This is a genomic window from Actinoallomurus spadix (genome assembly GCF_024055725.1).
In the GTDB taxonomy this organism is placed as follows: Bacteria; Actinomycetota; Actinomycetes; order Streptosporangiales; family Streptosporangiaceae; genus Actinoallomurus; species Actinoallomurus spadix.
Genome location: NZ_JAMXMX010000008.1, coordinates 113108 through 170778, shown reverse-complemented (window position 1 = coordinate 170778; position 57671 = coordinate 113108). Strand labels below are relative to the sequence as shown.

The window sequence follows — 57671 nt, the reverse complement described above, 5'->3', positions numbered from 1 at the left end:
CGCTGAGCGCGGGCGCGTCGCTGCACCATACGCACGACGCGGAGCCCATGCGCGCGATTTTGCGAGACCTTTCCGCCGACGGCGGCTCCTGGCCGGATCTGGTCATGGCGGACCATGGCTGGGCCGGCGCGGCGGGCCAGGCGGGCATCGACACGGTCGGGTTCGCGGACTGCAATGATCCGGCCCTGTTCGCGGGGGAGGCGGAGGGGAAGGTCCATACCGTGGTGCCCCTGGACGACAACGTGCTCCCGGATCACTACACCCCGCTCACTGTGTATCTTTTGACACATTCGAGCCTGATTGATTGAACTCCCCTCTTGCGACTCGGGAATCACGATTTACGCTGGAGGAAAGTACACGGCCGTGATCAAAGTCACCCAAAGGTCTGACGCGCGGCGTGTGGAAGAGGGCGTCCGATGAGCTCAGGCGAGCGACCTCTGAGCGAGGTCAGGTTCCTGACTGTGGCCGAGGTGGCTGCGGTGATGCGGGTGTCCAAGATGACCGTATACCGCCTCGTTCACTCGGGAGAACTACCGGCGATTCGCGTGGGACGTTCGTTCCGCGTGCCGGAGCAGGCTGTCCACGACTATCTGCGGGACGCGTACATCGAAGCGGGCTGACGCGCACGTGGGCCGCCGGAGGACGGCGGCCTTCGCGGCGAGTGGCGGCGGTCCGCGAACGATCGGCGTCGAGGCGGCGGTACCCTTGGGCTCCGGGCCATGTGCCCGCCAAGGGTACTGATCGCCCGTCTCCTGCTGATCATCGAGTGAGGGTTCCGTGGGCTCTGTCATCAAGAAGCGTCGTAAGCGCATGGCCAAGAAGAAGCACCGTAAGCTGCTGAAGAAGACGCGCATCCAGCGTCGCAACAAGAAGTAACGCAGCCGTCCACGGATGGGGGGACACCGGTGCCGTCGACGACGCGTCCCTCCGCGAGCGCAGCAACAGGTTCCGGCGCGAGCCGGGTCGTCCTGGTCACCGGCGTCGCCCGGTGGCTCGGAGCACGGGTGGCCGAGGCCCTGCAGGCAGAGCCGAGCATCGAGCGGGTCATCGGCGTCGACACCGTGCCGCCCGAGGCATCCCTCGGGCGCACCGAGTTCGTACGGGTCGACATTCGCACGCCGAGCATCGCCAAGATCATAGATTCGGCGCGCGTCGACACGGTCGTGCACCTGAACCTCGTGACGATGACCGCGGCCGCGCGGATGGCGACCAAGGAAGCCAACGTCATCGGCACGATGCAGCTGCTGGCCGCCTGCCAGCGGTCCGCGGCCATGCGCAAGCTGGTCGTGCGGTCGTCGGCGGCGGTGTACGGCTCGTCGGCCCGTGACCCGGCCGTGTTCACCGAGATCGACGAGCCGGTGGCGCCGCCGGCGCACGGCTACGCCAAGGACGCGGTCGAGGTCGAGGGCTACGTCCGGGGACTCGCCCGGCGCCGCTCCGACCTGATCGTGTCCGTACTGCGCTTCGCGAACTTCCTCGGCCCGAACGTCGACAACCCGCTCAGCCGCTACTTCCACATGCCGGTGGTGGCGACGGTGCTCGGGTTCGACCCGCGCCTGCAGTTCATCCACGAGGACGACGGGATCGAGATCCTGCGCCGGATGGCCGTGGAGGACCATCCCGGCTGCTTCAACGCGGCCGGCGACGGCGTCGTGCTGCTCTCGCAGGCCCTGCGCCGGGCGGGCCGGCCCATCCTCCGGCTGCCGTCGCCCGCCGTGCAGACGCTCGGCGACGTCGGCCGCCGGTTCGGCGGCCTCAAGGGCTTCTCGCCCGAGCTGCTGCGCTGGCTGACGTACGGCCGGGTGATCGACACCACGCGCCTGACGAACGAACTGTCCTGGCGCCCCAAATACAGCTCCGAAGAGGCCTTTGCCGACTTCGTCGACTCGCAGGGGCTCGGGCGAAGCCTGCGAGCCGGGATCTTTGACCTGGTCACCGGCGGGGTAGAGGGCTTCAGCAGGAGGTGACCGCAGTCTGATGTCCGAGGAAGCGAGAGCGGTGGCGGGTCACGAGGCCGAGGTGATCCCGATCCACGGTGGCGCGGCCGTCCAGCCCACCGAACCACCCGGCGGTCTGGAGCAGAGGATCGCGTCGGCGCTGCGCTTCGTGCGCCACCGGCTGGAGGGCGACTACCACGTCGACGAGTTCGGCTTCGACCCGGAGCTGAACGACACGCTGCTGATGCCGCTCGCCCGCCAGCTGTACGAGCGGTGGTTCCGCGTGGAGATGTTCGGGCTGGAGAACGTCCCGGACACCGGCCCCGCCCTGGTCGTCGGCAACCACTCCGGCACCCTCCCGCTGGACGGCGTCATGCTCCAGGTCGGGCTGCACGACCACCACCCGGCCAAGCGCAACCTCCGGCTGCTCGGTGCGGACCTCGTCTACCAGATCCCGGTCCTGGCCCACCTGGCGCGCAAGAGCGGGCACACCCTCGCCAGCCAGGCCGACGCCGCGCGCCTGCTGGCCAAGCGCGAACTCGTCGGCGTGTTCCCCGAAGGGTTCAAAGGCGTCGGTAAGCCGTACAGCCAGCGGTACCGTCTGCAGCGGTTCGGGCGGGGCGGGTTCGTCGCGACCGCGCTGCGCGCCCAGGTGCCGATCATCCCGGCGGCGATCGTCGGCGCGGAGGAGATCTACCCCAAGATCGCCGACCTGCGGCCGATCGCCCGGCTCTTCGGCCTGCCGTACTTCCCGATCACGCCGACGTGGCCGATGTTCGGCCTGCTGGGCCTGGTCCCGCTGCCGTCCAAGTGGATCATCGCGTTCGGCGAGCCGATCATGACGGACGAGTACGACCCGGATCAGGCCGACGACCACATGACGGTCCTCAACCTGACCGACCAGGTCCGCGAGACGATCCAGAACATGCTCTACGACCAGCTCCGCCGCCGGGCCTCGATCTTCTTCTGAACCGCGCGGGCCTGACGGGCCGCCGAAAAAATCTTGGAACAGAGCTCTTCTGTTCGGGCAATCAGTACCGTACGCCCCTCTGACAGAAGAGCTCCATGAGAAGCCCGAGTCACCGGTGATCGCCGCGGTGCCCGACGACGCCGAGGTGATCAGTGCCTCCACGACCGATCCCGAGCGGTTCACCGAGCTCTACCGCCGGTACGCCGCCGACATCCACCGCTACGTCGCGAGCCGGCTCGGCCCGGACACGGCCGACGACCTGATGGTCGAGACGTTCCTTCAGGCGTTCCGGCATCGTCACCGTTACGACCCGGCGCGCGCCGCGGTGCGGCCCTGGCTGTACGGAATCGCGACCAAGCTGATCAGCCGGCAGCGCCGCTCCGAGCTCCGGATCTACCGGGCGATCGCGCGGACCGGCATCGACCCGGCGGTCGAGTCGCCCATCGAGTCGGCGACCGACCGCCTGTCGGCCGAGGGCAGTGCACGGCCCTGCGAAACGTCGACGGCACGATTGCGGTTGCCCCCCGTCCGGGGACAGGTCCTGCCAGAAGGTCGAGTGCGTGCCCGGACAGGTTGAACGCGAACGTCTTCTCCAGCCCGACCAGCCCGCCGAACTGCTCCTTGCGGCCAGCCGCTCCAGGATGTCGACGAGGCGCAGCCGGCCGCGATAGTCGGCGCAACACGAGCTTTCATGAAAATGACCGGCCAGTTCACCCGGCCCGAGAAGCAGGACGGCCAGACCGGCGCGTGGACCATCGAACTCCGTTGAACACCATGGTCCCTGACTCCGGCTCCCGGCCGATCTGTTCGCACAGCTCGGCCACCCTCGCGAACAAAAGCCGATATCGCGTCTCCTCGTGGTCAGGTGGGCAGCCGAAGGTACGGAGCGACGCTGCGAAGCTTCTCGCGCGTCTCCTCGTACTCTCGCTCAGGAGTGGATTGCCGCATCACCCCCGCTCCCGCGCGCAGCCACGTCGCGTCGCCGTGCCGGAAAATGGTGCGCAGCACGAGCGCGGCGTCAAGGGCGCCATGGGTATCCGCGGTCAGCACGGCTCCCCCGTAGAGGCCGCGGGTTCCGGGCTCGTGCCGGGCGAGTGCGGCGAGTGCGGCGGCTTTGGGGACGCCGGTGGCGGTGATGGCCGGGAAGAGCACGCCGAACGCCGACCATGGCCCGACGCCGTCACGTAGGTGTCCGGCGACCCTGGAGGCCAGGTGCTGCACCGAGCCGCGTTCTTTCACGGTCATGAACTCCTCGACCGCGACGGAGCCGGACCGGCAGATCGCTTGCAGTTCCTCGCAGGCCAGCCGTACGGAGATGGCGTGCTCGTGCACCTCTTTGGAGTCCGCGAGGAGTTCGGCGCGCAGCCGCCGATCGTGATCGGGGCTGAGGCCCAGCGCCCTGGTGCCGGCGAGTGGCTGGGTGGACACGCGGCCACCCGGCTCTATCTGGGCGACGGTCTCCGGGCTGAATCCGGCTGCCCGCCAGCCGCCCAGGTCGAGGAGGAACGACCTCGCCGGAGTGTTGCCTCGGCGGCCGGCGAGGTAGGAGGCAGGCAGATCTGGACGTATCCCGGCGGGCAGCGGGATGGCGCGGGAGAGGACGGCCTTGTCGATCCGTCCGGCCTCGATGTCGGCGATCGTGTCCGACACGCCCTTCATGTAGGCGTCACCATCCTCGCCCAGGATGGCTTCGACATCGTCCACCGGACGTGTGCGGGCGAGCGGATCGGCCTGCGGCACGCTGCGGAGCGACTCGGCGATCTTGGCGGTCCACGTGTCGTCGACTGCGCGCAGTTCGGCCTTTCCGGGGGTGAGGACGGCTTCCAGACAGGGCACAAGCAGGTGGAGCAGTGGTTGCGTACCCGCGGACGGCCGTTCGCCGTGCAGCAGATGGGCGAGCTCGAAGGCGGCCCAGCCGAAGACCCGCCGTCCGCCGGGATGGACGTGGCCGAGGGCCGTGAGCGCCGCGGCGATCTGGTCGAGCGGACGGCCGTCGGTCGCGACGGTCCACTCCCGTCCGGCGGCACGGGCGGTGACCGATGCCGTGTCCGCGGTGAGAGTGACCGCCGCCCCTGCGGCGAAGTGCCAAACTTCGTCGCGCTCGTAGATGACGTACTGGCCGCCGAGCCAGGTGGACAGGTGCACGGCGGTGCGGGCCGGATCGTCGGGTGCGTCGAGAACCTCCTCGTGACGTACGGCGGGAACCTGATGTGCCCAGTCCTGCCAGGGCGCTGCGGCCTGGTCGGTCATTGTCAGCCTCCTTCCGGGGAATGATCTTGCTGAAGAGACCGGCTCTGCCGGCCGGTGGTGCCCGGCGCGCGTCTTCACCGGGCGGCCAAGCGCCAGCCTTCGGCGCGCGTGCGCTCCCGCCAGAAGTCCGAATAGGTGCCACCGGCGTCGACGAGTTCGCTGTGCGTGCCCTGCTCGCTGATCCGGCCGCCCTCCAGGACCAAGATCTGGTCCGCGGCCAGCACGGTCCGTAGCCGATGCGCGATGACCAGAAGTGACTTCTCCACCGCCAGCTCGGCGATCGCCGATTCCAGGATCGCTTCGTTCTCGGGGTCGAGAGCGGCGGTCGCCTCGTCGAGGACCAGAATCGGAGCGTCCTTCAGGAGCGCACGGGCGATGGAGATGCGCTGGCGCTGACCGCCGGACAACGCGGTTCCGCGCTCACCCACACGGGTCGCCCAGCCGTCGGGTAGCTCCGCGACGACGCGGTCCATGCCCGACAGTTCCGCCGCACGCCTGATCCTTTCGGCGCTCGCGTCAGGGGCGCCGATCCGGACGTTCTCCTCGATGGTGTCGTCGAAGAGGTAGACGTCCTGAAAGACGATCGCGACGGTGGCGGCCAGGCGCTCGGGTGCGATGTCACGCACGTCGACGCCGCCGATGCGGACGGTTCCGGCGGTGGTGTCCCAGAAGCGGGCGAGCAGCCGGGCCACGGTGGTCTTGCCGGCGCCCGAAGGGCCGACGAGTGCCGTCAGGCCGCGCTCGGGGAGGCGAAGGCTGATGCCGTCGAGTACTGCCGGCGGGGCGACGGCGGCGCCGTTCGTAGAAGAGGCGACCGTCTTCGGATAGGTGAAGGACACCTGGTCGAACTCCACGGCGGTGCCGGTCGGCACTTTCGGGTCTGTCGGCTGCGGAAAGGGCGTCTCCTCCAGGACCGCGTCCAGCCGCTCGAGGTTGTTGCGTGCGATGCGCAGGCCGGCTCCAAGGTCGGCGGAGGCGGAGACGCTGTCGACGAGCCGGCCGGTGAGCACGACCAGGGCGATGAGCGTCGGCGCGGCCAGGGTGCCGTCCAGCGCCCAGGCGACCTGGAGCGCCAGTGCCAGGGCGAAGACCATACGGGCGGCGAAGGCGAAGGACACCAGCCCCGGGACGCCCCGCACGATCAACGTGCGGTCCGCGTCGGATTCCGCCCGCAGGGCGTTCTCGAGGTCGGCGTGTCCGTCGACGGTACGGCCGAAGGCTCTCAGCACCGGCTGATTCTGGGCGAACTCCAGCACACGGTCGGCCGACTCATCGATCGCGGTGTCGCGGCCACGATCGAGCCGGCGCACCATACGGGTACTCCAGACGTGCACCCCCAGCAGCACCGGTGCGCACAGCAGCAGGACGACACCGACTCGCCAGTCGAAGAGGAAGGCGGCGAGGACAAGGGTGACGGGGGTGAACACCGAGCTGATCATCGGCCGCAGCAGGTGCGCCGGCATGTTCATCACCTGGATGACGTTCTGACTCGCCAACCGGCCGAGTTCGGCTGCTCGCGTGCCGGTGAACCAGCCGACCGGGAGGTCCAGGGCTTTGTCGGCCAGCCGTCGATGCAGGACTCGGGAGATGCGTGAGCCGACGGTGAACCCCTGGCTCAGGCACAGGGCCTGGACCACGGCGTAGCCGAGCGAGCAGCCCGCGAAGGCCACGAGCCAGGGCCAGGCGTGCCCGGGTCCCCGGCTGAAAAGCGTCCGCAGGAGCGGCACGAGCAGGGCGAAGGCCACGCCCTGCAGGACGGCGGCGCCGACCATCAGCGCGAGCAGACGCTTGAGAGGGCCGGAGGCCTCGCGTCCCAGGACGTGGAACAGGTGGCGGATCATCGGTGCGTGCCCTTCGGGGTGAGGTCCGGACGGCTCGTGTCGCGCGAGGCGGTCGGCGCGGTGAGGTCGACGGAGGCGTCCAGGCCTTGGGAGCGCCACATGCGCGCGTAGCGCCCCGCGGCGGCCAGGAGTTCCTCATGGCGGCCCTGCTCGGCGATCCGCCCGCCGTCCAGGACGACGATGCGGTCGGCGGAGCGGACGGTCGCCAGCCGGTGCGCGATGACCAGCAACGTTCGGCCGAAGGCGAGAGTTGACAGGGCGTCCTGGATCAGCGACTCCGACCGCGGATCCGCGAACGCCGTGGCTTCGTCCAGGACGACGATCGGTGTGTCGGCGAGCAACGCCCGGGCGATGGACAGGCGCTGGGCCTCACCGCCGGACAGCACGACGTCGGTACCGACGACCGTGGCGTATCCCTTCGGCAGCGCGGTGATCCGGTCGTGGATCTGCGCCGCCCGTGCGGCCCGCTTCACCTCTTCATCGGTGGCCTCCGGGCGGCCCAGCCGCACGTTGTCGGCGACGGTGGCCCGTAGCAGTCGGACGTCCTGGAGGACGAAACCGACGTGGCGGTACAAATCAGCGGCCGGGATCGCGCGTACGTCGGCATCGCCGATGGTGACCGTACCGGTGGTCACGTCGTGGAAGCGGAGCAGCAGCGCGGCCAGCGTCGACTTACCGGACCCGGACGGTCCCACCAGAGCGGTGACCGTTCCCGGCTCCAGGTCCATATCGATGTCCTTCAGCACATCGGTGCTTCCGTCGTAGGAGAACGACACTCCGCGCATCGACACCCGGGCGTCGGCGGGGGCCGCGGGGACGGCCGGCTCCGGCAGCACCGGGGCGTCGAGCAGAGCGGTGATCCGGGCGGCCGCCGCCTGACCGGTCCGGATCTGCTGCATGCGAGCGCCGACCAGTCCCATCGGCGCGCTGACGACCGGGCCTAGGAGCACGAAGGGCACCAGGTCGACGACGGGCGTCCATCCGGCCCCGGTGAAGACGACCCCGGCCGTCACCAGGACGAGCAGCACGACCACTGGGGTGACCACGAGCAAGGCAGCGGTCGAGGGGATCAGCGTGGCGCGTACCCAGCCGGTGAAGAACTCCGAGAAGCCATCGGTCGCCGCCAGGAACCGGGCGTGCGCTCTCCGGCCGCGGCCGAACGACTTTACGACGGCGATACCGTTCGCGAACTCCACCGCGGCCGAGGAGATCCGGCTCTGCGCCGCGCCGTACTCGGCCATGTTCGCCTTGGCGCCGGCCATGGCGCGGCCGAACAGGTACACGCCTGCCGCCAGGGGAAGAACGCTCAGCAGCGCGAGCCGCCAGTCGATGGTGAGCAGGTAGGCCAGGGCGAGGAGGGGAGCGGTGAGCAGTGCGGTGGCGTCCAGAAGCGTGTGCGCGACCAGCGAGTGCAGGGCGTGCACGTCGTCCTGGATGGCGCTCTTCAGCTCGCCGGTTCCGGCGGCGCTGACCCGGCCGAGGGGCATCCGGCCGATGTGCCTGGCCAGGTCCAGGCGCAGGCCCAGCTGCAGCCGGTTGTCGGCGAGGTGGGCGACGACCCCTGCGGTGAACCCGAGGACCATGGCGGCGAGGCCACCGGCACAGGCGAGGCTCGCCAGGGGCCAGAGCCGGCCGCCGGAGGGTGCGGTGCCGGCGGTGAGACGCTCGGCGATCAAGGTGACGGCGATGAAGGGAACGACGCCCGCGATGGAGCCCGCGGCCTGAAGGACGAAGGCCACCGCGATGCGGCGCCGCACGCCGTACAGGATCCGGCGTAGCGGGGGCCTGCCCGCCGCGTGGGGCGCGGTCGTCGGTGCAGGGCGTTCGGTCATTTGAGCAGAACTCCGATCTCGGGAACGGCCTGGCCACCGGCTTCGGTGACGCGGTGGCTGGTCATTCCGGCTTCGCGGGAGAGCTGGGCGACGTCGATGGTGTGCCAGAGGTAGCTGTCACTGACCTCGCGGACGGTCCGGCCGTCTCGCAGCACCTTCCAGGTGGTGGTGAACCGCATGGCATCCCCGGACGCGGGTTCGCCGCCGATCCACCACTCGTAGGTCTGGCGGCCGATGGTCTCGCGCAGCGACATCACCGGCGGGATGTGCCGTGGCGCGTGCACGCCCATGAGCTCGACGACGATGGGCCCGCCGGGCGGGAGCCGTTCGGAGAGGCGCCGCCACAGGGCGATGCGTTCGGGCGGGGTCAGGTGACCGGCCACGCCGAATACGACCACGGCGGACACGTGGTCCGGCAGCCGAAGGTCCTGGGCGAAGTCGTCGGTGACGGTGACGCGGCGGCGCAGATCCGGGTCGCCGGCGATGCGGGCGGTGAGGATGGCGCGCATGGTGGCGGACGGTTCGGCGGCGATGATGTCGGCGCCGGGCAGTGTGGCCGCGATGACCTCGGTGATCCGGCCGGTACCCGCGCCGATCTCGACGATCGGACCGTGGGAGGTGTCGACCGAGGCCAGCACACGTGCGAGCGGCGGGCCGCTGCTGGCGGTGTGGCGGACGGCGACCATGTCGTAGAACTCCGCCGACGGCGTGTAGTAGTCGATCACGTTCTCTCCTGGGTGCGGTGGGGCCGTCGCCGGATCCCCACGGACCGCTCGGGCTGGGCGGTCCGGTCACGGAGTGCTGGGCCACCCTCGGGCGTCCCGGGTGAACGAGGGGCTCAGCCGCCTGAGGACGGTGCTGACGACCCGTTCACGCTGGGAGTTGAGGTAGAAGTGGCCGCCGGGGAAGACCTGGACGGCGGTGTGTGCGGTGGTCAGGGCCGCCCATCCCCCGGCCCGGACATCGCTCCGCGCGAGCCGCACCTCGGGATCGACGTCACCGGTGAACACCTCGATCGGGCAGTTCAGCAGGGGACGCGCCGCGGGCCGGTAGGTCTCGATGAGGCGGTAGTCGTTGCGGATGTAACCGAGCACGGCCGCGCGTAGCTCGGGGTCGGCCAGCACCTCGTGGTGGGTGCCGCCGAGCCGTTTCAACTCGGCGCACAGCGCGGCGTCGTCCTGCCGGTGCACCTCGCCGACCTGGGCGGTCCCCGGTGCCTCGCGACCGGAGGCGAACAGTCGCCGTGGCCCGGATACCCCCCGGGCGCGCAGCTCATGGGCGAGTTCCCAGGCGATGGCCGAGCCCATGCTGTGGCCGAACAGGGCGTACGGACGATCGATCAGCGGCAGGAGGGAGTCGGCGACCGCGTTCACCAGCTCTTCCATTCGGTCGACCATGGGGTCGTTCCAGCGGTCTTCTCTGCCGGGGTACTGCACGGCGATCAGCTCGACGTCAGGGGGCAGCAGAGCCGCCCAGGGACGGTAGGAGCTGGCCCCGCCCCCGGCGTGCGGGAGACAGACCAGCCGGAACCGCGCGCCCGGGTATGCCGCCCAGCGCCGCAGCCACGGGCCGAGGCGGCGCTGCCCGGGAACCCCGAGCCCGGCACCGGTGGTTCGAGAGGTCGGGGAGGAGGTGTTCACCAGGCCACCGGCATCTTCTCGACGCCGAAGGTGGCCGAGTCGTGTTTGAACACGATCTCTTCGTAGGGCACCGCGAGCCGCAGTGTCGGAACACCACGGATCAGTGTCTGCAGCGCGATCTCCATTTCGAGGCGGGCGAGCTGCTGACCGATGCACTGGTGCATGCCGTGCCCGAAGGCCAGGTGAGGGTTGTCCTCGCGGTGGAAGTCGACCGTCTCCGGGTCGGGGAACCGGTCGGGGTCGTGGTTGGCCCCGGCGAGCAGGCCGATGATGCCGTCGTCGGCGGGGATCGTCCGACCGGACAGCTCGATCTCCTCGGCGGCGATGCGCAGGGGGATGGAGTCCGCGACCGAGAGCGCCCGCAGCAGTTCCTCCACTGCGGAGGGCATCAGGGAGGGCTCGGCGCGCAGTTGCTCCATCAGGTCGGAGCGCCGGAGCAGAAGCAGGGTCGACAGCGCGATCATGCTGGTAGTGGTCTCGCGACCGGCGTTGATGGTGATGCCGACGGTCGAGAGCAGCTCGTGCATGGTTAGGTCGCCGGTCAGCAGGTGCTCGGTGACCAGCTTGGACAGCAGGTCCTCGCCGGGGTCCTCCCGCCGTTGCGCGATGAGGTCGGACAGCAGCGTGAACAGACCGTTCAGCGCCTCGGCGACCTCCTCGGCCGTGCTGGTCCTGGAGCCGGAGACGCGGGTGACGTCACGGAAGAACTCCAGGTTCTCCCTGGGGATGCCGAGGAGCCCGCAGATCACCGACGTCGACACCGCATTGGCGTAGGACGCGACGAAGTCGACGGGCTGCGGTCCGGCGAGCATGTCCCGCAGGATGCCGTCCACGAGGTCCTGCACGGTGGGCCGCATGGCGCGGACCTTACGGACGGTGAACTCCGGGAGCAGCATCCGCCGGTAGCGGGTGTGCTCGGGCGGGTCGGTGCGGATGAACGGACGCAGTCTGGCGCCGGCCTCTTGCTCGCCCACCCCGAGGGCGGGGAAGTTCGGTCGGCGGATGTCGGCGCTGATGCGCGGGTCGGACAGCAGGGCACGGACATCGTCGTAACGCGTGACCGCCCAGGCGGGACGGCCGGTCGGCAGGGTCACGCGGGCGACGGGTTCCTCGGCACGCAGTGCGGCGTACTCCTGAGGCGCGGAGAAGGGGCAGGCCCGGCGCATCGGGAAGTCCCGGGGAGGCGTGGTGCCGGTCGGCTGGTCGGCCGGCGGCGGGGGCACAGGTGCGTTCATGACGGGTCCTTGGTCGGTAAGTGAGGGGTCAGGCGATGGGATGGTGGGTGAGCATGGCCAGGGGTGGGCCGCCGGTCCGACCGGTCAGTGGCCGCGTGCGGAGTCCGGACTCCTCCGCGACACGATCGAGGCCGAAGGGGATCCAGCGGTAGGAGTCGTGTACCTCCCGCAGCGGGTCGGCGCCCTCCGCCTCGGCCGCGTCGAACACCCGATAGGTGCTGTGCAGCCGCATGGCAGAGGGGTCTTCGGGGTCGGGGGCGCCGTCGAGCCACCACTCATAGCGGTGCCGCCCGGCGTGTGCGGTGGCCATCCGGGTCGCCGGCAGCGCGACGGGGTCATCGACCCCCATCAGTTCGACGACGACACGGCCGCCCGGGCTCAGCCGTTCCCGCAGCCGTTCCCACAGGTACCTGCGTTGCTCGGTGTCGAGGTGGCCGAGAACGCCGCACAGCACCGCCGCGCTGATGCGGTCCGGGAGTTCCAGATCGGGAGCCGAGCCATCGGTGACCGTCACCCGCCGCCGCAGGTCGGGGTCGCCGAACACCCGGCTGGTGAGCACGGCGCGCATGCCGGTGGCCGGCTCGCAGGCCAGGATCTCCGCGTCGGGCAGGGCCCGCGCGACGGCCTCGGTGACCAGGCCGGTGCCGGCCCCGATGTCGACGATGGGGCCGTCGGCGGTATCGATTCCGGCCAGCGCGCGAGCGACGGCCGGACCGCTCGAGGTGGCGGTGTGACCACCCGCGACGAGGTCGAAGAACTCGGCGGACGGTGTGTACGGCGCCGCTGTCACGGGCCCCGGGGCGTCCGATGCCGCCCCGTCGTCCGGCGCGCGTACGGGCGACGTGTCCGGCTCGTGGTGGTCGGGGAACAGCTCATGGGCCGCGAGCGGTTGCGGCGCGGGCGGCCGGACGACCTGCGGCGGGCCGAGCACGGCGGCCAGTTCGGACCAGATCCTGCAGACCGTCAACTCGTACTGGTTGGAACGCAGCGGGTCACGGCTCTCGGCGACGGCGTCACGTAGCTCGTCCAGCGCGTGCCCGATCGCCTGCGGCCACAGGTCGGCGAACACCTCGTTGAACGGCACGGTGGCACCGACCACGGACGTCGTCGGGAGCCCCAGATGCTCGGTTCCGGGGCCCTCCAGCACGAAACGACGGTCAGCGTCGCGGTGTGCGTGCAGGCGTGGGCTCCACAGCACCGGGCCGTGGGTGTCGGCCAGCGTCAGCACCCCCCCTTCGGTGCCGATGGCCACGCGATGCCAGTGCAGGGCGTGGTTGTCCCGGTCGGCCGGATCCAGCTGGTGGTGGACCCGCAGCGTCAGCGGCACGCCGCCCAGGACGCCCTGCACGGTGCGGAACGGCTGTGGCCCGAAGTCCTCGGGAGCCGGTGCCGGATCCGCGAACCGCCAGGGCCGTAGGGAGCCGAGCGCCCGGCCGAGGATGTCCACCAGCGGATGCATCAGATGGACCGGGGTGGCGGCATCCACGAACAGGGGCGTTCGCCGCTCGGTCAGCCGGCGCGCCGCGGCCGTGAAGGAGGCCACCGGCGCGACGTGCGGATAGTGGGTGTTGAGCCGGTACTGAACCCGGTGGCGGCGCGCCAGCTTCACGCACGCGGTGAACTCGTCCAGATGGACGGGGTGCTCCTGCAGGACGTGTATGCCCTGGCCGAGCAGCGACATCGCCAGCTCGGTGCCCGCCCCTCCGGAGATCGTCGAGCCGACGACGACACAGGCCAGGTCGATGGTGTCGTCGGGCACCTGGTCGACGGCGGTGTACAGGGGAACGCCGAGCCGGCGAGCGCAGGCCCGGGATGCCGTGGAGCCGCGGGCGAGCAGTCCGGCCAGCGCGTAGCCGGGGCGGGCGCGTACGGCCTCGATGTAGAAGCGGCCGAAGTTCGTGCCGCAGACCAGCACCCGCAACGGTTTCGTGAGGCTCACAGCGCCCCCTCGTCGACGAGGCGGTCGGCGTCCGTCGCGGCGCCCTCGCACGGAGCGGATCCGTCCGCGCGCGCCTCTCCGGACGGCTCGAACCGGGCGGCGCCGCTCTCGCGGATCCATCCGGCGACGCTCTCCGGATTCAGGACGTCGCAGGCGAAGTGGACCCCGGGCGGGACGTCACCGCGCAGTACCGCGTCGACGGCGAGCGCCCCGACGGCCGCGGTGAGCCGATAGCTGCTGGCCGTCAGTACGGTCAGGCGGCGCGACACAGGCTCCCCGCCCGCGCTTCCCTCGAGGGCGAAGTGCATGACATAAAAGGGGGTGCGTCCTGCCAGGTCCAGCCGGGCGGCCAGCATCATTCTCTCTGCGAGGTCCCCGCGGTCCGCACCGGCGGCGAGGCTTCCGGGCAGGCGGTTCAGCAGGGCACGTACCTGCGGGCCCGGGTGGACGTTGAACCAGTCGACGCGGTCGAGTGCCAGGTCGGCGGCGAGCCGCTCGGTCTCGGCGCTGAGGAACGGCTGCACCGCCGCGCGGCAGGGGAAGCCGGGGGCCGCGGCGTCCTCGACCGGCCGCAACGCGCGGGACTGCCTGCGTCCGGCACGCCAGGCGGCGAGGGGCTCTCCGTACGCGGCGCCGCCCGCGCCGCCGGTGGTGAGCGACAGCATCAGGTCCTCGGCCACCGTCGGGGAACACGGTTCCAAGCCGCCGCAGTAGGCGGTCAGTGCGGTGGCGCCGTCCAGGCCGCGGGCGAGCCAGCGCGGCAGGATGCTCGACAGGCCGGGCAGCGTACCCGCGGACAGCACCACGGTCCGGCCGCTCACCGCGGGATCACCCCTACTGAGCAGCGCCTCCGCGGCCGGATCGTCGCCTGCCACGTCGACGCAGTGGGCACCGGCCGCGAGCGCCGCGGCGGCCACCGTGGCCTTCAGCCGATAGGTCGGGCCCGCGCAGTTGAGCACGACGTCGCAGCGTTCGGCGAAGGCCGCCAGGCTCTCCGGGTCGGCCACGTCGACTCGCACGACCTCCCCGGCGCCCGCCGGCTCCTCACGCGCGACCTCACGAAGGGCGTCGAGACGGCGCCCACCCAGAAGCGCCACGGTGTGCCCGAGATCGCGCAGCTCTCGCACCGCGGCCCGCCCGACTGCCCCAGAGGCACCCAGGACGCCGACGATCTGACCGGCCGTCATCGGGTCACCACCCCGTCGGTCAGCTCGTCCAGGAGCTTGAGCACCGCGGGCGAGTGCTCCACCGACAAGCAGCTGAAGTGGTCTCCGCCGATGTCGAGGATGCGCAGGTCACCGAGCGTCAGTTCCTCCCAGTACTCGGTGACGGCGTCCTTGCTGCCCGGGAAGGGGTAGGCCCCGCTGTGGCGCAGGAAGGTGATGTCGCCCGCGTACGGCTCGGCGTCGTAGCGGGTGATGGCGAAGACGCTCTGTCTGAAGGCCAGGAACAGCCGCGTCATGTGGTCGGGCGCGTAGGTTCCGGCGGAGGCGGGCACGGCCTCGCACATCCTGGCGATGCGTGCCGCACGCGGCACCCCGGCCATCTCCCGGAAACACGTGGCCACGTCGGCGTACTCACCGGTGAGCGCGGCCAGACCGCCGTCTGGCAGTACTCCAGGGCTGCCCGCCAGGACCGCGTCGGCGGCGGCCGCCACGCGGTACTCGTCGGCGGGGAAACCGAGGTCGGCCGGGTCGATGCCCATCATGACGGCGAAGGAGTACTCCGCGAGCAACTCGTCGTCGAGGCGGAAGCGCGGGCTGTGGCTGCTGATCGCGGTGAGACTCTCGACCTCGGCGCCGGATTCGGCGAGGTTGCGCGCCACCTCAGTGGCGATCAACCCCCCGAGGCAGTAACCGACCACGTGGAAGCGGCGGCAGCCGCCGTCCAAGAGGGCGCGTGCGTAGTCGGCGGCGAGTCGCTCGATCAGTCCCTCCGGCTGTGCGCCCAGGAACCGGTCCAGGCCGGGGATCTCCAGGCCGACCACGGTGGCGGTTCCGGGTGAGCGCCGCCGGATCTCGGTGATCAGTGCCCGATAGGGCATCACCGTGCCGGTTCCGGCGTGTACCAGGACCGTCGTGGGTTCGTCGGGTGCGCCGCTCCCGTGCAGGTGCACGACAGGACTGACCGGGGCGCCCGGCGCGGCGTCGCTTACCTGGATGCCCGTCAGGCCGCGGAGGAACGCGGCGAGGCCCGCCACCGTGGGCCGGCGGAGCATGTGCCGGAGCACGACCTCCCATTCCAGCGCGGCGGCCTGTGGTACGCGCTCGCGGAGCCGCCCGACCATCCGGGCGACCAGCAGCGAGTCCCCGCCGAGCGCGAAGAAGTCATCGTCGCGACCGACCCGTTCGAGCGACATCAGCTCCGCCCACAGCTCGGCGAGCCGACTCTCCAGTTCGTCCATGGGCTGTTCCGTGAGTGCCGCGGCGATGCCCGGGGTCTCGCGCGGGAGCCAGGAGAGCAGGCGCGCCCGGTCCGTCTTGCCATTGGCGGTGCGGGGCATGGCGTCGAGGACCTGCCAAACCGCGGGGAGCATGTACTCCGGCAGCCGGTTCGCGGCCTGGCGGACGAGTTCACCCACCGTGACGTGGATCCGGTCGGTCTTCATCCGGGCGAGGAACGCCTCCTGCCCGGTGGCGGCCAGCGGGTCGTCCGGCGTGGGCAGTGAGGTGACATCCGCCGCGCCGTGCCGGTCGAGCAGGTCCAGCCACTGCGGCCGGGTGAGGAAGGACTGTCCGTTCGCCGCGCGCAGGTCGGTCCAGGCTCGGTCGGCGACTTCGAGGAACTCCATCGATACCAGCAGCGGAGGATGGTCGTCGCGGGTGTTCTCCACGAACACCAGGTGGCCCCCTGGCACGAGCAGTTCACGCAGGCGTGACATCGCGGCGTCGACGTCGGTGGCGGCGTGCAGGGTGTTGGCGCAGATGACGACGTCGAAGGAGTTGGGGGTGAACCCCTGGTCGCGGATCTCCCGGTCGACGTCGAAGCGTTCGTAGCGGACCCAGGGATGGTCGGCGAAACGCTCCCGCGCCTCGTTCAGGAAGAACGGCGACGGGTCGGTGAACAGGTAGTCCACGCCGTAATCGGCCAGCATCGGCACGAGTTCACCGGTGGTGCCTCCGACGCCGCCGCCGATCTCCAGCACGCGCAACCGCTCCTCGCCGACATGACCGGCGGCGACCTCCCGAAGCGCGGCGACGACGGCCTGGTTGAGGTGACGAATGGCCAGGTTGTCGCGGTACGCGGCGTCGGCCGCCGACAGGTCGGCGCCGGGAAAGAGCAGTGCGCGAATATCGATCTCACCGCTGATCAGCTCGGGCAACCGGTCGGCGCACAGGCGCATGACGTCGAGTAGTCCGGTGCTCCAGCCGACCTGTCCGCCCAGGTCGGTCGCCTGCCGCCAGGCCTGCTCCGGGTCCGCGGCGGCCGGGCGCAAGCCGCGGTAGGAGCCCGCGTCGTCGTGGATCAGCCGGTCACGGGCGGCCAGGGCGCTAAGCCATCGGCGGATGACGTGCCGGTGACGGGGGGTCGCACGCAGTGCCGCGCAGATCTCCTCAGCGGTACGGGGAGTGTCGCCGGTGAACAGGCCGGTGCCTTCCAGCAGCCGGGCCATCACCGACAGCGCCACGTCATCGAGCGCGTCGAGGAACTCGGTCAGGCGGGCCGCATCGACCGCGGCGGACGCCTCGCGAACGGCCTGCGCCGCCGCCTCGTGGACAGCGGCGGCACGGCCGGATCCGATCTCGTCCCGCTCACGGCGTCCGGTCTCGACGAACGCTGCCAGGCGGCGGCCACCGGGCGCGGAGTCGTCGACGACGACGGCCGCGGCGGCCACCGCCGGATGCGACTGGACGGCGGCTTCGATCTCGGCGAGTTCCACCCGGTAACCGCGGATCTTCACCTGGGCGTCCTCGCGGCCGAGGAACTCGATGGAGCCGTCAGGGAGGTAACGGCCGATGTCGCCGGTCCGGTAAACCCGCGCGCCGGTCTCCGGTTCGGTGACGAAGCGCTCTGCCGTGCGGGCGTCGTCGCCCAGGTAGCCCAGCGCCACCCCGGCACCGCCGATGTAGAGTTCGCCGGGCACCCAGTCGGGGCACGGCCGCATGGTCTGGTCGAGCACGTGAAAGCTCTGGTTGGCCAGCGGTCGGCCGTAGGGGATGCTCGGGCGGGAGACGTCGACCTCATCCACGGGGTGCGCGATCGACCAGATGGACCCCTCGGTGGCTCCCCCGAGAGCGACGATCTCCAGCCCGGGCAGGATCGCCCGCGCCTGGTCCGGCAGTGTGACGGGGATCCAGTCACCGGACAGCAGGGCCAGGCGCAGCCTGCTCGACTCGAGCGCGGGACCTGGGCGCAGCCAGTCGCAGAGCATCTGGAGCTGTCCGGGAACCGAGTTCCAGACCGTCACCCCCGAGCCGGTGATGAGATCGGCCCAGTGAGAGGGATCACCGCGGCGCTCCGCGTCCGGCAGCACCAGAACACCGCCCGCGGACAGGGTGCCGAACAGGTCCCACACCGACAGGTCGAACCCCAGTCCGGCGACGCCGAGAATCCGGTCGTCGGCGCCGATGTCGTGGCGCCGATTGATGTCCTCGATCGTGTTCAGGGCCGCCCGATGGCTGATCATCACGCCCTTGGGGCTGCCGGTCGAACCGGAGGTGTAGATCACGTAGGCGAGGTCGTCGGGTGACACCGCGCGCGGCGGGGTGTCGGCCGGCACGACGCCTTCGGGCAAATCGTCGACGGCGAGGGCGGTCACGGTGTCCGGCAGGTCCCCGGCCTCGGCCAGCCAGGATTGAGTGAGCAGGAGGCGAACCCCCGCATCGGACAGGATCGCGTCGCGGCGTGCCGCGGGCTGTGCCGTGTCGACGGGCAGGTAGGCGCCCCCGGCGAGGAGCGTACCGAGCACGGCCACCACCTGTTCCCAGCCCTTGTCCATCCAGATCGCCACCGGCTCCGCGGGGCGCAGCCCGGCGGCCCGCAGCCGCGCGGCCACCTCAGCCGCGCGGGCGGCGAGCGCGCGGTAGGTCAGGACCCGATCGGTGGTCCGTACGGCGACGGCGTCGGGCGTTCGCCGGGCACGGGCGAAGACCGGCTCGTGCAGCAGGGCGTCCGGCAGCGGATGGGCGGTGGCGTTGACCCAGGCTCGCCGCTCGGCCTGGGCGGCCGGCAACGGAACCTCGGCGGGCCGTGTCCACACCTCTTCCTCCCCGGCCAGCCGTTCCACCAGGGCCGTCCAGGCGCCGAACATGTCCTCGGCCAACCCGTCCGGCAGCACGCCCTCCCTGACGTCCCAGGACAGAGCGATGGCGCCGCCGCGTTCCATCACCTGACAGTCGATCCATACCTGCGGGGTCTGGGTGACGGCGTAGCCGACCACCTGCGGGACGCCGGCGGAGCCCGGCCCGTCGCCGGACGACCGCGCCGCGCCGAGGGCGCTGGTGAACACGACCGGCATCAGCACGGGCGAACCGCTCCGGTGGGACAGCTCGGCCAGCACCTCCGAACCGGTGAACAACGGGTGTTCCAGATCTTCCAGCAGGCGGTCGCCGATGGCCCGTGCCCGCTCGATGAAGGGCATCTCCTCGGAGAGGTCCACGGCGAGCAGTTCGAGGGAGGTGAAGTCGCCGACCACGCGGTCGATGTCCTCGTGCAGCGGGAGCCGGTCCACGGTCGGCACGTTCAGGGTGAAGCGCGACGCGCGTGACCAGCGGCCGACGGTCTCGGCGTAGGCGGTGAGCAGCGCGGTCGCGGAGGTCAGGCCGTGCCGGCGGGCCCGCTCGGCCAGCAGCTCCGTCGCATCAGCTGAAAGCGTCCGCTCCAGGCGGCGGAAGCGCACGGTTCCGTCGAACTGCGCGGCGGGCCCGGTCGTGGCGCGGGCCGGTGCGGCCCAGCCTTCGGCGGTCGGCAGTTCGGGGGCGGGCGGGAGTTCCTCCAGACGCCCGTCCCAGTACGCGCGGTCGCGCGCGTACTCCGGCGTCTCCGTCAGCGCCCGCCGCGCCAGCACGTAGTCCCGGAAGCCGATGCGGAGCGGCGGCAGGTCACCACCGGCGTACAGCGTCTGGAACTCCGCGATGAGCAGCCGGAGACTGGCGTGGTCGACGACGAGCATGTCGAAGGACATGTGCAGCAGGTCACGCCCTGGTGCGTGGGTGATGTGCAGCGTGAACAACGGCCAGCGGTCGGTGGGCCCGGTGCGGTGCGACAGGCGGGCACGGACGCCTTCGACGGCCGCCTCGTTCCGCGCGTCGGTGACGCTGATCGGCAGTTCCGGGACGTCCGGCAGCACTCGCTGGTAGCCGTCGGGGTGGACGATGACGCGGAGCATGTCGTGTCGGGCGATCAGGGCGCGCCAGACGGCGCTCACCCGCTCCGGGTCGAGTTCGGCGACGCTCAGTTCCACGTAGGCATGACAGGCGACGCCGCCGTAGGCGTAGGCGTCGGCGCGGCCGATCAGGTAGGCGGCCTGGATGTCGGTGAGCGGGAAGGGTTCGTACCGGTTGCCCGCGTCGTGGCGCAGAGCGCGCTGGGCGTCGCCGGCGGCCAGGTGTTCCAGGATCGCCGCCTTGTGTGTCCGCAACTCGGCACGGCGTGCCTCGGTCATGTAGTCCTTGGGCGCGCGAAAACGCAGTTGCCCGCCTTCCGCCCACAGATGGACACCGTCGCGTTCGTAGGCGGCCAGCAACTCGGTGATGTTCACAGCTCTCCGATCTCGGTTTCGTTCGCGGCGACGGCGGCGGCGACGTCTGTTCCCAGGGCTGCGACGGTGGGTGCGGCGAGGAGCCGGCGTACGGGGATCCGTACGCCGAACCGGCGCTCAATCGCGGAGGCCAATCGGATGGCCGACAGGCTGTCGCCGCCCATGGTGAGGAAGTCCGTGTGCCGGTCCCGTACGGAGCCGGGGAGGACCGTGCCCCACAGCTCGGCGAGGGCGATTTCGACCTGCCCTTGTGGCGGTTCGGGTCGGGTGCCCGGGTCCGGCGCGTCCTGTTCGGCGAGAGCGGCCAGTGCGCGCCGGTCGACCTTGCCGTTGCCGGTCAGCGGCAGCGCGGGCAGGACGGTCACCCGAGAGGGCACGGCGTAGGGTGCCAGCCGCCGACCGAGCCAGGGCCGCAGCCAGTCCTCCACGGGCCGGGGGTCATCTACGCCGTCCTGGGCGAGAACGGCGAACGCGGCGAGCCGTCGCGCCGTACGCTCGCCTGCGGCCACCACGGCGGCCCGGGTGACGTACGGGTGTGCCTCGATCGCCGCCTCGACCTCGCCCGACTCGATCCGGTGGCCGGCGATCTTCAGCTGGCCGTCCATCCGGCCGAGAAACTCCAGCAGCCCGCCGGGGCGGTAACGGCCCAGGTCACCGGTGCGGTACCAGCGTTGCCCGTCCTGGTGAACGAACTTTTGCGCGGTGTGTTCCTGGTCGCCGAGGTAACCGGCCGCAAGACCCGCTCCGCCGATCCACAGTTCGCCCGCGACCCAGTCGGGGCAGTCGCGGCCGCCGGGGCCGACGACGCGGTAACGCTGGCCCGGGAGCGGATGGCCGTACGGGATGGACGGCCAGGCGGGGTCGAGCTTGTCGACGGTGAACGTGTTGGACCACACCGCGGCCTCGGTGGCGCCTCCCATGGCGATGAAACGGCAGCCGTCGGCGGTGCGCTCGCGCAGTCGGCCGGGCAGGTCCAGTCCGATCCAGTCTCCAGAGATCAGCGCGGTGCGCAGGCCGAGCAGTGTGCGGCCGTCCTTCGGGGCCTGGTCATCCGCGTCAAGGAGCAGGTCGAGCAGGGCCGGCACGGTGTTCCACGCGGTGACCTCGTGCTCGCGTACGAGCACCGGCCACTGGTGCGGCTCCCGCCGCTGTTCCTCGGTGGGCAGCAGCAGGGACCCTCCTGCGGCGAGCAAGCCGAAGATGTCGTAGACCGACAGATCGAAGTCGAGTGCGGACAGGGCGAACACCCGGTCGTCGGGGCCGATGCCGTGGAGCGTGTTGATGGCCGTCACCGTGTTCCACGCCGCGGCGTGGCTCATGGCCACTCCCTTCGGCTCGCCGGTGGAACCCGAGGTGAAGATCACGTACGCGAGTGCGGTGGGCGGCACCGCACGCGGTCCGTCGGCGGGCGCGGCGGTCAGTGCCTCGTCGATGGTGAGTACCGGGTCGCCGGACGGTGCCTGCTCGATCGAGGCGCCGGCCCGCTGATCGTCCGTCGCGGACTCGGGCTCCTCCGCCGCACGGGCGCCGATCGTCAGCCGTACTCGGGCGGTGGTGCGTATCCGGTCGCGGCGAGCGGTCGGCTGCTCGACTCCGATCGGGACGTAGGCCGCGCCGGCGGCGAGCACCCCCAGCACGGCGATGATCTGCTCCGGTCCCTTGGGCAGCGTGACCGCGACCAGGTCACCCTCGCGCACCCCGCGCTCGCCCAGGGCGGTCGCGGTGCGCAGGGCGGCGTCGGCCAGCGCGCCGTAGTCCACGGTGCGGCCGTCGGCGGTGACCAGCGCGGTGCGGTGCCGTTCGGCGGCGGCACGGGTGAAGAACGTCTCGTGCAGCAGGCGCGGCCTGGTGGGCCGGGTACGGTTCAGCGCGGCGCGGGTCTGCCGCTGGTCGGCGGGCGTCAGGTCAGGGATCGGCGCCGTCCAGTCACCACCGGCGAGATGGTCGAGCAGCCGGGTGTGGGCGTCGACCATGGCGTCCAGTACGCCCTCGCAGAACAGCTCTTCGACGGCGTCCCAGGTGACCACCAGTTCGCCCGATTCCTCCGTGACCTGGTGGTCCAGGCACACCTGCGGTGACTGGGAGACTCCCCAGATCTTCGGCGGGAACCCCGCCGCGGCGTCGGAGAGCGTGGCGTCGCCGACACCGAGCGCGCTGGTGAACACCACGGGAACGGCCGCGTCCAGGGTGCCGGTGCGGCGGCCCAGCTCCCGCAGCAGCCAGGAGGCCGGCACGTCATGATGGTCCAGGTCCTCGGCCTGACGGCGCTGCAGTTCCTTGGCTGCCGCCAGCCATCCCCGGTCCGAACGCCGGTACGCGGTCGGCGCCAGTCCGGTGAAGTCGCCCAGGACGCGGTGGACGTGCGGGTGCACGTCCCGCCGGTTGAACAGGGTCAGGGTGACGGTGACCGCGTCGCTGCCGCTCCACGTCGACAGAACCTCGCCGTACGCGGCGAGCAGCACGGTCGACGGGGTCAGCCCGTGGCGTGCGGACTCCTCCTTGACGGCCTGCCAGCGTGCCTCGTCCAGACGTAGCCGGCGCCGGGTGAAGCGGGGCGTCTCCACGAGCGCCGGGTCGCGGTCGAGCGGCAGTGTGGGCGCGGGCGGAAGCTCCTCCAGCCTTCTGCTCCAGTGGGCACGGGCACGCTCTTGGGCATCCGGGTCTTGCGGCAGCCCGGTGACGTAGTCACGGAAGGCGAGCTCGACCGGTGGAAGCTCCGCCGCGGGATCGGCGTAGAGACGGTTGAGCTCGGCGTACAGCGTCGTGATCGACAACGCGTCCAGGACGAGATGGTCCAGGCCGATGCCGAGCCGGACCCGGGTCGTCCCCGAGCCGTCCTGGTAGCGGACCGCGCGGACGTCGAAGAGGGGCCAGCGGGCGGGGTCGCGTACCTGGTGTGACATCTCGTCTCGCAGAGCGGCGAGTGCCTGTTCCGCCTCAGCGGCGTCCACGTCGCGGACGCCGATCCGAAATTCCGGCACCGTCTCCAGCACCCGTTGCGCATCGTCCTCGATGACGGCCCGCAGCATCCCGTGCCGCTGGATGAGCCGCCGCCAGGCGGCCGTCAGCCGTTCCAGGTCGACGGCCGGGCCGTCGAACTCGCTGTAGTGCCACGTGCCGACGTTCCCGAGCGTGAATCCGGATCGGCGGCCTATGAGATAGGCCGTTTGGACGTCGGTGAGCGGGAAGGGCTCGTGTGCGCGGCGCGGGTCCGGCGTGATCCCCGTCCCTGGCGCATCTTCGCGGCCGACGGTCAGGAGAGCCGCGAAGTCGCGCAGCGCCGGTGCGCCGAACAACGCGGCCACGCCCGCACCGTGCAGCCCGGCGGCGCGTAGCCGGACGACCATCCGAGTGGCGATCAACGAGTCGCCGCCCAGGGCGAAGAAGCCGTCGTCGCGGCCTACCTCCGGCAGGTCCAGCAACTCGGCCCAGATCCGGGCGACGGTCTGCTCCACCGGGCCGTTCGGGGCCTCCTTCCGGATGGGCCGTTCGCCGACGGCCCGGTTCAGCGCCGCCTGCGCCGCGGAACGGTCCAGCTTGCCGTTGGCGGTCAGCGGCATCGCGTCCTGGACCAGCAGGGGGTCCGGCAGCATGTACGAGGGCAGCCGGTCGGCGGCCCAGGCCAGTAGTTCGTCCGGGTCGGGTCGCTGCCCGTCGGCGGGTGAGACGACCGCCCCCAGACGGCGGGCGGGCGCCTCGATCACGGCGGCGACCGCGTGCAGCACACCGGGGTGGGCTTCCAGCGCCGACTCGACCTCGCCGAGCTCGATCCGATGCCCACGGATCTTGACTTGGTGGTCGGCGCGGCCGAGGAACTCGATGATCCCGCCAGGCCCGTAGCGAGCGAGGTCTCCGGTGCGGTACCAGCGCTCCCCGTCGTACTCGACGAAGCGAGCGGCGGTGCGCTCCGGGTCACCGCGGTAGCCGCTGGCGACACCCAGCCCGCCGACCCATAGCTCGCCGGGCACATGGTCGGGCCGATCCCGGCCGCGCTCGTCGACGACGCGCGCGCGCATGTTGCGCAGCGGCACGCCCCAGGGCACCGATCGCCACGCGGGATCGACCTGCTCGACCTCGAAGACCGTGGAGTGGATGGCGGCCTCGGTCATGCCGCCGAGCGCCACGAAACGGCAGCCGGGTACGAGGGCGCGCAGCCGGTCGGGCTGGTCCAGCCCGACCCAGTCACCTCCCAGCAGCACCAGGCGGAGGCTGTCGCCCAGGCCCTCTCCGGCTCTGGCCTCCCGCCCGTTCGGCGCGTCGCCCCGCACCGCGTCCATGAGCATGTCCAGCAGTGCCGGCACGCAGTTGATCACGGTGACGCCGTGCTCCCGGACCAGGTGCGCCCAATGCCGCGCGTCGCGCTGGTGCTCCTCGCCCAGGGCGACGACGCGGCCACCTGCCGACAAGGGTGCGAACAGATCGTAGGTGGCCATGTCGAAGTCGAGAGGGGCCAGAGCCAGCGTGCCGTCGTCCGGCCCGATTCCGAACAGGTCACCCACCGCGTCGATGGTGTTCACGACCGCGCGGTGCGGCACCTCGACGCCTTTGGGCCGGCCGGTGGAACCCGAGGTGAAGAGCAGATAGGCCGGGCACTCGGGCGCGGGACGGACGACCGTCGCCGGCTGCTCGAATCGGGCCTCGGCCAGGCGGAGTACCGTCACCCCCGGGAGCCGGCCGGTCAGATCTACGTGCGCGTCGTCGGTGAGCACGATGGCGGCTCCGGCGGTGCGGTGAACGTCGGCCCGCCGGACGGGAGGCTGCTCCGTACCCACAGGCACGTAGGCGGCGCCGGCGGCGAGCACGCCGAGGACCGCGGTGATCTGGTCGGCGCCCCTGGGCAGGGTGACGGCGACCGCGTCTCCTTGGTGTACGCCATGGCGGTGCAGCAGTGCCGCGACCCTTCGGGCGTCCAGGGCGAGCCGTCCGTAGCTCAGCTCCGTACCGTCCTCGCGGATCACCGCCACGCGCTCCGGGTGACGTTCGGCCACGTCGAAGAAGCGCGTGTGCAGCGCATCGTGTGATGCGGGCGCGGGCGGGAGCGCGGCGCGCGTACGCCGGGCGAGTTGCTCGGCGGGCAGCAGTGGTCCGACCGGACGTAGCCAGGCGGCGTCCGTGCGGACCAGGTCGGTCACCAGACGCCGGTAGGCCGCGAAAGCGGCGGTCAGCGCTCCGGGAGCGAACACACCCTCGCGAACGTCCCAGTTGAGCAGCAGGCCACCGTCGAGTTCGGTGACCTGGGCGTCCAGGGCGACCTGGGGCCCTTGAGAGATGATCCACACCGGACGGCCGAAGCACGCCTGGACCTCTGAGTCGTAGATCTCGCCGAGGCCGATGGCACTGGTGTAGACGACGGGCGCGAGCACCGGGCCGCCCTGGTGCCGGGAGAGGTCTCGGAGCACCTCGACGCCGCCGTACGCTCCGTGGGCGACGGCCGCCCGCAGGCGCGCCTGGAGCTGCCGGGCTTGCTCGACCACCGGCAGGTCGGCGCGCAGGTCCGCGTCCAGCATGATCGAGCTGCTGAAGTCGCCGACCAGCTGCGCGACGTCGGGTGTGATCATCTCCCGGTCGAAGAGCGGAAGGTTGAGCAGGAACCGCTGGGTGCCGCTCCACGCCGCGACGACTTCGGCGAAGGCGGTGGCGAGGAGCGCGGCCGGCGTGATGCCGTGGCGGCGCGAACGCTCGATCAGGGCCGCCTTGGCCTCCGGGTCGAGCCAATGGTGCAGGCGTCCGGTGCGGGTGAGCGCGGTGTCGGCCGCCGAGACGGGTCGCAGCAGGTCCACCGTGGTGGGCAGCTGGGGCGACCCAGGAAGATCGGGTATCCGCTCGCGCCACCAGCGCGCGGACTCCTCACGCTCAGGGCCGCGGCGGCGGGCTCGCTCGGCCAGGTAGCGGCGGTAGTTCAGGCCGATCGGAGGCAGCGGCTCGCCCGGCTCTTCGTACAGCCGGCGCAGGTCCGACAGCAGGTTACGCAGGCTGAGCGCGTCGCCGGCGATCATGTCCAGGTCCAGGTGTAGGCGTGTCCTGCCCTGGGGCAGCAGGGACAGCGCGATCCGGATCACCTCGCCCGCGGCGACGTCCATCCGGGCGTGGGTGTATCGCTCACGCAGGTCGTCCAGCACCGCGTCGACTTCTTCGGCGGACCGGTCGCGCAGGTCATGGACGGTCAGGCGGGGACCGGTGGCCACGTGATGCTGGCGGCCCTCGTCGTCGATGCGCACCCGCAACATGCCGTGGCGGGCCGTCAGAGCCTCCAGCGCCTCCCCGAGCCGCCGGGGATCCAGGTCGTGGCCGTCGAGTTCGGTGTAGAAGTGCGCGGCGACGCCGCCGAGCGGCTGACCGTCCTGCCGGCCGACCCAGTAGGCGTGCTGCATCGTCGCCAACGGGTACGGCGCCTCCTCCTCGTCAAGGCTCGCGGACACCGGTGCCGGCCGGTGCGCCGGGACGGGCGACACCGGCTCCGTGCCCGTGCTCTTGGAGATGAGGGCGACCCAGGTCTCCAGGACCGGATCCTCGGAGAGGTCCTGGAAGCTCACCGTCCAGCCGCGGCGGCGCCAGGCACTGACCAGCGACATCAACCGCAACGAGTCGAGGCCGAGTTCGAACAGGTCGCGCCCATCGTCGACCTCGTCGACGGGGATCTCCAGCACCCGGGCCACGTCCTCGCGTACCTCACAGGCCGTCAGGCCGGACGGGCGTGCGACCGGCGGCCCACCGGCCGGATTACCGGACGGCGGACTCGTCGCCGGCGCGACGTCCTCCGAGATCGATCCACCACCGAGCTGTTCATCGCGCACGGACACAGATCCCCTTCCGTCATACTCCTCGGTGCTTCGCAGGGCCGGACCGGCGGAGGCATCCGTTCGCGGAGGCCGGGTGGCAGGCGTCAGCCGCCGGCTCCTGTCCGCGCCAGGACCGCGTCGTCCGTTGGCGGGATGTCACACTTATCGGTAACGATTATCATTAACGTCGAACAGTATGCACATGATCCAGTCCCGCGCCAACCCCCGGCACCGGCCGGAGGCGACGCCGAGAGGAAGCCGTTGTCGTGAAAGCTCATCCGACGTGGTCCGACGCCGATGCCGAGCGGTACCGGCGGGCCGGGTACTGGAGTGGCCGGACGTTCGGCTCGTACCTGCGCTCGTGGGCCGAGGCGCGACCGGAACGCGTCGCCCTGGTCGACGGGGACCACAGTTGGACCTACGCCGAACTCGACACGGCGGCCGATCGCTTGGCACTGGGATTCCAGCGGCTGGGCATCGAGCGCGGTGACCGGGTCGTGGTCCAACTGCCCAACCGGGCGGAGTTCGTGCTGGTCTGGTTCGGTCTCCAGCGCATCGGCGCGGTGCCCGTGCACGCGATGCCGGGGCACCGCCGGACTGAGATTGAACACATGGTGCGGGTCAGCGATGCGGCGGCGTACATCATCCCAGGCCGGCACGCCCGCTTCGACTACCGCGAACTCGCCCGGGAACTGGTCGACGACATGGCGAAGGAGACGGCGGGCGCGCCGCTGCGCCATGTTGTGGTCTGCGGCGATCCGGGCGCCCATCGCGACTTCACCGGGCTGGAGGACCTGTACGACCGCACCGCTCCGCCGTCCACCGGGCCGACCAGCGGCTCGACCCCACGGCATGCCGGCGAGGACGGTGCGGATTCCTCAGACCTCGCGCTGCTTCTGCTGTCAGGCGGTACGACCGGTCTGCCCAAGCTGGTCCAGCGGACCCACGACGACTACGCCTACAACGCACGGGCCGCGGCGGACATCTGCGCCCTGGGCGAAGACTCGGTCTACCTGGCCGTACTCCCCATCGCGTTCAACTTCACGCTCGCCTGCCCCGGCGTGCTGGGCACGCTCATGTCCGGCGGTACGGTCGTCGTCTGCCCCGACCCGAGCCCGCAGACCGCTCTCCGCCTCATCGACGAGAGGCGCGTGACCATCACGTCACTGAGCCCACCGCTGGTTCCCTACTGGCTGGAGGAGGCGGAGCACGGCCACTACCGGCTCGACAGCCTGCGGATACTCCAGGTCGGTGGGGCGAGGCTCGCCGACGAGATGGCCCGCAGGATCGGGCCCGCGCTCGGCGCCCAGGTCCAGCAGGTGTTCGGCATGGCCGAAGGCCTGATCAACCTCACCCGCCTCGATGACCCCGAAGACCTGATATGCACGACACAGGGCCGGCCGATCTCCCCGGATGACGAACTCCTCATCGTGGACGCGGACGGCCGGCCGGTGACCGACGGAGAACCCGGGGAACTGCTCACCCGCGGCCCCTATACGCCGTGCGGCTACTACCGGGCCGAGGCACACAACCGGATCGCCTTCACCGCGGATGGCTTCTACCGCACCGGGGACCTCGTCCGCCGGACGCCGTCGGGAAACCTGGAAGTCGTCGGACGGATCAAGGACCAGATCAACCGTGGTGGAGAGAAGATCGCCGCCACCGAGGTGGAGGAGCACCTCCTCACCCATCCGGCGGTCACCGCAGCGGCGTTGGTCGGCGCCCCGGACGCCCAATGGGGCGAACGGCCGGTGGCCTTCCTGGTCTGCCAGGGCCAGGCGCCCAGCACCCGGGAACTGGCCTCTTTCCTGAAACAGCGCGGACTGGCCGCCTACAAGACCCCCGACGACGTGATCGCAGTCGACCGACTACCGCTGACAGCGGTCGGCAAGATCGACAAGAACGCCTTGCTCCAGCGGTTGCCCCGGCTCTGAGCGAATGATGATCGACCACGAGGACGCGGACGTTGACGGTGCGGCCTCCTCAGAGGGCGACGAAGGTGAGGCCGCGTTGTTTCAGCGCGGGGATGACCGTCCGCAGCGCCCGGATCGTCTCCGAACGGTCGCCGCCGCCGTCGTGGCAGAGCAGGATGTCGCCCGCCTGGGCGCGTAGCAGGCGGTCTGTGATCGTCGTGGTGCCGGGGCGGGCCCAGTCACGTGGGTCGACCTGCCAGTCGATGCAGATCATGGAATGCTCGGCGGCGACGTCGATGATCCGCTGTGACCAGGCGCCGCTCGGAGAACGGAAGAACTTCGGCGTGACTCCGGAGACCTGGGCGATCCGGTCGTGGCCGTCGTCGATGGTCAACGCCATCGCGTTGGGCGGCGCCGCCGGTTGGAGATCGTGCAGGCTGTGGATCGGCCGGCGCAGCGCCTGCAGCGGCCGTCCGTGGGCATAGCCGGGATCGGGCCGGGAGGTGGGAGCCGGCCTGCGTACGTGGCGTGCCGCCTTCGGCGCACCGAGGCCACGGAGGAATTCCGGTACCGCGCCCGCCACGAGACCCGCACCGGCGGCACCGAACGTCCACAGCGCCTGACGCCGGTCCAGCTGCCTCATATTGATCCCACCCGTCCATACGGCCGTCGATCCATTCAGCTAGGACTCTCGGGTCAATTGAGAAGTTCGGATCCTGGTTCGCGGTCTCCGTCCCTGAAACGGGCGCGGAGGTGAGGGAGGACCTCGGCGCCGAGCCGGGCGATGTTCTCCCGGGTCCGGCGCGGGGATCCGGCGCCCTCCACCATGAGGATCAGGTGGCGGACGCCGGTGCGCTCGGCCGTCGCCGCCATGGTCTCCACGCAGTCTTCGGCGGTGCCGACCGGGTGGATTCGGCACAGCAGATCGGCGTACGCGTCCGCGTCGCGCGGGGTGTAGGGCCGGTCGTCGACCGGCACGTACCCGGCCAGCCCCGGCCGCAGCCAGCGTGGCAGCTCCGCACGCAGCAGCTCCTGGGCCTCGGCCCGGGTGTCGGCGACGTAGGCCATGACGGCGGCCACATGCTCCGCCTGGGCGTTCCCGGCCGCAGCGGTGTACGCGTCGACCATCCGCCGCCTGCCCTCGTCGTCGACGTGCATGCCGAGCAGCATCGGCAGGCCGCGTTCGGCGGCCAGCGCGGCGGTGGCGTCCGAGGTGCAAGCGACCACGACCGGCGGGCGAGTGCGCGGGCGCGGCACCATTGGGATCTCTCGGAAGGCGAAGGTCGGCCCGGCCGCCGAGAGCCGGGGACGGGTCAGTCCGGCGAGCAGCAGGTCGAGACTTTCGGCGAAACCGGACTCGTACCGCGCGAGTCCGGTCCCGAACACCTCCAGGTCCACCCACGGGCCGCCCCGCCCGACACCGAGCCGGAACCGCCCTCCGGACACCTGGTCCAACAGCGCGGTCTGCTCGGCGAGTGCGACCGGGTGGGCGGTGGACAGCACGCTCACCGCCGTCCCCACCGTGATCCGTTCCGTATGGCCTAGGACATAGGACGCGAGCGTGACCGCCGACGGGCAGATGCCGTACGACATGAAGTGATGCTCGGCGAACCACACGTCGTCGAACCCGGCCCGCTCGGCAGCGACCGCCGCCTCGACCGTGGCGGTCAGCACCTCACCGTCGCTCTGACCGGGGAACCGCGCCGCCAGCAAGAACACCCCCACCCGCATTCCCATACTCTGCCGGAAATCGGCGCAGCTGGGGACAGACGGGCTAGCGATGCCCGATGTTCAGTGCTCGTCCCAATGATCTCCGTGGGCGGCATGCCGACATCCATCATGGACATAGTCGACGTGATTGCCGTGCGGCACGCTCACATGGCCGCGGCCCTCACCATGCCGATGCGGATGGTCATCATGCTGGACATGGCCGGTGTGCTGTCGGTGCTCTGTCATGGCTGTCATCAGTGGATACCCCCCTCGGTCTGCTCCTTCCCCGGTGGCGACCCCGGTCAAGAGTGCCGCCTGCGCGGGCGCCCGTACGGCACGCGGGGAGCACCGCGTCATTCGTAGGGGTCGGCGGGTCGGGCGATGCGCTCCAGGACGGTGGCCGTGAGCTGAGGAAAGGCGATGTCGTCGATGCTCGCCCAGAGCGGCGACCATGTGCCGGAGACCCGTACCCACGTGCCGGTGGGCGGTACGGGCGTGCCCTTGATAACGACCCGCATCGGGACGGCGTCGGCCGCACAGCAGGTCATGCGCAGGCGGATCAGCATCCACCGGTTCCGGCCGGCCGGGCGAGCGAATCCGGTCAGGATGACCTGGCGCCCGGTCAGGGTGTCGTGACCGGCCTTGGCCTGGAACGCACGGGCGGTGAACTCGGTCAGCGAGATCCGCGCAGGGCCGTCGGCGGACAACGCTGCCAGGGCAGATCCGGCTTGCGGTCGTGGGGCCTGGTCGACGGCGCGTTCGGCGGTGAAGGAGCCCAGGCCCGACGGCGCGATCACGGCGATCACCAGTGGCGGGAGAAAGAGCAGCCAGGTGGCTCGTGGCCCGTGATCGTGGTCGTGCTCGTCGACCCGCCTGTCGGAGGTCGCGGTGGCGGTACGGCGCCAGGTGGTGGCGATGCCGAGTCCGCCGAGCGCGCACAGGACGGCTCCGGTGGCGATCAGCGGGATCCGGAAGCCGGGGCGGACGTAGTTGAGATACTCGCGGCCAGCCAGGGTGATCCACAGCAGTGTCCCGCCGGCCGCCAGTAGGACGACGTTCTGGGCGGCCTTTCTCACAACAGCACCCGGCCGATGAGGGCGCTCGCGACGATCGCCAGGGCGAAGGTCATAGGGATGAACCGGGCCGCGAAGCGCGGTCCGAAGGTGCCGGCCTGCAACGCGATGAGTTTGAGGTCCACCATCGGGCCGACGACGAGGAAGGCCAGCTTGGCCGTTGCGGAGAACTGGGTCAGGCTCGTGGCGACGAACGCGTCGGCCTCCGAGCAGATCGACATCACCACGGCCAGTGCCGCGAGCACGGCGACCGACAGCCACGGGACGCCTGCCACGGCCACGGTCCAGGCCGGTGGCACCGTGACGTTGAGCGTCGCCGCGATCGCCGCGCCGACGACCAGCAGACCGCCGGTGTGCAGCAGGTCGTGCCGCAGCGCCGCCGCGAATCCCGGCCACCGCGCCCCATGGGCGGCGCGCGGGCGGGAGGGGATCCGCAGCCATTCGGTGCGGCCGAACCGCAGCCACAGCCACCCGGCCGCCACCGAGACCAGCAAGGACGCCGCAAAGCGGGCGGCGACCATCTCCGGATGCCCGCGGAAGGCCACGGCCGTGGCCACGAGCACCACGGGGTTGATGGCCGGGGACGACAGCAGGAAGGCCAGCGCGGCGGCGGGCGTGATGCCACGGGCCATCAAACCGCCCGCGACCGGGACCGAGGCGCACTCGCATCCCGGCAGTACGGCGCCGACCGCGCCGGCGACCGGCACCGCGAGGAGAGCGCGACGCGGCAACGCTCGCCGCCAGAACGCCTCGGGCACCAACGTCGAGATCGCGGCGGAGACGGTGGCGCCGAAGGCCAGGAACGGCAACGCCTGCACACAGATCGCCACGAAGACGGTCGCCCACCCCTGCACCCTGGCCTCGCGCAGGTGCGGGGCGGCCAGCACTCTGCCCGCCGCCAGCACACCGGCCACCGCGACGACACCGAGCAGCGCGCGGGGCCCTGCGGCCATCGGTGGTCGTCGTCCCCACTCAGCGGGCGGGAGTTCCGCGTCCTCCTCCCACGCCGCCTCGACGGCCCGCCACCTGGGCGCACTCGGCATCGTGCCAGACCTCCGGCCCTGTGCCCGCCGTTACCGGACGGCCGACAGCGCCGCCGTCATGGCCTCGGGGCCGAGGACGAATCCCGGGTCGATCTGAGCCTTCAGATCCTCGCCGGTCGCCGAATTCGCCCAGGCATCGGCGTTCTTGAGATGGAACTCGATCGCCTGGCGAGTGAACTTCGGCCAGTCCTTCGGGCGGGCGTCGACCACCTCTCGCATGGCGGCGAGCATCCGTCGGTCGGGGCCGGCGAGGTCGGTCAGCGTGAAGGGCCGGCCCTGCTCCATCGCGCGAACCGCCCTGGAGTCCCCCACGCAGCCGAGCAACGCGTCACCGACCTGCTCACGCAGGAAGGCGACGTCCTCGGGGCCATCGACCTTGTTGCCGATGACCTTGAGGGCCACGTCGTAGTCGGCGGCGTAGTCGGTCCACTGCCGGTAGACGCTCACCCCCTTACGAGTTGGCTCGGCGACCAGGAACGTCAGGTCGAACCGGGTGAACATGCCGGACGCGAATGATTCGGCCCCGGCCGTGCAGTCGACGACGACGTACTCCGCGGGCCCGTCCACCAGATGGTTGAGGTAAAGCTCGACCGCGCCGGTCTTGGAGTGGTAGCACGCCACGCCGAGATCGTCGTCGGTGAACGGGCCGGTGACCATGAGCCGGGCCCCGGACGCCTCCACCGTCAGACCTGCGTGGATCGGATCGTCACCACCGATGCGCAGGAGCCGGGAGCCGTAGCCGGGCGGGGTGGTCTTGACCATCGCCGCGGCGGAGGAGATCCGCGGATTGGTCCCACGCAGGTATTCCTTGATCTCGGGCAGGCGTTCCCCCATCGCCGGGATCGCGGCGGCATCGAGCTCCTCCAGCCCGAGCGCCACCCCCAGATGCTGGTTGATATCGGCGTCGACGGCCACCACCGGAGCACCGGAAGCCGCCAGATACCGGACGAACAGCGATGACAGCGTCGTCTTTCCGCTTCCGCCCTTACCGACGAACGCGATTTTCATGAATCCCTCTCGTGCTCATGCCAGCTAGAGTGACAATGAGTGAACATATGCGCACTGAATGTTACATCGACATCACTGACGCAGCGCGCTGGCGCACCTGGAGAGCTTATCGGAATCGAAAACCGTTTTCAGTGGCTTTCCGGTAACGCCTACGCCACCGCACGCCCCCGGAAGGCGAGGTGGGCGCGACGGCACTTCCATCACCGCGCAACCACGGGAAGGGGGTCAGCGGCGCTCGCCCGCACAGTCGGGGCACAGGCCGAAGATCTCCACGGTGTGGTCAACGTCAGCGAAGCCGGCCTCGGTCGCGACGCGTTCGGCCCAGCGCTCGACCGCGCGTCCTTCGACCTCGACACTGCGCCCGCACGATCGGCAGGTGACGTGATGATGGTGGGCGCTGGTCTCGCAGCGGCGGTAGAGCGTCTCGCCGGTCTCGTCGCGGAGGGTGTCGACGGCGCCGTCCTCGCTGAGGACCTGGAGATGACGGTAGACCGTGGTCAGCCCGATGCGCTCGCCCCGGCGGCGCAACTCGGCGTGGATGTCCTGAGCGCTACTGAATCCCGGCAGGTCCGCCAGGACGTGGCTCAACGCCTCTGCCTGCCGTGTGCCCCGCACACGTGTCCCCCGGCCGGTGGCGGCGGGCCGCTGCTCAGGTCGGGAGGGCGAGTGCGAGGTCATGGTCGGTGCTCCGGCCGGTCGGGGTCTGGTCATCGGTCGCCTCTCGACCGTATCAACCTCCGAGTCCGTCGGGTCCGGTTCGCAGGCACGAGCCGCAGACGCCGTACACCTCCGCCTGGCGCGAGTCGGGTTCGAAGTCGACCTCGGCCGCGATGGCGTCCAGCCAGGCGCCGTCGTCGGCGGCCGGGTGCTCCTGGACGTCACCGCAACGGCGGCACACCAAGTGGTAGTGACGGCCGGGAGCGCACGGCCGGTACCGGGTCTCACCGTCGTGGATGAAGACGTGCAGGAGCCCGGCGTCGGCGAGCGCGGCCAGGGTGCGGTAGACCGTCGACATCCCGACGGAATGTCCCCGTCCGGCGAGTTCGACGTAGAGCTCGTGCGCGCCGATCGGGCGCCGCCGTCCATCGAGCGCTTCCAGCACCTGACGTCTGCGCCGGGTCGGGGACAGGCCTGCGGCGCGGAGCCGTGCGGACGGCTCATCGACGCCTCCACCGCCGGAACGGCCGACGGTGGCGAGGTGGGAGCGCATGCGCTGAGCGTACGGACATCTGCCGATATTGACAACCATTACCGTTATGGCGAACATGGGACCGGTTTTCATTAGCATGGCATCCCTCGAGGAGATACGTTGCGCACCCGATTCCCCCGGCCGGCCGTCCCCGTCGTCGCGGGTTGCCTGCTCGCCGCCGCGGCCTGCGGTTCGAGTTCCGCGAAAGACGCCGGCGCCTCGGCGAGCGGCGGCGAGAAGCTGAACGTGGTCGCCACGACCACCCAGGTCGCCGACTTCGCCCGCAACGTCGGCGGCGACAAGGTCAAGATCACCCAGCTCCTCAAACCCAACGTCGACCCGCACGACTACGAACCTTCACCCGCCGACGTCCAGGCCATCGCGCAGGCCGACGTGGTCCTGGAGAACGGCGTCGGCCTGGAGAGGTGGCTGGACCAGACGATCAAGTCCGCGGGCTTCCACGGCACGCTGGTCGACGCGAGCAAGGGCGTGGCCGTCCGCAAGGGCAACGGATCCGACGAGGAGGCCGCCGGTGACCCCCACATCTGGCACAACCCGAAGAACGCCGAGATCATGAGCCGCAACATCGCGACGGCGTTCGAGGGCAAGGACTCCGCCGACAAGGCGGCCTACGAGGCGAACCTCACCTCCTACACCACCAAGCTTGACCAGCTGGACTCCTGGATCGCCGGCCAGATCAACACGATCCCGGCCGATCAGCGCAAGCTGGTCACCAACCATGACGCGTTCGGCTACTACATCGACCGCTACCACCTGACGTTCGTCGGCTCGATCATCCCCAGCTTCGACACCTCCGCGGAACTGTCCGGCAAGCAGCTCAGCTCCCTGATCTCCAAGATCAAGTCGACCGGGGTCAAGGCGATCTTCTCCGAGTCCTCACTGCCGCCCAAGACCGCCGAGGCGATCGGGAAGCAGGCCGGGGTGAAGGTCGAGGCCGGCGAGGACTCCCTGTACGGCGACACGCTCGGGCCCGCCGGCTCGGCCGGAGCCACCTACCTCGACCTGGAACGGCACAACACCACCACCATCGTCACCGCGCTGAAGGGCTGAGCGTGAACACCGCCACCGATCCGCAGGTCCCGCCCCCGGCGCTGGACCTGGACGAGGTCAGCGTCGCCTACGGGCCCGCCGTCGCGCTGGAGAACATCGACGGCATGGTCGCACCCGGCGAGGCCGTCGCCCTGATCGGCCCGAACGGCGCCGGCAAGTCCACCCTCATCAAGGCGATTCTCGGCCTGGTCCCGCTCGCCGGAGGACGGATCACCGTCCTCGGCCGGCCTCCGGCCGCGGCGCGGCGCGACGTCGCCTACGTCCCCCAGGCCGACACCCTCGACCCGGAGTTCCCGATCTCGGTCGGGCAGGTCGTGCTGATGGGCCGCTACCGGCGCATCGGGTGGCTGCGCCGGGCGAAGGCCACCGACAAGGAGGCCGCCCGCCGCGCCCTGGAGCAAGTCGGCCTAGCCGACCGCGCCCGCCACCGGTTCGGCACCTTGTCGGGCGGGCAGCGCCAGCGCGTGCTGCTGGCCCGCGCCATCGCCGCCGAGCCTCGGCTGCTGTTGCTCGACGAGCCGTTCAACGGCGTCGACGCGGTCAGCGAACAGGCCCTGCTGGACGCCATCGCCCGGTTGAAGCAGGACGGCGCCGCGGTGGTGGTCTCCACCCACGACCTGACGCTGGCCCACCTGGCCTGTGAGGAGGTCTGCCTGCTCAACCGACGCCAGTACGGCTTCGGCCCCACGAACGCGACCCTCACTCCCCACCGGCTGCGCGCCACCTACGGTGGACACGCCCTCGAACTGCGCGGCGACCGCGTCATCGTCGCTCACTCCTGAGGCCGCGCCATGAACCAGATCCTCATCGAACCCTTCCGGTTCCCCTTCATGGCCCGGGCGCTCGCCGAACTGGCGATCCTCGGGGCACTGGCCGGCACTGTCGGCGTGCTCATCCTCCTGCGCCGCCTGGCCTTCATGACCGACGCCCTCACCCACACCGTCTTCCCCGGCGTCGTCATCGGCTACCTGCTGAGCGGCGAAGGGGGCATCTTCTGGGGCGCGCTCATCGCCGGCGCCGCGACCGCGGTGCTGCTGACCCTGCTCACCCGCCACCGCGCCGTCACCGAAGACGCCGCACTCGCGGTCCTGCTGACCACCTTCTTCGCCGTCGGCGTCGTTCTCGTCTCCCGGGAATCCGGCTACACGGCGGACCTGACGGCGTTCCTGTTCGGCCGGATCCTCACGGTCACCCCCGCCCAGCTGACCCAGACCCTCGCCGTGACCGCCCTGGTCATCGCCACGATGGTGATCCTGCGACGGCCGTTGCTCGCCCGGTCGTTCGACCCGGAGGGCGCCCGGGCGAGCGGATACCGGATCGGTCTGCTCGACCTTGCTACCAACACGATCGTCGCCCTGGTCGTCGTCGCCTCCGTACGCGCCGTCGGAACCGTCCTGGTCATCGCGCTGCTCATCGTGCCCGCCGCCGCGGCCCGCGTGGTGTCGGACCGGCTCGCGCTCATCGTTCCGATCGCCGCCGTCATCGGCGCCCTCGCCGGCTGGGCCGGACTCGCCGTCAGCTACGACGCCTCCATCCACCACGGGCTGCGGCTGGCCTCCGGCGGCACCGTCGTCCTCGTCCTCATCGCCTGTCACCTGATCGCGCTCGCTGCCGGGATGATCCGGCGACGGCCGCGCTCGGTGCGGAGAGCGGCATGACCGCCGTCGATCGTGCCATCCTCGAAGCCGTTCTCCTCGGCACGGTCGGCGGCCTGATCAGCGTACAGATCCTGCTGCGGCGGCTGCCGTTCTTCACCCTCGCCATGACGCACGCGACCTTCCCAGGCGTCGTGCTGGCCGCCATCGCCGGAGTCGACCTGTATGCCGGCGGCGGGCTGTTCGGCGTGCTCGTCGTGCTGGGCGTCCTGGCCCTGTCCCGCCGCCCCGGGCAGGGCACGACCACGGCGATCGGGATCGTGCTGTCGGCCGGGTTCGCGCTCGGCGTCGTCCTGCTGTCGGCGCGCGACGGGTTCTCCAAGGACCTGACCGCCTACACGGTCGGTCAGATCCTCACCGTCGGGACCGGCGACCTGACCGCCGTCGCGGTGGTCGGCGTCATCGTCCTAGCGCTCCTGTCCGTCGCGGGCCGGCAGCTCACGTTCCGGGCGTTCGACCCCGGCGGCTACGCCGCCGCCGGATACCGGCCAACCGCCATCGACATGGCGCTGCTGCTCACCGTCGAGGCCGTCATCATTGTCGCCGTACCCGCCGTCGGCGCGATCCTGGCCGTCGCCGTACTCGTCGCCCCGGCCGCCATCGCCCGCCTATGGACCCACGACGTCACCGCGATGACCGCCATCGCCGTGGCCTCGGGTATCGGCAGCGGGCTGGCCGGTGTTCTGATCTCCACCCGGTACGACGTCGCCACCGGAGGCGCCATCACCGTCGTCACCGGAACCCTCTTCGCGCTGTCCCTGGCGGCGACCACGACCTGGACCGCCGTCACCGGGTCACGACGCGGCCGCCGGCCGGCGGCGGATCGATCCGCTCCGGCCACCACCGGGCCGTCGCACCTCGAGGAGGTCGGATGAGCGCGCTTACCGAGCGGGCGCTGGCCGAGCTCCTCCTCACCGGCGGGGTCTGCGGGGTCCTCGGCGTTCAGGTCGTGCTGCGACGCCTGGCGTTCTTCACCGGGACCCTCGGCCACGTCACCTTCCTCGGCATCGTCGCAGCCGCCGTCGTGGGGGCCGACGTCAAGATCGGTTCCGGGATCGCGGCGGTGGGTGCCATCGTGGTGATGGGCCGCAGCGGCGTCGCGTCCCGATCGCATCACCAGCGCTCCGGTGTCATGATCAGCGGCGCGCTCGCGCTCGGCGTCGTGCTGATCTCCACCCGGCCGGGCTTCAGCAAGGACCTGAGCGCCGCCCTCGTCGGATCACCCCTCACCGCCGGAATCGGCGACATCACCGTGTCGGCGATCACCGCCGTCCTCGTCACCGTCACGCTCACGCTCGCACACAAGGAACTGGTGCTCGCCGCGTTCGACCCCGCCGTGACGCGGGCGCTCGGGTACCCCACCCGGCTCATCGACGGCGGCCTGCTGACCCTTCTCGCGATGACCGTGGTGACCGCCGTACCGGCCGTCGGCGCGACGCTACCCCTGGCGCTGCTGGTCGGCCCCGCCGCCTCGGCCCTGCTGTGGACCCGCCGCATCATCCCGCCACGCTCCTCGGCGCGGCCGGCGGCGCTGCCGGGCTGGCCGTGTCCCTGCACTACCGCGTCGCGACCGCCGCCGGCACCGCCGTCATCTGCGGTGCCCTGTTCATCGTCGCGGCCACCACCACCCTCGTCGGCCGCGCACGGCGGCCGGACTTCGCAGACCGGCCACAGGTCTGTGACGCCACCGCTACCTGACCAGACCGTCCGACCGATCTACCGTCCAGGCGACCCATCTATCCGACAGGAGAACCCATGTCGCTCACCGTGTCCCCCGAACTCCTCCAGGACGCCCAGCGCGGCGACGTCGACGACGCCGCGTTCGTCGACTGCATCCGCACCTCCCTGCCCTACGGCTGGCAGGTCGTCACCGGCCTCGTCGACCAGCTGCGGGACAACGGGGGCGAGTTCGCCGACAACCAGACCCCGCCGCCCGACGAGACCGCCCGCGGCCAGCTCCTGCGGATGATGGCCAGCGACGCCATGCGCGCCGCCCTGGAGAACCACTTCGGCGTACGCCTGGCGTTCCAGAACTGCCACCGCGTCGCCGTCTTCCGCCCCGGCGCCGACCGCGCCTACCGGCAGTTCATCACCGCCCGCGCCCAGATCCTCAACCAGAAGCCCGAGCTGGTCGACTGCTGACACAACGGTGGGCCGCCCGCGGAATGCGGGCGGGTAGGGGGGGCGCCCCACCCCATGACACCTCCTCAGACGCCGATCACCGGCGTGCGTCGTCTCGGGCGTGAGGACCTGCCTCCGGTGGCCGAGCCGGCGGTGTAGCCGTTGCTCTAGTAGACGAAGCCGGTGCACCATGGCTGGCCCGCACAGTCCGGAGCCGACGCCCTTGTAGTCCCACAGAATCTTCCCGGTGGCCGCGTTCGCGGCGTGCATGCGACCGAACGTCGAACCTCCGTACACGACGCCGTTGGCGCGTAAGTCAGGGGCGCCTTGTCATGTCCTTTGGAGGGATCGGAGCCTGCCGCAGGAGTGTGCCGGTGGCCTCGTCCAGGGCCGACACGGCGTCAGGTCCGGCGCTGCGGCCCTGGTTGAACTCGCACGACCGCCAACGGATGCAGGGAACTGGCGTCCGGGTTCGTCGTACTTCGGCTGCGAGATAACCCTGCCAGGAGGCCGGCCGCCGGCGCCGCGGAGCTCGCCCGGCGGGCCGAGAACGTGTCGCGGAGCGAGCCCGCCGTCACCGTGCGCCCGAACCAGGGACGTCACACGATCGTTCGCCGTCGGCGCGTCCAACGTCACGGTGGCCGACGCCAGCCGGTAAGGGCGAGAGGGCGTCCGCTATTTCTTCGGCATCTCCCAGCGCGGCGACATCGTGGACGTTACCGGGACGACCCGCAGGTTCGCCGACGAGCCGAACGCCGACGACTGGAAGTTCTGGACGCGGTCGTGGCGGCAGTGGCTCGCCGACAGCGCGTTGCACTGATCTCCGTTTGACTTAGAGCGCGCTCTAAGGGCCAATCTGATCCCATGGAGAAGAGAAGACTGGGCACACAGGGACTCGAAGTGTCGGCGCTCGGCCTGGGCTGCATGGGAATGACCTGGGCGTACGGTCAGGGCGACGAGACCGAGTCCATCGCGACGATCCACCGGGCGCTGGACCTCGGCTGCGACTTCTTCGACACCGCCGAGGTCTACGGACCCTGGACCAACGAGGAGCTCCTCGGCCGGGCGCTGCGCGGCCGCCGTGACGAGGCGGTCATCGCCACGAAGTTCGGCTGGGACCTGGACGAGAACGGCGAGCGCCGCGGGCTGAACAGCCGCCCCGAGCACATCAAGGAGGTGCTCGAGCAGCAGCTGCGGCGGCTCGGCACCGACCACGTCGACCTGCTCTACCAGCACCGGGTCGACTCCGACGTGCCGATCGAGGACGTCGCCGGCGCCGTCGGCGAGCTCGTCCAGCAGGGCAAGGTCCGCTTCTTCGGCCTGTCCGAGGCCGGCGCGCAGACGATCCGCCGAGCGCACGCGACGTTCCCCGTGTCGGCCCTGCAGTCGGAGTACTCGCTGTGGGAGCGGGGCATCGAGGACGAGATCCTCCCGGCCGTCCGCGAGCTGGGCATCGGCCTCGTGCCCTACTCCCCGCTCGGCCGCGGCTTCCTCACCGGCGACGTCCGCCGCGCCGAGGACTACCCGGAGGACGACTACCGCCGCACCGATCCGCGTTTCCAGGGCGCCAACTACGACGCCAATGTCCAGGCCGCCGAGGCCGTCCGCGCGATGGCCGCGGGCAAGGGCGCGACGGCGGGCCAGCTGGCCCTCGCCTGGCTGCTGCACCAGGGCGAGGACGTCGTGCCGATCCCCGGCACGAAGCGCCGCGCCCGGCTGGAGGAGAACCTCGCGGCGGCCGAGATCCGGCTCACCGAGGCGGAGCTGGCCGAGCTGGAGCTGCCGGTGGCGGGCGCCCGCTACCCCGAGCAGATGCTGCACCTGACCGGCCGCTGAGCGGCTGACGGCTCGAAGCGCCGTCGCCGAAACCTCGCCTGATGTCGGGCCCTACGGGTCAGCGGGCGCGGTAGTGGCGGCGGAGCGCGACGCCGGCGGCGACCCCCCCGGCGAGCGCGCCCGCCCCGGCCGCGGTCGGCAGCGCGACCATGGTCACCTTGCGGCCGGTGCGGAAGTCGTGCACCGGCCAGCCGTGTTCGCGGGCGTGCTCGCGCAGGTCGGCGTCGGGGTTGACGGCGTGCGGATGACCGACCGTGGTGAGCATCGGCAGGTCGTTGTAGGAGTCGCTGTAGGCCGAGCACCGGGACAGGTCCAGGCCCTCGCGCTTGGCGAGCGCCCGCACGGCGCCCGCCTTGGCCGGGCCGTGCAGGAGATGACCGACGAGCCGACCGGTGTAGACGCCGTTCTCGGTCTCGGCGACGGTGCCGAGGGCACCGGTCAGGCCGAGCCGGTGGGAGATGATCCGGGCCAGCTCGACCGGCGTGGCGGTGACCAGCCAGACCTGCTGGCCGGCGTCCAGGTGCTTCAACGCGAGGGCGCGGGTGCCGTGCCAGATGCGATCCGCGAGCTTGTCGTCATAGATCTCCTCGCAGAGGCTGACGAGCTCGCTGACGCTGCGCCCGGCCACGAAGGCGAGGGCGGCCTCGCGGGCGGTGCTGATGTGGTCGGCGTTCTCCGAGCCGCGCATCCGGAAGGCCGCCTGGCCCAGCGCGAACAGCGCCAGGTCGCGGACGGTGAACAGCTTCCGGGAGGCGAGCCCGCGCGCGAAGTGGTAGATGGAGGCGCCGCGGATCAGGGTGTTGTCGACGTCGAAGAAGGCCGCCGCGCTGGGATCGGGGACCGGGGGAGTCGCGTCCACCACCGCGGCGGCGGCCGCGGCGGCCTCGCCCGCCAGCTCCGCGTCGTCGGAGGCGTCATGCCTTGGCCAGAACCGCATGAGACGAGCGTAACCAGTTTTGATCAGTGGTAACCGAGAGGGAGCGTCAGTGTCCCCTCCGCACCCGCTCCTGACCGGTCAGCGGATGTCGCGGGGAACGACCCGTGCGAGGGAGCGTACGGCGCGGTGCTGGAGCGCCTTGATCGCGCCGCTGTTCTTGCCCATCACCGTGGCGGTCTCCGCGACCGACAGGCCGTGCAGGAACCGCAGGACGACGCACTCCCGCTGCTCCGACCCCAGGGCGCGGACCGCCGAGAACAGCGCCCGGTGGGTCCAGGCGTCCAGGACGACGCGCTCGGGGCCCTCCTCCCAGCGGTCCTCCTCGTCGGGCTCCGCCGTGCAGATCTCCAGGCGGTACCGGCTGGACTTGAAGTGGTCCAGGACGAGGTTGCGGGCGATGGTGACGAGCCAGGCGCCGAAGTCCTTGCCCTGCCAGGTGAACACGCTCATCCGGCGCAGCGCCCGCAGGAACGTCTCGCTGGTCAGGTCCTCGGCGAGCGGGTGGGCGCCGACCCGGTAGTAGACGTAGCGGTAGACGAGGTCGACGTACCGGTCGTACAGGGCGGCGAACGCGTCGGACTCGCCGGCGCGGGCGCGGAGCACCAGGTCGCGCAGCTCATCCTGATCGCCGACCGGGGTCAGTGCGGCCGGCCCCTTGGGTGGCGCGGGCGGCAGGTCGAGGGCGGCCGGTCCTTTGGACGGCGCGGGCGACGGGTCGAGGGCGGCCGGTCCCCTGGGCGACATGGGCGGGGGGTCGAGGGCGAGGCTGCGCATCCGGTACTCCTCGGTGCTGATCGGCCACCGGGTGTGTCGAAACATGCTAGATACCGACGAGTAACTGGTGCAATGGTGACGGATGATGAATCCCGCGTGATATCCGCGCGGCCGGTGCGTAGCGCCTTCCGGCGCGGACCGGGGGATCCGTTACCTGTCCGCTCCGGAGATCGGGCACCATTGGGGCGATGGTGAACGTCGTGGTGGCGCTTGTGGCGACCCTCGCCGCCTTCGGGTGCGCGGGGCTGCTCGGCATGCGCGCGTTCCCCGAGCGGCGGATCCACCTGTTCCTGTGGACGTTCACCCTGGCCGTGCTCGGCCTCGCGCTCGGCGCGATGACCATCGGCTACGCCGCGGGCTTCTCGCCCGCGCTGCTGCGGTGCGTCACGCTGTTCGGCGCGCTGCTGGCGCCGTTCAGCCTCGCGCTGGGAGTCGTCGAACTGGTCGCGCGCACGGTCCAGGCGCGGTTCGCGGCGCGGCTCATCGCCGGCTCGTACGTCGTCGTGGCCGTGGTCATCATCCTGCTCGACCCGATCATCGGCACGTTCGGTAAGAGCCTGCCGGAGGCGGCGGGTCACTACTCCTCGCTGCCCAAGTTGGTGGTGAACGGGGCGCACGTCTTCGCGGTCGTGGCCCTCGTCTCGTGCGTGGCGGTCACCGCGATGCGCGGCAACAAGCGCGACAAGCAGGCGACCGAGATCATGCTGACCGTGGCGATGGTCGCCTTCGCGGGCGTCCTCCTCGTCACCGCCACCCGTGGCTTCCTGCCCGGTCCGCTGGCGCCGCTGGCGCTCGGCGGCGCCGTCGCCCTGACCTGGTTCGGCGTCTCACGTGTCCTGCCGAAGCAGGCCGGAGACGACGAAGACGATGAAGAAGCGGAGCCGTACGACGAGATGTCCAACTACGCAGGGCAGCCTCCCCTTGGCCGGCCGTCCGGTCCGCCGCCGCAGGCCCCGTCCGCGCCGGGCCACCAGACCGGCGGGCAGTACCCCGCCCAGCCGTCGTTCGCGCCGCAGGCGGCCGTGTCCGGTCCGGTCCCGTTCCCGATCGGGCAGTACGGCCGGATCACGATGTACACGCTGCACGACGGGCGTCAGGAGGCGTTCGACCGGCTGGCCGCCGAGGTCACCCGCGCGGTGATCGAGCGCGAGCCGGGCACGCTCGTGTACGCCTGCCACTCCGTCGACAGCGCTCCGCTGCAGCGGATCTTCTATCAGCTCTTCCGCGACGCCGCCGCGGTGGAGAACCACACCCGGCAGCCGCACGTGCAGCGGTTCGCGGGCGAGGTGCGCGCGCACGTGGCGAGCACGAACGTCATCGAGCTGACCGCGACGGCCGCGAAGGTCGCGCCGCCCGCCGACGTCCAGCGCCCGCAGGAGCCGCAGCGGCCTTCGTACGACCAGCCGCGCCCGCAGGACCCGCACCGGCCCGCGTACGACGCGCAGCGCCCGCAGGAGCCGCAGCGACCGGCTTACGACGCGCAGCGCCCGCAGGAGCCGCAGCGGCCCGCGTACGAGCCCCAGCGCCCCCAGGAACCGCAGCGCGCCCCGTACGACCCCTCCCGGCAGCCCGCGGGGCACCGGCCCAACGACATGACGGGCCCGCGCCCGGTGCAGCGGCCCGCGCAGGACCCGAACCGCCCGCCGCACAACGTCACCGGCCCGCGGCCGATCCAGCAGCCGCCGAACGGCCGGCCGCCCCACCAGCCGAACCCCCCCGGACGCTGGCCCCATGGCTGACACCCCTCGTGTCCTGCTGCTCGGCAAGCCGGGCTGTCACCTGTGCGACGACGCGCGCGAGATCATCGCGCGGGTGTGCGGCGACCTCGGTGTCGGCTGGGAGGAGCGGGACATCACCGCGTCCGAGGAGGACACCCGGCTCTACTGGGAGCAGATCCCGGTGACCTTCGTGGACGGCGTCCAGCACGACTTCTGGCGGGTCGACGAGCGGCGCCTGCGCGCCGCCCTCGGCGCCTGACCGGCGTGTCAATGTCTTTTCCGTCACATCGGGCGCCGGTTCGAGGCGGCTGGTGGGGGACGCCCGAGCGCGCGGGAGGCCCTGCTGAGCTGGGGCCGAGGACCGGACGAAGATCGGTTTCGCGTGGCCGGGCGGGCGTACGGGAATGAGCACCGACTTTGTGCGTGCGTTCACAAAGGCTTAATCTGAGGAAAGTCCAGGCGACCGGGCCGGCGGGCGACTCAGGACCGGCCGCGCGTCGAGTCCCGAAGAGCAGGCTTGTGACCCGTCGATCCACCCTCGGTGCGCGGAACCGGGGCATTCCCGAGGCGACCGTCGCCAGACTGCCGGTCTATCTCCGCGCCTTGCACACGCTCGCGGAACGCGGCGTCGTCACCGTCTCCTCGGAGGAGCTCGCCGCCGCGGCGGGCGTCAACTCGGCCAAGCTCCGCAAGGACCTGTCCCACCTCGGGTCGTACGGCACCCGGGGCGTCGGATACGAGGTGCAGTACCTCGTTTACCAGATCTCCCGCGAACTGGGCCTCACGCAGGACTGGTCGGTCGCCATCGTCGGCCTCGGTAACCTCGGCCGCGCCCTCGCGGGGTACGGCGGGTTCGCCTCGCGCGGGTTCCGGATGTCGGCCCTGCTCGACGCGGACCCGGCCATCGTCGGGGACCGCATCAACGGCCTGACCGTCGAGCACATCGACAAGCTGGAGCAGGTGATCACGGACTGCGGGATCTCCATCGCGGTCCTGGCCGTGCCGGCCTCGGCGGCCCAGGCGGTGTGCGACCGCGTGGTGGCGAGCGGCGTGACGAGCATCCTGAACTTCGCCCCGGTCGTCCTGACTGTGCCAGATGGGGTGGATGTGCGTAAGGTCGACTTGTCGATCGAGCTTCAGATCCTCGCGTTCCACGAACAGCGCAAGGCCGGCGGTCCCGGCGGCGTGGAACAGGAGTATCTCGAAGCGGTGGACGGCTCATGAGCCGAGCGGACGTGACGACACGGCCGTCCTGCTGCTCGGGGCCGTGGGGTGAGGGACGGGAGCACCAGTGAGCATTCTCGTGGTCGGGCTGAGCCATCGCAGCGCCCCGGTCGCCCTTCTGGAGCGCGCGGCGGTGACCGGAGAGCGTCTGGTCAAGCTGCTGCACGACGTCCACGGATCGCCGAACGTCAGCGGAGCCGTCGTCGTCTCCACCTGCAACCGCATCGAAGTGTACGCCGACGTGGACAAGTTCCACGCGGGCGTCTCCGCGATCTCCGAACTGCTCTCCCGGCACTCGGACGTGCCGCTGGGCGAGTTGTCCCGCCACCTGTACGTCCACTACGAGGAACGTGCGGTCCAGCACGTCTTCTCCGTGGCCTGCGGCCTGGACTCCATGGTCATCGGCGAGGGCCAGATCGCCGGTCAGCTCCGCACCGCCCTCAAGCTCGCCCAGAAGTACGGCACCGTCGACCGGGCGCTGAACGAGGCCATCCAGCAGGCACTGCGCGTCGGCAAGCGGGCGCGGAACGAGACCGGCATCGACCGGGCGGGCGCCTCGCTCGTCAGCGTCGGCCTGAGTCGCGCCGGTTCCCTCGAAGGCCGGCGCGCGCTCGTGGTGGGCGCCGGCTCGATGAGCTCGCTCGCCGCCGCGACCCTCGCCCGCGAGGGCATCGGCGAGATCGTCATCGCCAACCGCACGTACGAGCGCGGCGTGCGCCTGGCCGGGGCGACCGACGCCCCGGCGCGGGCGATCCGCCTGGAGGACCTGCGGGAGGCCATCGCGGAGGCGGACATCGTCGTCTCGTGCACCGGGGCCACCGGCCTCGTGATCACCCCGGACATGGTCCAGGGCCCGGTCTTCCTGCTCGACCTCGCCCTCCCGCACGACGTCGACCGGGCCGTCCGTGACCTGCCCGGCGTCACCCTCGTGGGCCTCGACGATCTCAGCACCGCCGATGACGCGCCGGCCGAGGCCGACACCGACGCCGTCCGGCGGATCGTGTGCGAGGAGGTCAAGGCCTTCCAGCTCGGCCTCGTCGCGGCGACGGTCGCCCCTACCGTGGTCGCGCTGCGCAGCAAGGCCGCGGAGGTCGTCGAGGCCGAGCTCGGCCGGCTCGGCGGCCGGCTGCCCGGACTCGACGACAAGGCGCGGACGGAGATCGCCCAGACCGTACGCCGGGTGGTCGACAAACTGCTGCACGCCCCGACCGTGCGCGTGAAGGAGCTCGCGGCCTCCCCGGGCGGCGACGCGTACGCCGACGCGCTGCGCGAACTCTTCGACCTCGACCCCAAGGCCCCGGAAGCGGTCATCCGGGCGGAGGATGTCCAGTGAACTCGACTCTCAAGCTCGGCACCCGCCGCAGCCTGATGGCCATGACGCAGTCCGGTCTGGTGGCCGACGCGCTGACCGCCCGTACCGGCCGGCCGGTCGAGCTCGTCGGCGTGACCACCGAGGGCGACGTCTCCAAGGCGCAGCTGGCCCAGATCGGCGGCACCGGCGTGTTCGTCAACGGGCTGCGCGAGCGGCTCCTCGCCGGGGAGATCGACTTCGCGGTGCACTCGCTGAAGGACCTGCCCACCGGGCCGGCCGAGGGCATCGCCCTCGCCGCCGTCCCCGAGCGCGACGATCCGCGCGACGCCCTGTGCGGCCCGGCCAAGCTGGCCGACCTGCGGCCCGGCGCCCGGGTCGGCACCGGCTCGCCGCGCCGCGTCGCGCAGCTGCGGGCACTGCGGCACGACCTCGACGTCGTGCCGATCCGCGGCAACGCCGACACGCGTCTGCGGAAGGTCACCGACGGCGAGGTGGACGCGGTGGTGCTGGCGTACGCCGGGCTGAACCGGATCGGCCGGCTGGAGGCCGTCTCGGAGATCTTCGAGCCCGACCAGATGCTGCCCGCGCCGGGCCAGGGCGCGCTGGCGGTGGAGTGCCGGGCCGACCGCGAGGATCTCATCGAGCTCCTCGCCACCCTCGACCACGCCCCGACCAGGGCGGTCGTCACCGCTGAGCGGACGCTTCTGGGCACGCTGGAGGCGGGCTGCTCGGCTCCCGTGGGCGCATACGCTTCATGGGAAGAGCAAATCGTGCATCTGACCGGGGTCGTTGTCGGGTATGACGGTGAACGGCAGATTCGGTTGTCGGTAAGCGGTCCCTCGGACGATTCCGAGCGTCTGGGGCGCGATCTCGCGCTCAGGATGCTCGCGGAGGGGGCCGACCAGTTGATGGGGGAGAGCACATCTTGAGCCCCGCGAGCAAGAACGCCGCACACGACGAGGGCGAGGCCCCCACGATGGACGAGACGACGCCCGCCGCACGGCAGGGCCGGGTCGCCTTCGTCGGCGTCGGCCCGGGCGATCCGGAGCTCCTGACGCTCCGGGCGGCCAGGATCCTCGGCGACGCGGACGTCATCGTGGTCCACGAGGCTTTGGCGCCGCCGTACCACGCGCACTTCAACCCCGCCGCCGACGTGGTCGGCCCGGCGGGCGTGAACCTCGCGAGCCTGGCCCGGTCGGGCAAGGTCGTCGCGCGGGTCTTCGCCGGCGACCCCGGCGTGGGCTGCGGCGTCGCCGAGGACGCGAAGGCCTGCGCCAAGGCGAAGATCCCGTTCGAGATCGTCCCGGGCGTCTCGTCGGTCATCGGCGTTCCCGGCTACGCCGGCATCCCGCTGACGGACGGCAAGCACCGCGAGGTGACGATCGTCGACGCCCAGGAGGGCGGGATCGACTGGACGGCCCACAGCGGCGCGGCGACCCTCGTGATCCTCGGCGTCGAGAACACCATCGGCGAGGTCGCCAAGGGCCTCATGGCCGCCGGCCGGTCCGACACGACGCCGGTGGCGGTCACCTCGATGGGCACGACCACCGAGCAGTACACCGTCGACTCGACGCTGGCCAAGGTCGCCTCCGACACCAAGCACCTGGAGTCCCCGGCACTGCTGGTCGTCGGCGACGTCGTCCGCTGGCGCGACAAGCTGTCGTGGTTCGAGACCAAGCCGCTGTTCGGCTGGCGGGTGCTGGTGCCCCGCACCAAGGAGCAGGCCGCGTCGCTGTCGGACCAGCTCCGCTCGTACGGCGCCGTCCCCGACGAGGTGCCGACCATCTCGGTGGAGCCCCCGCGCACGCCGCAGCAGATGGAACGTGCCGTTCGGGGCCTCGTGACCGGCCGCTACGAGTGGGTGGTCTTCACCTCCACCAACGCCGTGCGCGCCGTACGCGAGCGGTTCGAGCAGTACGGCCTGGACGCCCGCGCGTTCGCCGGCCTGAAGGTCGCGGCCGTCGGCGAGCAGACCGCCGCCGCGCTCGTGGAGTTCGGCGTCAAGCCCGACCTCATGCCGAAGGGGCAGCAGTCCTCCGAGGGGCTCGTCGAGGTCTGGCCGCCGTACGACAAGGACCTCGACCCGATCAACCGGGTGCTGCTGCCGCGCGCCGACATCGCCACCGAGACCCTCGTCGCCGGGCTCACCGAGCTGGGCTGGGAGTGCGACGACGTGACCGCCTACCGCACCGTGCGCGCGGCGCCGCCGCCCGCGCCGATCCGTGAGGCGATCAAGGGCGGTGGGTTCGACGCGGTGCTGTTCACCTCGTCCTCCACGGTCCGCAACCTGATCGGCATCGCCGGCAAGCCGCACAACGTCACGGTCATCGCGTGCATCGGCCCGCAGACCGCGCGGACGGCGGAGGAGTACGGCCTGCGCGTCGACGTGATGGCGGACAAACCGTCCGTCAGCGCCCTCGCCGAGGCCCTCGCGGAGTACGGTGCGAAGCGGCGCGCCGCGCAGATCGAGGCCGGCGACCCCCTCCGCAAGCCGAGTGAGATGCGCCGCGGGGCCCGCCGGCGCAAGTGACCATCTGAAGGAAGGTCTTCCGTGACCGCGCAGTTCCCCGTCGTACGTTCCCGGCGGCTCCGCCGCACCCCCGCGCTGCGGCGGCTGGTCGCCGAGACCCGCCTCCACCCGAGCGACCTGGTGCTGCCGCTGTTCGTTAAGGAGGGCATCACCGAGCCGCAGCCGATCGCGTCGATGCCCGGCGTCCTCCAGCACACCCGGGACTCGCTGCGCAAGGCGGCGCACGAGGCGGTCGAGGCCGGTGTCGGCGGGCTGATCCTCTTCGGCATCCCGGCGGTCAAGGACGGCCGCGGCTCCGCCGCCGACGACCCGGCGGGCATCGTGCAGAAGGCCCTGCGCGACCTGTCCGCCGACCTCGGCGACTCCACGGTGCTCATCGCCGACCTGTGCCTGGACGAGTACACCGACCACGGGCACTGCGGCATCCTGACGAACGACGGCGAGGTCGACAACGACGCGACCCTGGAGCGCTACGCCTCCATCGCCGTCGCCCAGGCCGCGGCGGGCGTCGACGTCGTCGCTCCGAGCGGCATGATGGACGGCCAGGTCGCCGCGATCCGTACCGCCCTCGACGAGGCCGGCTACGGCAACGTCGCGATCATGGCGTACGCCGTGAAGTACGCCTCGGCGTTCTACGGCCCGTTCCGGGACGCCGCCGAGTGCGCGCCGCAGTTCGGTGACCGGTCCGCCTACCAGCAGGACCCGTCCAACGCCGAGGAGTCGATGCGGGAGGCGCTGCTGGACCTGGACGAGGGCGCCGACTTCGTCATGGTCAAGCCCGCGCTGACCTACCTCGACATCGTCCGGCGGGTGCGCGACACGGTGCACGTCCCGGTCGCCGCCTACCAGGTCAGCGGCGAGTACGCCATGGTCGAGGCCGCCGCCGCGCAGGGCTGGATCGACCGCGAGCGGATCATCATGGAGACGCTGACCTCCGTCCGCCGCGCGGGCGCCGACATCGTCCTCACCTACTGGGCGACGGAGGTCGCCCGCTCCCTGCGCGACTGATCCGGCCCCTCACCTCCGCTCTAGCAGGTCACGGCTTCGCCGCTATTCGGGGGTTCCCGCAACTCGGGAAACAGCGGCGCGCCATCATCGAAAGAGGAGCGGAGGGGGAGCAGGATGCTGGATGTAACAGCGAAGCGAACGAACAGGTCGGCCGGCCGCCGCAAGACGGGCGAGTCGGCCAGGCGCGAGCGCATGGCGGCCGCCGTACAGGAGTACGCCGCCCTGGGCTGGCCCTGTTATCCGGGTGAACATCCGGCGACCGACGGCATGCGGGCGTGTTCCTGCGACCGGATCGGCTGTCCGTCGCCCGCGGCGCATCCGCGGTCCCAGGTGTGGCAGCGGCAGGCCACGGTCGACGCCGACGCCCTGGGACGCTGGTGGGCGGGGGACCCGGAGGCGAACATCGTCCTGCCGACGGGGCGGGTCTTCGACGTCTTCGACGTGCCCGCCGGGGTGGGCCGCGCGGCCCTGGAGCGGATGGAGCGCGAGGGCGTGCAGGTCGGCCCGGTGGCCGCGCACGGCGACGAGCGCTACCTGTTCTTCGTCGCCACCCGTGGCGCGCCCGTCGACGAGGACGAGTGGTGGTCCTGCCACCTCGACACCGTCCCGGAGACGATCGCCGACAACCCCGGCATGCGCTGGCACTGCCGGGACAGCTACGTCATCGCGCCGCCGTCGGTGCTGCCGTTCGACCGCGCGGTGACCTGGGTCAGGGAGCCGTACGGCGTGCCGCTGCCGGACCCGGTGCGGCTACTGGAGATCCTGGCCGACGACGCCGAATGACGTCTGGAAGACTCGTGGGGTGACTTCCACGAAACGTTCCGAAGAACTCTTCGACCGGGCCGGTGTGGTCATTCCGGGCGGCGTGAACTCCCCGGTGCGCGCCTTCGGGGCCGTGGGCGGCACCCCGCGGTTCATGGCCTCGGCCCGTGGCCCGTACCTCGTCGACGCCGACGGCAACGAGTACGTCGACCTGATCTGCTCGTGGGGCCCGATGATCCTCGGGCACGCCCACCCGCAGGTCGTCGAGGCGGTGCACCACGCCATCGAGCGCGGCACGTCGTACGGCGCGCCGACGGAGGGCGAGGTCCTGCTCGCCGAGGAGATGGTCGAGCGGACGCCGATCGACAAGGTCCGCCTGGTCAGCTCCGGCACCGAGGCGACCATGTCGGCGATCCGGCTGGCGCGCGGTTTCACCGAGCGCCCGAAGATCGTGAAGTTCGCCGGCTGCTACCACGGCCACTCCGACGCGCTGCTGGCCGCGGCGGGGTCCGGCGTCGTGACGTTCGGCCTGCCCGACTCGCCGGGCGTCACCGGCGCGGCCACCGCCGACACGATCGTGCTGCGCTACAACGACATCGCCGCCGTCGAGGAGACGTTCGGCGAGTACGGCCACGAGATCGCCTGCGTCATCACCGAGGCGTGCCCGGCGAACATGGGCATCGTCCCGCCGACCCAGGACTTCAACGCCGCGCTCAAGCGGATCTGCGAGCGCTACGGCGCCCTGCTCATCATCGACGAGGTGCTGACCGGCTTCCGCGTCTCCCCCTCCGGCTGGTACGGCCTGGAGGGCGTCGCCGGCGACCTGTACACCTTCGGCAAGGTGATGGGCGGTGGCCTGCCCGCGGCGGCGTTCGGCGGCCGCGCCGACGTCATGGACCGCCTGGCCCCCGCGGGCCCGGTGTACCAGGCGGGCACGCTGTCCGGTAACCCGCTGGCCACCGCCGCCGGCCTGGCCACGCTCCGCGCCGCCACCGACGAGGTGTACGCGCGGATCGACCACGCCGCGACCGTCGTCGCCCAGGCCGCGACGGAGGCCCTGTCGAAGGAGGGCGTCCCGCACCGGCTGCAGACCGCGGGCAACCTGTTCTCGATCTTCTTCGCCGATGACACCGTGCTGGACTTCGAGCAGGCCCAGCGGCAGAACACCCGCAAGTACGCGGCGTTCTTCCACACGGCCCTGGACCACGGCGTCTACCTGCCCCCGTCGGCGTACGAGGCGTGGTTCCTGTCCGCCGCCCACGACGACACGGCCCTGGAACGCATCGCCGAGGCCCTGCCCCACGCCGCGCGAGCCGCCGCCGAAGCCGTGTAGCCGCCGTGGCACGTTCCCGCCGAGACTCTTCGTCGTCATCACCGCGAAGAGTCTCGGCGTCGTAGAACGGCCCAGGTCCGATTAGGCCTGCGGTCCCATCTGGGATTGAGCCGCCGGACTCTGGAGGGCGGGTGCCGGCGGCACCATCATGAGTGGCTTGATTTCAGCCGTTCCGGCTGATCCCCGAGCCTGCTTGATGGAGGAGATACGTGAAGCGTCGATCGATGGCCGTCGCCGCGGCGGTGCTGGGCCTGTCCGCCACGCTGATGACCGCCGGGCCGGCCTCGGCCGCGGCGAAGAGCATCCCGTGGACGAAGACAACCGATTCCTCCCCGGGCGGCAGGGCCCAGTTCAACGCGAACAACAATTACTTCGGCGTCTGCGACATCGAAAGTGACGGCTGGGACGTTTTCGCGCGCGTCTACTACCTCGGCTACCGGTACGGGGAGAAGCAGTGGCTCTCGCCGGGTGTCGTCCAGGACACGAAGAACGACAAGCACTGCCACTCCAAGAAGTTCGGTGACATCCGCAATGGCACGCAGGTGAAGTTCGTGGTCTGCCTGCACAAGATCAAGAGCGGCCAGGAGGTCATCAAGTACTGCCGGACCAGCCGCAAGGGCAAGGCGTAACCGCCATCGGGCCCGTTCCCGCCGGGACTCCTCGTCGTCGGCACGGCGAAGAGTCCCGGCGCCAGGGACGTCAGGCGCCGGGGGCCAGGGCTTCCAGGATCTCCTCGGCGCGGGCGGTGGCGGCGCTCGGTTCGGCGTCGGGGCTGCCGACCAGGGGATCCCAGTTGAGGTCGTAGAACAGCTCGGTGACGCCCTGCTCGGCGAGCCAGGCGGTGTCCTCGCGGATCTGGTCGTACGAACCGGACAGGCGCAGGCGCTTTCCGGCGTCGTAGGTGGCCTCCTCGCCCACGCGTACGACGCCGCGGACGACGACGCGGACCGCGTCGGGGTCCTTGCCGGCCTCTTCGGCGGCCCGCCGGACGGTGGCGATCTGCTCGTGGATGCGGGATAGGTCGGTGGCGCTGCGGCTGAGCCACCCCTCCGCGATGCGGCCCGCGCGCTTCAGCGCGGCCTCGGCCACGCCGCCGAGCAGCACCGGCGGGTGCGGTTTCTGCACCGGTTTGGGGGCCTGACGGCTCGGCGGGATCGTGTAGAACTCACCGGCGAACTCGCTGACCTCGTCCTCCCACAGCGTGCGCAGCGCCGCGACGAACTCCTCGGCGCGCGCGCCGCGCCGTTCCTCCGACGTGCCGCTGGCGACGAACTCCTCGCGCTGCCAGCCGGCGCCGAGGCCGAGCTCGAAGCGCCCGTTGGACAGCACGTCCAGGGTCGCGGCCTCCTTGGCGAGGTAGACGGGCGTGACGAACGGGAAGTTGACCAGCGAGACGCCGAGGCGGATCCGGGACGTGCGGGCGGCGGCGTACGCGAGCGTGACCAGCGGGTCCAGCACGCTGCGGTACACCGGGGCCAGGGCGTCCTTCTCGGCCGGGGTCAGCAGGCGGTGGAACGTCCACAGCGAGGCGTACCCGAGGTCCTCCGCGCGCTCCGCGAAGTGACCGATGTTCCGTGGGGTGGCCCATGCCCCCGACACCGGGGCGCCGAATCCGATCCTCATGATTCCGATTTTCGCAGCCGTTCGAGCGCCGTGGTGAGCGAGGCGGCGGTCGGTGGCCGCAGCGGCGACCGTACGGCGGCGTCGGCGATCAGGCCGCGCTCGGCGAGCACCGCCTTGATGACGCTGGGGGAGGGCTCGGCGAACAGGGCGTTCACCAGGGGCAGCAGCGCGTTGTGCAGATCGAGGGCGCGGGTGGCGTCCCCGTCCCGTACGGCGTCGGCCATGGCGGCGAAGGCGGCCGGGGCGACGTTCGCCGAGGCGGTGATGCCGCCGGTGGCGCCGAGCTGCAGCAGCGGGTACAGGAACGCGTCGTCCCCGCCGAGCACGCCCCGGCCCTCGGCGAGCAGGGTCAGGGTGTCCGCGTCGATCGCGCCCGCGCAGTGCTTGATTCCGGCGACGTACGGGGCGGCGAGCAGGTCGAGGAGCGTCTCGGCGCGGAGGGTCTTCCCCGTGCGGTACGGGACGTTGTAGACGATCAGCGGTACCCCGGCCGCCGTGCCGATCGCCGCGAAGTGGTCCAGGACGCCCTCGTCGGTGGGGCGGAGGTAGTACGGCACGACGGCGAGGAGCAGGTCCGCGTCGGCGGCGCGGTCGATCGCCTGTCGGACGGACTCGTCGGTGCCGATCGTCCCCACGCCGACGGTGAGCGGCGTTCCGTACGCCTCACTGATCTTCCGGCAGGTCGCGACGACCGTACGCCGTTCGTCGCCGGTGAGCAGCGGGGCCTCGCCCGTGGTGGCGAGCACGACCAGCCCGGCCGCGCCCTCGGCGAGGACGTGGTGGGCGAGACGTTCGAGGGAGGGGACGTCGAGGGCGCCGTCCGGCCCGAAGGGCGTGACGAGCGGAACGTGGATCCCGTGCGGCATGGAGGTCATCTCTCGGCGAGTGCGGCGGCCGGGGCGTCGGAGCGGGGGAGGACGGGGACCGTACGGCGGCGGAGGGCGCCGAGGGCGACGCCGCCGACGATGAGGACGCCGGCGACCACGTCGGGGACCGTGACGCGCTCGCCGAGCAGGAGCGCGGCCGAGGAGACGCCGAACAGCGGCACCAGCAGCGAGTAGATCGCGACCTGACCGGCGTCGTACCGGCGCAGCAGCCATCCCCACAGGCCGAACCCGACGAGGGTCGACAGGTACGCGATGTAGGCGAGCGCGCCCAGGCCGCCGGCCGAGAGGTGCGCCAGCGCGTGCAGGTCCGCCCGCGGCCCCTCAAAGATCAGGGAGAGCGCGAGCAGCGGCAGCGGCGGGACCAGGCTGACCCAGACCATGAAGCCGAACATGTCCGGCGGCTGCGCCTTCCGCATGCCGATGTTGGCCAGCCCCCACATGCCCGCCGCGCCGAGGCACAGCACGAACGCCGACATCGGTCCGCCCTGGCCCAGCGACGCGGCGATCACCGCGATTCCGGTGAAGGCCACGAGCATGCCCGCCGCCTGCGCCCGGCGCATGCGCTCACCGAGCATCGGCACGGCGAAGGCGGCGGTGAACAGCGCCTGGGTCTGCAGCACGAGCGACGACAGCCCGGCCGGCATCCCCAGGTGCATGGCGATGAACAGCAGGCCGAACTGCCCGACCCCGAGCGGCAGTCCGACGAGCGCCATCCGCCGCCAGGGGATCACGGGCCGCCGTACGAACAGGACCGCCGGGAACGCCGCCGCCACGAACCGCAGGGCCGCGAACAGCAGCGGCGGCAGCGCGCCGAGGCCCACATGGATGATGACGAAGTTCAATCCCCAGATCGCGGCGATCAGCACCGCGATCGCGATGTCGCGAGGTCTCATGACTCTGATCGTCACGTCCCTCACTCTTTAGGACAAGCGAATGTTCCTTAAGGTGTTCGTGTAGCATGCCTTCATGCTCGACCTGGAGCGGCTTCGCGCCCTCAACGCCGTGGCCACCTACGGATCCGTCAGCGCGGCGGCCGAGGTCCTCCACGTCACGACCTCCGCCGTCTCCCAGCAGGTCGCCAAGCTGGAGCGGGAGACCGGCCAGAAGCTCCTGGAGCGAAACGGCCGGGGAGTCCGCCTCACCGACGCCGCCGCCCTCCTCGCCGCACACGCCGAGCGCATCCTCGCCATGGTCGAGGCGGCGGAATCCGACCTGGAGGCCCACCGGGGTGCCGCCGTCGGCGAGCTCGCCGTCGCGGCGTTCCCCACCGCGGCGCGCGGCCTGATGCCCGGTGCCCTCAGCCGGCTCGCCGAGGAGCATCCCCGCCTCACGGTCACGCTGCGCGAACAGGAACCGCACTCCACCGTGCCCCTCGCCGTACGCGGCGAGATCGACCTGGGCATCGTCCAGGACTGGTTCAACGTGCCGCTCGCCATCCCGGACGGCCTCGTCAAGGCGCCGCTGGTCGACGACGTCGCGGACGTCGCCCTCCCCGCCGGCCACCCGCTCGCCGACCGGGAGGTCATCGACCTGGCCGACCTGCGCGGGGAGGCGTGGATCGCCCAGTCGGTCGGCGCGATCTGCCGTGACTGGCTGGAGCACACGCTCCGCAGCGCAGGCCTGGAACCGCGCGTCAGCCACACCGCCGACGAGTACGCCACGCAGCTCGCCCTCGTCGCGGCCGGACTGGGCAGCGCGATCCTGCCGCGCCTGGGCCGCTGCGACGTTCCGCCCGGTGTCCGCATCGTCCCGGTGCGCCCGGCCCTGACCCGGCACGTGTACGGCATCTGGCGCGCCGAGGCGGCCCGCCGCCCGGCCATC

Annotated in this window: 48 protein-coding genes and 1 pseudogene (2 of these 49 running past the window's edge); 27 read left to right on the top strand and 22 right to left on the bottom strand. The window is 71.3% G+C overall.

What is annotated here, in order from left to right:
* The 6 genes from NE235_RS14110 to NE235_RS14085 form a co-directional block, all read left to right on the top strand.
* Window positions 1-308: the end of a phosphatase gene (locus tag NE235_RS14110; protein ID WP_252802747.1), read on the top strand. 508 nt of this gene lie to the left of the window's left edge; 308 of the gene's 816 nt are visible here — the last part of the coding sequence; its start codon lies beyond the left edge, outside the window; the stop codon is at window positions 306-308.
* A 108-nt stretch (window positions 309-416) separates the two neighbouring features.
* Window positions 417-620 (top strand): helix-turn-helix domain-containing protein, encoded by a 204-nt coding sequence (locus tag NE235_RS14105; protein WP_187233448.1) that lies wholly within the window; start codon window positions 417-419, stop codon window positions 618-620.
* Window positions 621-777: 157 nt separating this feature from the next.
* Window positions 778-876 (top strand): 30S ribosomal protein bS22, encoded by a 99-nt coding sequence (locus NE235_RS14100; RefSeq protein ID WP_018654693.1) that lies wholly within the window; start codon window positions 778-780, stop codon window positions 874-876.
* A gap of 29 nt (window positions 877-905) precedes the next feature.
* Window positions 906-1967, top strand: coding sequence for an NAD-dependent epimerase/dehydratase family protein (locus NE235_RS14095; RefSeq protein ID WP_252802745.1), 1062 nt, complete (start codon window positions 906-908; stop codon window positions 1965-1967).
* A 10-nt stretch (window positions 1968-1977) separates the two neighbouring features.
* Window positions 1978-2907: a lysophospholipid acyltransferase family protein gene (locus tag NE235_RS14090; RefSeq protein ID WP_252802743.1), complete on the top strand. Its 930-nt coding sequence runs from the start codon at window positions 1978-1980 to the stop codon at window positions 2905-2907.
* Between the two features lie 115 nt (window positions 2908-3022).
* Window positions 3023-3484, top strand: coding sequence for an RNA polymerase sigma factor (locus NE235_RS14085; RefSeq protein WP_252802741.1), 462 nt, complete (start codon window positions 3023-3025; stop codon window positions 3482-3484).
* Window positions 3485-3768: 284 nt separating this feature from the next.
* Here the strand turns inward: NE235_RS14085 and NE235_RS14080 are convergent, their stop codons facing one another.
* The 10 genes from NE235_RS14080 to NE235_RS14035 form a co-directional block, all read right to left on the bottom strand.
* Window positions 3769-5157, bottom strand: coding sequence for a salicylate synthase (locus NE235_RS14080; RefSeq protein WP_252802739.1), 1389 nt, complete (start codon window positions 5155-5157; stop codon window positions 3769-3771).
* Between the two features lie 74 nt (window positions 5158-5231).
* On the bottom strand, window positions 5232-6998 hold the full coding sequence (locus NE235_RS14075) for an ABC transporter ATP-binding protein (protein ID WP_252802737.1): 1767 nt from the start codon (window positions 6996-6998) through the stop codon (window positions 5232-5234).
* Window positions 6995-8830, bottom strand: coding sequence for an ABC transporter ATP-binding protein (locus NE235_RS14070; RefSeq protein WP_252802735.1), 1836 nt, complete (start codon window positions 8828-8830; stop codon window positions 6995-6997). The genes NE235_RS14075 and NE235_RS14070 overlap by 4 nt, the downstream gene beginning before the upstream one ends.
* Window positions 8827-9555: a class I SAM-dependent methyltransferase gene (locus NE235_RS14065; protein ID WP_252802732.1), complete on the bottom strand. Its 729-nt coding sequence runs from the start codon at window positions 9553-9555 to the stop codon at window positions 8827-8829. Before NE235_RS14065 ends, NE235_RS14070 begins: the two co-directional genes overlap by 4 nt.
* Before the next feature lie 66 nt (window positions 9556-9621).
* Window positions 9622-10470 carry a thioesterase II family protein gene (locus tag NE235_RS14060; protein WP_308206072.1) on the bottom strand — a complete coding sequence of 283 codons (849 nt, stop codon included), beginning with the start codon at window positions 10468-10470 and terminating at the stop codon, window positions 9622-9624.
* Window positions 10467-11705: a cytochrome P450 gene (locus NE235_RS14055; protein WP_252802730.1), complete on the bottom strand. Its 1239-nt coding sequence runs from the start codon at window positions 11703-11705 to the stop codon at window positions 10467-10469. The genes NE235_RS14060 and NE235_RS14055 overlap by 4 nt, the downstream gene beginning before the upstream one ends.
* A 28-nt stretch (window positions 11706-11733) precedes the next feature.
* Window positions 11734-13644: a Gfo/Idh/MocA family oxidoreductase gene (locus tag NE235_RS14050; protein ID WP_252802726.1), complete on the bottom strand. Its 1911-nt coding sequence runs from the start codon at window positions 13642-13644 to the stop codon at window positions 11734-11736.
* Entirely contained in the window at window positions 13641-14831 is a 1191-nt protein-coding gene (locus tag NE235_RS14045; RefSeq protein ID WP_252802724.1) for a saccharopine dehydrogenase NADP-binding domain-containing protein, read from the bottom strand. The genes NE235_RS14050 and NE235_RS14045 overlap by 4 nt, the downstream gene beginning before the upstream one ends.
* Window positions 14828-20344 (bottom strand): non-ribosomal peptide synthetase, encoded by a 5517-nt coding sequence (locus NE235_RS14040; RefSeq protein ID WP_252802722.1) that lies wholly within the window; start codon window positions 20342-20344, stop codon window positions 14828-14830. Before NE235_RS14040 ends, NE235_RS14045 begins: the two co-directional genes overlap by 4 nt.
* A complete protein-coding gene (locus NE235_RS14035) occupies window positions 20341-27138 on the bottom strand; it encodes a non-ribosomal peptide synthetase (protein WP_252802720.1) in 6798 nt (2265 codons plus the stop codon). Before NE235_RS14035 ends, NE235_RS14040 begins: the two co-directional genes overlap by 4 nt.
* A 251-nt stretch (window positions 27139-27389) precedes the next feature.
* Here NE235_RS14035 and NE235_RS14030 point away from each other — a divergent pair, with 251 nt between their 5' ends.
* Window positions 27390-29057, top strand: coding sequence for a (2,3-dihydroxybenzoyl)adenylate synthase (locus tag NE235_RS14030; RefSeq protein ID WP_252802719.1), 1668 nt, complete (start codon window positions 27390-27392; stop codon window positions 29055-29057).
* A gap of 49 nt (window positions 29058-29106) precedes the next feature.
* On the opposite strand, the gene NE235_RS14025 is transcribed toward NE235_RS14030, so the two are convergent.
* A complete protein-coding gene (locus NE235_RS14025; RefSeq protein ID WP_252802717.1) occupies window positions 29107-29679 on the bottom strand; it encodes a polysaccharide deacetylase family protein in 573 nt (190 codons plus the stop codon).
* A gap of 53 nt (window positions 29680-29732) precedes the next feature.
* Complete coding sequence (locus NE235_RS14020) at window positions 29733-30767, bottom strand: LLM class flavin-dependent oxidoreductase (RefSeq protein ID WP_252802715.1); 1035 nt, start codon at window positions 30765-30767, stop codon at window positions 29733-29735.
* Between the two features lie 93 nt (window positions 30768-30860).
* Here NE235_RS14020 and NE235_RS14015 point away from each other — a divergent pair, with 93 nt between their 5' ends.
* Window positions 30861-31109 (top strand): hypothetical protein, encoded by a 249-nt coding sequence (locus NE235_RS14015; RefSeq protein ID WP_252803161.1) that lies wholly within the window; start codon window positions 30861-30863, stop codon window positions 31107-31109.
* On the opposite strand, the gene NE235_RS14010 is transcribed toward NE235_RS14015, so the two are convergent.
* The 5 genes from NE235_RS14010 to NE235_RS13990 all read right to left on the bottom strand — a co-directional run bounded on the left by NE235_RS14010 (window position 31100) and on the right by NE235_RS13990 (window position 35080).
* Window positions 31100-31822: a TIGR03943 family putative permease subunit gene (locus NE235_RS14010; RefSeq protein ID WP_252802713.1), complete on the bottom strand. Its 723-nt coding sequence runs from the start codon at window positions 31820-31822 to the stop codon at window positions 31100-31102. The two genes, NE235_RS14015 and NE235_RS14010, sit on opposite strands and share 10 nt — an antisense overlap.
* The gene (locus tag NE235_RS14005; protein ID WP_252802712.1) at window positions 31819-32772 is read right to left on the bottom strand and encodes a permease; all 954 of its coding nucleotides are present in this window, start codon (window positions 32770-32772) and stop codon (window positions 31819-31821) included. Before NE235_RS14005 ends, NE235_RS14010 begins: the two co-directional genes overlap by 4 nt.
* Before the next feature lie 120 nt (window positions 32773-32892).
* Entirely contained in the window at window positions 32893-33870 is a 978-nt protein-coding gene (locus NE235_RS14000; protein ID WP_252802711.1) for an ATP-binding protein, read from the bottom strand.
* Window positions 33871-34095: 225 nt separating this feature from the next.
* Window positions 34096-34581 (bottom strand): Fur family transcriptional regulator, encoded by a 486-nt coding sequence (locus NE235_RS13995; protein WP_308206071.1) that lies wholly within the window; start codon window positions 34579-34581, stop codon window positions 34096-34098.
* Between the two features lie 19 nt (window positions 34582-34600).
* On the bottom strand, window positions 34601-35080 hold the full coding sequence (locus tag NE235_RS13990) for a Fur family transcriptional regulator (protein WP_252802709.1): 480 nt from the start codon (window positions 35078-35080) through the stop codon (window positions 34601-34603).
* Window positions 35081-35179: 99 nt separating this feature from the next.
* Here NE235_RS13990 and NE235_RS13985 point away from each other — a divergent pair, with 99 nt between their 5' ends.
* The 8 genes and pseudogenes from NE235_RS13985 to NE235_RS13950 all read left to right on the top strand — a co-directional run bounded on the left by NE235_RS13985 (window position 35180) and on the right by NE235_RS13950 (window position 41742).
* A complete protein-coding gene (locus NE235_RS13985) occupies window positions 35180-36130 on the top strand; it encodes a metal ABC transporter substrate-binding protein (protein WP_252802708.1) in 951 nt (316 codons plus the stop codon).
* 2 nt (window positions 36131-36132) lie between these two features.
* A complete protein-coding gene (locus NE235_RS13980) occupies window positions 36133-36912 on the top strand; it encodes a metal ABC transporter ATP-binding protein (protein ID WP_252802706.1) in 780 nt (259 codons plus the stop codon).
* A 9-nt stretch (window positions 36913-36921) separates the two neighbouring features.
* Window positions 36922-37788 carry a metal ABC transporter permease gene (locus NE235_RS13975; RefSeq protein ID WP_252802704.1) on the top strand — a complete coding sequence of 289 codons (867 nt, stop codon included), beginning with the start codon at window positions 36922-36924 and terminating at the stop codon, window positions 37786-37788.
* Window positions 37785-38660: a metal ABC transporter permease gene (locus tag NE235_RS13970; RefSeq protein WP_252802702.1), complete on the top strand. Its 876-nt coding sequence runs from the start codon at window positions 37785-37787 to the stop codon at window positions 38658-38660. Before NE235_RS13975 ends, NE235_RS13970 begins: the two co-directional genes overlap by 4 nt.
* A pseudogene (locus NE235_RS38670) lies at window positions 38657-39220 on the top strand (metal ABC transporter permease); the annotation flags it as partial. The gene NE235_RS13970 and the pseudogene NE235_RS38670, both read left to right, overlap by 4 nt.
* Window positions 39221-39267: 47 nt before the next feature.
* Window positions 39268-39483 carry a hypothetical protein gene (locus NE235_RS13960; protein ID WP_252802698.1) on the top strand — a complete coding sequence of 72 codons (216 nt, stop codon included), beginning with the start codon at window positions 39268-39270 and terminating at the stop codon, window positions 39481-39483.
* 57 nt (window positions 39484-39540) lie between these two features.
* Window positions 39541-39927, top strand: a complete 387-nt coding sequence (locus NE235_RS13955) for an SCO5389 family protein (RefSeq protein ID WP_252802696.1) — start codon at window positions 39541-39543, stop codon at window positions 39925-39927.
* Window positions 39928-40770: 843 nt separating this feature from the next.
* Window positions 40771-41742: an aldo/keto reductase gene (locus NE235_RS13950; RefSeq protein WP_252802694.1), complete on the top strand. Its 972-nt coding sequence runs from the start codon at window positions 40771-40773 to the stop codon at window positions 41740-41742.
* Window positions 41743-41800: 58 nt separating this feature from the next.
* Here NE235_RS13950 and NE235_RS13945 read toward each other — a convergent pair whose 3' ends face one another.
* Window positions 41801-42679 (bottom strand): HAD family hydrolase, encoded by an 879-nt coding sequence (locus tag NE235_RS13945; RefSeq protein WP_252802692.1) that lies wholly within the window; start codon window positions 42677-42679, stop codon window positions 41801-41803.
* A 78-nt stretch (window positions 42680-42757) separates the two neighbouring features.
* A complete protein-coding gene (locus NE235_RS13940; protein ID WP_252802690.1) occupies window positions 42758-43498 on the bottom strand; it encodes a sigma-70 family RNA polymerase sigma factor in 741 nt (246 codons plus the stop codon).
* Window positions 43499-43641: 143 nt separating this feature from the next.
* Between NE235_RS13940 and NE235_RS13935 the strand changes: the two genes are divergently transcribed.
* The 10 genes from NE235_RS13935 (at window position 43642) to NE235_RS13890 (ending at window position 53969) form a co-directional block, all read left to right on the top strand.
* A complete protein-coding gene (locus NE235_RS13935; RefSeq protein WP_252802688.1) occupies window positions 43642-45192 on the top strand; it encodes an antibiotic biosynthesis monooxygenase in 1551 nt (516 codons plus the stop codon).
* Window positions 45185-45430 carry a glutaredoxin family protein gene (locus NE235_RS13930; protein WP_252802686.1) on the top strand — a complete coding sequence of 82 codons (246 nt, stop codon included), beginning with the start codon at window positions 45185-45187 and terminating at the stop codon, window positions 45428-45430. Before NE235_RS13935 ends, NE235_RS13930 begins: the two co-directional genes overlap by 8 nt.
* 260 nt (window positions 45431-45690) lie before the next feature.
* Window positions 45691-46395, top strand: coding sequence for a redox-sensing transcriptional repressor Rex (locus NE235_RS13925; RefSeq protein ID WP_252802684.1), 705 nt, complete (start codon window positions 45691-45693; stop codon window positions 46393-46395).
* A gap of 67 nt (window positions 46396-46462) precedes the next feature.
* Window positions 46463-47728 (top strand): glutamyl-tRNA reductase, encoded by a 1266-nt coding sequence (locus NE235_RS13920; RefSeq protein ID WP_252802682.1) that lies wholly within the window; start codon window positions 46463-46465, stop codon window positions 47726-47728.
* Window positions 47725-48636: a hydroxymethylbilane synthase gene (gene hemC, locus NE235_RS13915; RefSeq protein WP_406567573.1), complete on the top strand. Its 912-nt coding sequence runs from the start codon at window positions 47725-47727 to the stop codon at window positions 48634-48636. Before NE235_RS13920 ends, hemC begins: the two co-directional genes overlap by 4 nt.
* A 47-nt stretch (window positions 48637-48683) precedes the next feature.
* Window positions 48684-50237 (top strand): bifunctional uroporphyrinogen-III C-methyltransferase/uroporphyrinogen-III synthase, encoded by a 1554-nt coding sequence (locus NE235_RS13910; RefSeq protein WP_252803123.1) that lies wholly within the window; start codon window positions 48684-48686, stop codon window positions 50235-50237.
* A 21-nt stretch (window positions 50238-50258) separates the two neighbouring features.
* Window positions 50259-51245, top strand: a complete 987-nt coding sequence (gene hemB, locus NE235_RS13905; RefSeq protein WP_252802680.1) for a porphobilinogen synthase — start codon at window positions 50259-50261, stop codon at window positions 51243-51245.
* 114 nt (window positions 51246-51359) lie between these two features.
* Entirely contained in the window at window positions 51360-52028 is a 669-nt protein-coding gene (locus NE235_RS13900) for a bifunctional DNA primase/polymerase (protein ID WP_252802677.1), read from the top strand.
* Between the two features lie 19 nt (window positions 52029-52047).
* Window positions 52048-53340, top strand: a complete 1293-nt coding sequence (gene hemL, locus NE235_RS13895; RefSeq protein WP_252802675.1) for a glutamate-1-semialdehyde 2,1-aminomutase — start codon at window positions 52048-52050, stop codon at window positions 53338-53340.
* 209 nt (window positions 53341-53549) lie between these two features.
* Window positions 53550-53969 carry a hypothetical protein gene (locus tag NE235_RS13890; RefSeq protein WP_252802673.1) on the top strand — a complete coding sequence of 140 codons (420 nt, stop codon included), beginning with the start codon at window positions 53550-53552 and terminating at the stop codon, window positions 53967-53969.
* Window positions 53970-54039: 70 nt separating this feature from the next.
* On the opposite strand, the gene NE235_RS13885 is transcribed toward NE235_RS13890, so the two are convergent.
* Genes NE235_RS13885 through NE235_RS13875 form a run of 3 tightly spaced genes read right to left on the bottom strand, consistent with a single transcriptional unit; the run spans window position 54040 to window position 56743 of the window.
* The gene (locus tag NE235_RS13885; RefSeq protein WP_252802671.1) at window positions 54040-54963 is read right to left on the bottom strand and encodes a TIGR03619 family F420-dependent LLM class oxidoreductase; all 924 of its coding nucleotides are present in this window, start codon (window positions 54961-54963) and stop codon (window positions 54040-54042) included.
* Window positions 54960-55829 (bottom strand): dihydrodipicolinate synthase family protein, encoded by an 870-nt coding sequence (locus NE235_RS13880; protein ID WP_252802669.1) that lies wholly within the window; start codon window positions 55827-55829, stop codon window positions 54960-54962. Before NE235_RS13880 ends, NE235_RS13885 begins: the two co-directional genes overlap by 4 nt.
* Before the next feature lie 5 nt (window positions 55830-55834).
* On the bottom strand, window positions 55835-56743 hold the full coding sequence (locus tag NE235_RS13875) for an EamA family transporter (protein ID WP_252802667.1): 909 nt from the start codon (window positions 56741-56743) through the stop codon (window positions 55835-55837).
* A gap of 73 nt (window positions 56744-56816) precedes the next feature.
* On the opposite strand from NE235_RS13875, the gene NE235_RS13870 reads away from it, so the two are divergent.
* Window positions 56817-57671, top strand: partial view of a LysR family transcriptional regulator gene (locus tag NE235_RS13870; RefSeq protein WP_252802665.1) — the 5' portion only. The gene runs 93 nt beyond the window's last position; 855 of the gene's 948 nt are visible here — the first part of the coding sequence; its start codon is at window positions 56817-56819; its stop codon lies beyond the right edge, outside the window.

Excerpts from the sequence above, each read along its gene's own strand:
- NE235_RS14105 (WP_187233448.1), top strand. The coding sequence starts at position 417 with ATGAGCTCAGGCGAGCGACCTCTGAGCGAGGTCAGGTTCCTGACTGTG.
- NE235_RS14090 (WP_252802743.1), top strand. The coding sequence starts at position 1,978 with ATGTCCGAGGAAGCGAGAGCGGTGGCGGGTCACGAGGCCGAGGTGATC.
- NE235_RS14080 (WP_252802739.1), bottom strand. The coding sequence starts at position 5,157 with ATGACCGACCAGGCCGCAGCGCCCTGGCAGGACTGGGCACATCAGGTT.
- NE235_RS14075 (WP_252802737.1), bottom strand. The coding sequence starts at position 6,998 with ATGATCCGCCACCTGTTCCACGTCCTGGGACGCGAGGCCTCCGGCCCT.
- NE235_RS14070 (WP_252802735.1), bottom strand. The coding sequence starts at position 8,830 with ATGACCGAACGCCCTGCACCGACGACCGCGCCCCACGCGGCGGGCAGG.
- NE235_RS14055 (WP_252802730.1), bottom strand. The coding sequence starts at position 11,705 with ATGAACGCACCTGTGCCCCCGCCGCCGGCCGACCAGCCGACCGGCACC.
- NE235_RS14045 (WP_252802724.1), bottom strand. The coding sequence starts at position 14,831 with ATGACGGCCGGTCAGATCGTCGGCGTCCTGGGTGCCTCTGGGGCAGTC.
- NE235_RS14025 (WP_252802717.1), bottom strand. The coding sequence starts at position 29,679 with ATGAGGCAGCTGGACCGGCGTCAGGCGCTGTGGACGTTCGGTGCCGCC.
- NE235_RS14020 (WP_252802715.1), bottom strand. The coding sequence starts at position 30,767 with ATGCGGGTGGGGGTGTTCTTGCTGGCGGCGCGGTTCCCCGGTCAGAGC.
- NE235_RS14015 (WP_252803161.1), top strand. The coding sequence starts at position 30,861 with ATGCCGACATCCATCATGGACATAGTCGACGTGATTGCCGTGCGGCAC.
- NE235_RS14005 (WP_252802712.1), bottom strand. The coding sequence starts at position 32,772 with ATGGCCGCAGGGCCCCGCGCGCTGCTCGGTGTCGTCGCGGTGGCCGGT.
- NE235_RS14000 (WP_252802711.1), bottom strand. The coding sequence starts at position 33,870 with ATGAAAATCGCGTTCGTCGGTAAGGGCGGAAGCGGAAAGACGACGCTG.
- NE235_RS13995 (WP_308206071.1), bottom strand. The coding sequence starts at position 34,581 with ATGACCAGACCCCGACCGGCCGGAGCACCGACCATGACCTCGCACTCG.
- NE235_RS13990 (WP_252802709.1), bottom strand. The coding sequence starts at position 35,080 with ATGCGCTCCCACCTCGCCACCGTCGGCCGTTCCGGCGGTGGAGGCGTC.
- NE235_RS13975 (WP_252802704.1), top strand. The coding sequence starts at position 36,922 with ATGAACCAGATCCTCATCGAACCCTTCCGGTTCCCCTTCATGGCCCGG.
- NE235_RS13970 (WP_252802702.1), top strand. The coding sequence starts at position 37,785 with ATGACCGCCGTCGATCGTGCCATCCTCGAAGCCGTTCTCCTCGGCACG.
- NE235_RS13955 (WP_252802696.1), top strand. The coding sequence starts at position 39,541 with ATGTCGCTCACCGTGTCCCCCGAACTCCTCCAGGACGCCCAGCGCGGC.
- NE235_RS13950 (WP_252802694.1), top strand. The coding sequence starts at position 40,771 with ATGGAGAAGAGAAGACTGGGCACACAGGGACTCGAAGTGTCGGCGCTC.
- NE235_RS13945 (WP_252802692.1), bottom strand. The coding sequence starts at position 42,679 with ATGCGGTTCTGGCCAAGGCATGACGCCTCCGACGACGCGGAGCTGGCG.
- NE235_RS13940 (WP_252802690.1), bottom strand. The coding sequence starts at position 43,498 with ATGTTTCGACACACCCGGTGGCCGATCAGCACCGAGGAGTACCGGATG.
- NE235_RS13935 (WP_252802688.1), top strand. The coding sequence starts at position 43,642 with ATGGTGAACGTCGTGGTGGCGCTTGTGGCGACCCTCGCCGCCTTCGGG.
- NE235_RS13930 (WP_252802686.1), top strand. The coding sequence starts at position 45,185 with ATGGCTGACACCCCTCGTGTCCTGCTGCTCGGCAAGCCGGGCTGTCAC.
- NE235_RS13910 (WP_252803123.1), top strand. The coding sequence starts at position 48,684 with ATGGACGAGACGACGCCCGCCGCACGGCAGGGCCGGGTCGCCTTCGTC.
- NE235_RS13900 (WP_252802677.1), top strand. The coding sequence starts at position 51,360 with ATGCTGGATGTAACAGCGAAGCGAACGAACAGGTCGGCCGGCCGCCGC.
- NE235_RS13885 (WP_252802671.1), bottom strand. The coding sequence starts at position 54,963 with ATGAGGATCGGATTCGGCGCCCCGGTGTCGGGGGCATGGGCCACCCCA.
- NE235_RS13880 (WP_252802669.1), bottom strand. The coding sequence starts at position 55,829 with ATGCCGCACGGGATCCACGTTCCGCTCGTCACGCCCTTCGGGCCGGAC.
- NE235_RS13875 (WP_252802667.1), bottom strand. The coding sequence starts at position 56,743 with ATGAGACCTCGCGACATCGCGATCGCGGTGCTGATCGCCGCGATCTGG.